This window comes from Cognataquiflexum nitidum (genome assembly GCF_022538055.1).
Taxonomy (GTDB): Bacteria; Bacteroidota; Bacteroidia; order Cytophagales; family Cyclobacteriaceae; genus Cognataquiflexum; species Cognataquiflexum nitidum.
Genome location: NZ_JAKZAM010000004.1, coordinates 57,672 through 115,342 on the forward strand (window position 1 = coordinate 57,672; position 57,671 = coordinate 115,342).

The following is a 57,671-nucleotide window of genomic DNA, read 5'->3' on the forward strand; positions in this document are numbered from 1 at the left end:
GACCATAATGCTTTACAATCTCGGCCATCCGCTCACTTCCCATTTTGGTGTGTGGATAAATGGTAAATGCTGCCCAATAACCCCTGTCCAAAACCTCTTTGACGGTTTCTTCATTGTTGTGGTCGACGATGACCATGCTTGGTGGTAGGCCGTGTTCTTCACTGACATCCATGCTGCGGTAAGTTCCTTTTTTCTTATCCCTATGTGGGGTATGGATCAAAACCGGAAGATTCACTTCCTTTGCCAGTTCAAGTTGAAGGCGGTAAAAACGGTCCTCTGCTTCAGTTTGGTCATCGTAGCCGATTTCTCCGATGGCGACAACACCTTCTTTGCCTACATACAATGGCAACAATTCCATTACTTCTTCGGCCAAAGGCACATTATTGGCTTCTTTGGAATTCAGCCCCATGGTACAATAGTGGACGATGCCGAATTGCTTGGCGCGGAACCGCTCCCAACCAACCAAGGTGCTGAAATAATCTTTGAAGCTTCCTACCTCAGTTCGTGGCTGACCCAACCAAAAAGCCGGTTCGATGATCGCCACGATACCTGCTTTGCGCATGGCTTCGTAGTCGTCAGTAGTCCTGGAAACAACATGAATATGGGGATCTATAAACATTTCCATTGTGTGATATTTTTATGTGAGCAACCTAAACGATTTTCTTTTTAATTCAAAAACTAACTTGATTATTGGTCAATGGTTCGCTTTGCGTCATCCTGAAGGAGGTACGACTGAAGGATCTGATTTTTTTGTTGAGACCCTTCTCCAATTGGATGATTACCAATGACAGGAATATAAGGGCCTTCATTTTGAGCATAGTGAAAGTTTTATAGAATGATGAGATTCTTCACCTCCGCAAGCTCCGGTTCAGAATGACGGTCCTTCATCGTTAACTCATTTCTGTTCACTTTTTTTACCATGATGAAACACTCAAAATGACAAAAAGATTAGCCTTACATATTCTATTTCGGCAGCGTTTCCTGAAATTCCTTTCCGATGGATTCCCAAGTAATTCCGCCTGTTTCGATAGCTTCTTTGATGACATTGTTTTCGTCAAGCAGGTTCCTTGCTTTGTCAAAGCTGCTTTTACTGCAAGCCAATAGTGCTGCCTTTTCCTGAAGCGGGTCTCCGGTCTGTAACACTTTCTCTATATCCTTTATATTTTCTTCATTGATAAATGGTCCGACAAAACGCCAAAGTTCAGGCATTACATTACGGCCTGCTGCCCATCTTTCATGAGCAAAGTCGATCAGGATATTGGCAAGTTGTGGATTGGCCCTCTCATCCGCTCCTTCGATTTGATATAATGGGCGAAGCAGGAAAATGGCTTTAATCACCATCTGATTCCAAGCCCTTTCATCAAAATTGGCTGCAGGGTATGGATTGTTTAGTGCAATGGCATCAAAGATTGAACTGATATTGGTTCTGAGACCTTCGATGGCCCTTTCCTTCATTTCTTTTTGGAATGGCATCAAAGGAATGGCGGCATAAAGCGATTGCTGTTCGTGCATGTCGCCGGTTTCAAACAGTTTATTCATCGCCGTCACCCAAGAGGTCGGGTCTCTTTCTTCAAAGTGAAGCAAAAGGTAAGCTCTTGCGGTCTGAAGTTGGTCCCAAGTATCGGGACGGAAACCTTGAAGCAAGGCATTTGCCTCAATTTTTTGGATATCAGAAAGTCTCAAAAGGTATTTTTTGAAATACCTTGATGCCTGGCCAAAAGCCATATAGAACTTCAAGTAAGAAGATTCATTTTGGATTTTTTCCTTTTGAAGCAAGAGCCATTCAATGGATTTTGGATCTGATTCTTGTTTTAACAGTTCAAAAAGAAAGGCTTTGGCTTTATCTAAATCTATAATTTTGTCCATGGTTTAGACTGTTATTTGGGTCAAATAAATCAGCATTTTAAAGTTAATGGTTTTTTTGAAAATATGGACGAGATCGATTTTGAAGGGGAAATTGTGACTTTGTTCTGTTTGCAAAAATTTGATTTGTTCTCTCTATGACCACCCCGGCGAAACAGTTGAGATTTTCATATTTATTTGATACAAATAACTTGAAATGAATGTTTGCAATTTAAGTTAAAAGTCTTGAAATTAACGATAGAATTAATGAGATATGAAACTGAGGGTAATTTTATTTTCTGCTTTGTGTTTTTGGGTGGCATCATGCTCTAATTTCCCAGAGCCTTCTCCTCAAAACTATGAACTGTTTGTAGGCGACAGCGACAGCTATCCAAAGTTCTCCCCTGACGGGGAATGGATCGCTTATTACCATTTTGATGCAGGGAGCCCCAAAAACCCTGATTATCCCACCGGACTGTATATCATTGACAGGAATGGACAGAACCGGAAACTGGTTCTGGAAGGAATTCACCTAAATCCTGCCTGGTCCCCGGACGGACAGTGGCTTGTATTTTCCTCATCAGGGCTTATTCAAAAATGTAAAAGTAACGGAGATAATTTGAGTTCGCTCAAATCTATGGAGTCAGGAGTGTATTTTTTTCCTGATTTTTACCCCGATGGGAATTTTTTAGTCTTTGACAGAATGGTTAATGTGGAAGGGAGTTTCAAAAAAGTTAATAGTGACCTATTATCGGAAATTCAATTTTTTTTTCCTGAAATTTCTACCGGTAGGGATCCAGAATTTTCACCTGATGGAAATTTTTTGACCTACATGAAAGGTTCTAGAGAATGGCCTCATTTTGAGATTTTTAGTTTAGAACTTAAAAGCGGAAAAGAAACTAGACTTACCATTTCAAACATGGACGACAAATCTCCAACATGGTCTCCTGATGGAAAAAAAATCGCTTGGTCCAGCAATGTGCAGATCCATACTATGGATGCAGACGGTAAGGATCAAAAACCTCTCGTGTTTGGCGTTTACCCCTCCTGGTCGGTAAAAAATGAAATTGTTTATAGCCATGCCAATGCTGACTATACAAAAGAAGTATTGTATATCATCGGGACTGATGGAAAGGACCGTAGGCAAATTACCTATTGATTTATCTTTGTAATATGAAAAGAACTTTACCCTATTTTATTGTCGGTAGTTTTGCATTGGTTGTTTATGTTTTGGTTTTTTCTGTTAAAAAACCAAGCTCCAAAATCCAATTGGCTAAAGAAGAGGCTGTACTTATCCAACTCGAAAATGGCATATTGTCCGAAGAGTTTTATGATAATGGACTCTAAGAACTTAATAACAATGAATTAAAACGTCTACTCCTTGATTTCGGCATAGTCTCCATAAAATCAGTATTTAAACATAGATATGATGAAAATGGGGTGATCTTACCTGAAATCAAGAGCTCTGAAAAATTGCTTATGAGGAATTGGTATGTAATCCAACCCTTAGAAAAGTATAATGCCGATTTATTGGTAGAAAAACTTATGGACTGCGAAAAAATAATAGTCGCAATGGTCAACAGACCTTTGAGACTGGAATTTGATGCGGTTCCCAACGATACCAATTATGGAGTGCAATGGCATCTCAACAACCCCTCCCAACCGCAGTTTGACATACGGGCCCAAGGTGCATGGGATATCAATAAAGGCAGGAATGATGTGATCATTGCAGTGCTTGACGGCGGGGTTGATTACAACCATCCTGACCTTGACCCAGGAGATCGGAGCAGAGTGATAGCGGGAATAGACACTGGAGACGGGGACAATGATCCATTGGACAACTTACCTATAAGCCCAGATAGTTATTCCGGTCATGGGACAAAGATAGCCGGTGTTATCGGAGCAAGAACAAACAATTCATTGCAAGTATCGGGTATCATGTGGAATTGTAAAATAATGCCTATTAAAATGGTAAGAAGTGGAGGTGTCAGGATTCCTCATATCGTCAACTGGGACTGGAGTACAGCTGCCTTTCCCTCCGATGTGGCCGCAGCACTGGATTATGCAGTAAACAACAATACAAATGTAATAAATCTTAGTTATAGTTTTCCTGATCTGGGTTTTCCCATCAATGAAATTGCACTTAGAATCCCACTTTTAGCTCAAGCCATTGACAATGCTTACCGTAACAATATAGTAATCACGGCATCGATGGGCAATGCTTTTCAAACCAACAATGGTATCAGATATCCTGCCGGGTTCGATGAGCAGGTGATTGCTGTTGGGGCCACTACACAGAATGGAACAAAAGCAAGTTTTTCAAATACGGGTCCGCATATCAATTTAAGTGCTCCAGGCCTTCAAATCCTAACTACTGATAGAGGTGGCGGAACGGCAAGTCCAAGCGGAACTTCTTTTTCTGCACCTATAGTGGCCGGAGCGGCGGGTCTAGTTATCTCCCATGGAAAGGACAGGGGTTTTAATTTAACAAACGATGATGTCCGAAATATCCTCCAACTAACCGCAAACGGGGATGCAGGGCCAATCCCTGGATTTGATAATGATACAGGCCATGGGATTGTAAATGCGCAGGCTGCCCTGCAACTAATAAACCAACCAAATACAGTAGTGCAAAAAACTTTAACAGGTGGTACTGCTGTGCTGCACCAAGCCATGAGCCAGTGGGTTTTGACAAGTGGTAGATGGGGGATTGCCGCCGGAACTTATTTTCAAGTAGACAGATATAAAATTACCAGACATGTAACCTTCGATATTCCTTTCTGTTCAGTACCAAAAGTATGGATGAGAGATAGGCAGAGCAGGTCTCTGAGTTATGCAAATCCAAATTCAGGAAGACCTTTTTCCATCATTTCAAACATTTCGAAGGAAGGCTTTGATGTGGAATATGTAACATATTATGTCCGAACCAATGCATCAGGGCAAACAATAAATAAATGGATACCAGAAGCTCCCGCGCAAACCCAGTTTGCATATACCGCAGTAGGTCAGTTAAACCCCGCAGGCTCAGCAGGTCCGATTTCCGGTGCCGACATTGCTTGTTCAGCTTCATCTTATACGATAGCAGGTTTTCCGGCCGGGGCAAGTGTCTCTTGGTCCGCCTCCCCATCAGGAATAGCAACGATATCGGGATCCGGTCAAACCATTACCCTTTCTCCGGTTTCAAATGGACAAATAACGTTAACTGCTGTAATAACAGGTTCTTGTGGCCCTGCACCTTCCATTTCTAAAAATATTCAGGTTGGTCCCATAAATTCATCACAAGTTTCTTTAATTGGGCAGTCTGCTGTTTGTCCTGCCAACCAATATACTTATCAGGCGGTAGTTCCGGGAGGACATAAGCCAGGATATATCTACCAATGGACTTACCCATCGGGCTGGAATGTCCAAAGCCAATCAGGCCCCAACATCACATTTTACGTGCCCAGCAATCCCAACTATGGAACAGTAAGGTTCCGAGTCAATAATGGATGCGGATTTTCAGAATACAGTGGCATTACGGTATTTCCAGGCTATAATTGCAGTGCCTTTCCTTATTCCGTTAATGTCTATCCAAATCCTGCCATTGACCAATTTAAGTTTGAAATACAGCAACCGAAAAATTATAGGGATTTCATGGAAAGAGGAGCGGAGGAAAAGTTTGAGGTAGAATTTTATGACCAGAATGGTAATATGGTTTCATCGTTTGAGACTTTTAAATGGGAAGAAACCCTTAATTTGAGTAAGTTGGGTTCTGGTTTTTATTTTCTACAAATAAAATATAGAAATTCCGTTTTTAAAAGGCAGATTGAAATAGCAAAATGATTATAGATCATGAAGTATTTATCAAAAAATTTAAACCAATAAATCCTACGGAAGAAAAAAAATATGAATGGTGTTTGAACAGAAGTAGCGGTTAACGGTAAATCTTAAATATGTCAGTTTAATAGTTTTGTTCAAAATGAAGCGTTTGGATTGATCATAAGACTTTTGAAAGTGAAGAAAATATGATTTAAATCATCTGACTATTTTACCAAAATTTCAATTTTTCAAGTTGGCTATTTAAGATTGGTTATTTGCCCAATTCCAAACAACGGCAGGTTGATCAGCCATTCCTCTTTTCTAAAATCTGACATGGAGGTCCTTAGGGCAAATTTTGGGTTGAACTTTTCATAAAAAAGTTTCAGACTTTTTGCTTTCAAATTCTCCTCGGCTTTAACTTCAATAGGTATAATATTTCCTTTTGACTGGATCAGAAAATCAGTTTCTGCCGTTGCATTGTCTGCAGTCCAATAATAGCACAGGATATTTTTTGCAACCAATTGTTGCAATACATATTGTTCTGTTATCGCACCCTTAAATTCCTCAAATAGCCTGTTGCCTTCCAGTATCGTTTTGACATCAAGATCCACCATAGCACCAAGCAGCCCGACATCAAGACAAAACAATTTGAAGGCATTGAAATCTTCGTAAGCTTTTAAAGGAATCCCCGCTTTGGAGACGCGGTTGACTTTGTGGACGAGTCCACAATCAATCAGCCAAGCCAAAGCAAGTTCATAATCCTTGGCCCTTGCGCCTTGCTTGATCATTCCATAAATGAATTTTTTATTTTCTTTGGCAAGTTGGGCAGGAATAGAATTCCAAAGCATCCTTATTCTGGGAACAATCTCATTTGGAGCATGTTTTGAAAAATCCTGCACATAAGAATCCAAGATCCTCTGTTGGATCGTCCTTACCTCGCTAAAGTCTGGTTTGGTAGAAAAATTCAGTACCGCTTCAGGCATTCCTCCTATGAAATAATACTGCTTGAGCAATTGGATAAATTTCGGTTTGAAAACCTTTATCATTTCCCAATCTGCCTTTTGAAGCAAAAATAAAAGACCTGATTCTCCCATTGCCTCCAAAAATTCCTCAAAATCCAAGGGATATAAATCTAGGAATTCCACTTTTCCTACGGGAAAAGAACTGTGCTGATGCATGGAAATTCCCAATAGCGAACCTGCAGAAACGATATGGTATTGAGGTGCATTTTCTTGGAAATATTTTAAAGATGTAAGTGCTCCGACGGATTCTTGGATTTCATCAAACACGATCAAAGTTTCGGAATTGATGGAAATTCCTGTTTCAATTTGAATCGCCAAAATGATTCTGTCGATATCATAATCTTGTTGGAAGATATTTTTGAGGGTTTTATTATTCTCAAAATTGATATAGGCAACCTGACTGTATTGTGTATTGCCAAATTCCTTCATGAGCCATGTTTTACCTACCTGCCTAGCACCTCTTATTACAAGAGGTTTTCTGGATTTGGAATTTTTCCATGCCAATAAACGGTCTGTCAGGTTTCTCTTCATTTTGGAATCACACTTTTTCAAAGGAAAGAATGCTTAAATTTACACTTTTCCAAAGGAATAAATGTGATTTCACACACTTTTTCAAAGGAAAAAATGTGATTTACTACACTTTTCCTAAGGAAATCCAATTTTGGGGATGAATTTTGACTTTGGATAAGTCAAATTTACCTTCCTCCGGGAGGACAATATTTCTTCAGATAGTCAGTATACAGTGTAGAAAGGTGGAGGAAGGTTCCTTGTCCTTCGGAGATACTGTGTGACCTGTTGGGGTAGGGCATGACCTGAAATTGCTTGTTGTGCTTGATCAGCTCATTGATGAGCATGTCGGCGTTTTGGTAATGGACATTGTCATCGGCAGTTCCATGGATGTAGAGCAAGTTCCCCTTCAGGTTTTTGGCATGGGATAGCGGTGAACCGTTTACAAAGTCTTCCAGATTTTCTTGTGGCAATCCCATATACCTTTCCTGGTAAATGTTATCATAAGTGAGCTGATTGGCCACGGCAGCGATGGAAATACCTGTTTTGTAAATTTCAGGATATTGGAACATCAGGTTAAGCGTCGCACTACCTCCACCGCTCCAACCCCAAACAGCGATCCTTTCGGGATCCACAAATGACCATTTTAGGATTTCCTTTGCACCCAATGCTTGGTCGCGGATATTGATGTCACCGATTTTTCTGTAAATGGATTTGCGCCACTCCCTGCCTTTTGGTGCGGGAGTTCCGCGGTTGTCAAGAGAGATATAGATATACCCGTCTTGTCTCATGTCACCTTTATAGAGCCCGTTTCTGGAGGAACCGAATCCGTCGGCGACCGTCGCACCCCAAGGTTCGGAATAAACATAAAATACCACCGGATACTTTTTGGATGGATCAAAGTTCGCAGGTTTTACCATCCAACCGTCCATTTCGACGCCTTCTTCCGTTGTGATTTTAAAAAACTCTGTTGTCTTTTCTACTTGCGCAGCTACGAAGTTGGCAGCGATGCTTTCTTTTTCATTCAAAGCCTGATGCTTTGGCAGGCTGACCATTTCACCCAAAGGTCTTGTGTAGTGGTTTGAAAAACGGTGTTGCGCAAATTTTGCTGTTGGAGAAAGGTTGTAGCTGTGCGTTCCCGGAAATCCTTCAGGAGTGACCATTTCCAATTTGCCTTTGCCATCCAATCGGCTGCGGTAAAGGTATTTTTGTGTTGCATTCTCAGGGGAGGCGATGAAATAGACAAAACCGTTTTTTTCATCATAGGCCTTCATAGAAATCACATCATAATTTCCCGGCGTGACCAAAAGCTCTTTTTTCCCATCTGTGCTGATTCTGTACAGTTGCTTCCAACCACCTTTTTCACTTGGCCAAAGAAATTCTTTGCCACCGGCAAGCCAATGTACCGGATGTTTGAAGTCGATATCATACGTATCGTCACCCGGGCTCATGACATCTACCCAAGCAGGGTCAGTTTCGGTATGAATAAGCGTGGCTTTTCCTGTTGCTGCATCGCAACGCAGGATTTTGCTTTCGTTTTGTTTTCGGTTCAGCTGCTGAACAAGAAATTCATTGGTACCGGGAATAAACTCCAACCTCACGAGATAATGTTGTCTTGGATCACCTTCAATATCCATCCATTTGGTGCTGGTACTAGCAATATCAATCACCCCGATCCGAGCTGCGGAAGGACTTTCACCGACTTTTGGATACTCTACAGGAATTATTCTGGAATATACCGAATCGGTATTGTTGATCATGTAATAATCCCTTGTCCCCTCGGCATCCAATTGCCAAAATGCAATTGACTTGCTGTCCGGACTCCAACGGAAACCGTCACGGCAAGCAAATTCCTCCTCATATACCCAATCAAAAGTTCCGTTGATGAATTTCCTGTTTCCGTCTTTGGTAAGCGCTGTGATGATCTGGGTCGCCAGATCTTCCAAGTAGATATTATATTCGCTGACATAGGCTACTTTGGTGCCGTCAGGGGATATTTTAGCAAACATCAGTGATGATTCAGGCCTTGATTTGCCTAATTGCTTGAGGCTATTGTTATTCAAGTCCAAAACCCAATAATCCCCGCGGGTATTGATTCTCCATACCTGTTTGGAATTGGTGAAAATAAGCAACTTGGTATTGTCATCTGAGAACGCATACAAGTCCAATTCAAGCGGGTCACTTTTTCCGGAGGGAGTCAGTTGTTGTTTGCTGACGAGCACTTTCCTGTCGTTTGCCGGTAAGGTGTATTGGACTATCTCGTTTTGTTCGATGCTGAAATAAGCACTACCATCATTTGACCATTTGATATCGCCTTGTTGGGCTTGGGCATAGGAAATGAAAAGACAAACAAATAAAACCAAGAACAGCTTCAGGGAATGATGGGGTTTCATAGGGATTGGTTAAATTTTAAAAGAAATGGATATGGCAGATTTTTAGATTTCAAAGTATTTCATTTTTACAGAAGCGTTTTTAAAACACATGCTGCACCAATAATCTCCTTCGATCAACAAGCTTTTGGTATACCAAGTATTAGTGTCGCTTGGCAATTTAGCAAAATCTTGGAGTGTATTCAATTCATTTAGGTTATCCATCAACCCTGTTCCTTCAGCTTTTAAAATGGATTCTTTGATCGTCCATATTTTGAAGAATTGATTGATAGGTTGTATTGATTTTTCAATAAAATCAATTTCATCAGGATGAAATGACATTTCAAATATAGATCGATAGTCAAAATCAGGATTAATTCTCTCTACATCAATGCCACAGGGATCACCCGAAAAGGCAAAAACAAGCCAATCACCTGAATGCGAGGTATTGAAATGAATCTTTTCTTGATTCCTGATTTTTGGTTTGTTGAATTCATTCAACTCAAACTCCACTGACTCGGGTTCATAACCGAGGTAGTATCCACAAAGGATTTTTTTCATAACGGAACTGGCAAGAAAACTGTATTTGTCCTGTTCTCTCGCAAATCTTTCTGATTTTTTTAACTCTTCGCCTGTTAATAATCCTGCATGCGGCAGGATTTTCTCCAAGTTATTAGCTATCCCAATCCGGATTATATGAAGCTCATCCAATAGCGGAGAGGCTACGAATTTTTTCCAAACGGGATTGGTTTCTTGCCAATCAATGGATTTATTGAGGATCATGAATCCGATTTTTCATCAAGGACTTTTTGGATTTTTTCGGCTATTTCTTTCAAAATTTCAGTTTTTTTGAGAATAATGTCATGGTGTCCGCCAATATTTATCACCTTGACTTTTTCAACAAATGAGGTCCATCCATAAAATTTTGGTTCTTCGATATAAGTTTCCATAATTTTTGCCCGTAATAAATATAAGGTGCCATAAAAATGAGGGACTAATTTATATTTATTTAATAAATAGGTATTATTTTTTGAAACTTTATTGAGGTAGTTTGTTGGTTTGTTCACTAATCGTGGATTAAACTTTGATTTAATAATGGAAAATATCAAATCCATTTTTCATAAAAGATATCCTTTTTTCCTTCTTAAATATGCCCCAGGTTCATTTAAAAAAAAGTTTACTTTAGCTAGGATAATATTTAAGATAAGGTTAATTTTTTCAAATGGTGAATGTTTTTCTTGGTAATCGAACGCAGCTGTATCAAATAGAATAAGTTTATTGACTTTTTTCCCCATTGATTGAAGCTGTTTGGCCATTTCATAAGCCACAATCCCCCCATAGCAATAGCCTGATAGATTATAAGGGCCATCCGGATTTTTTTCAACCATAAGTGAAATATAGTACTCAGCCATTCCTTCAAGAGATATGTCAGTTGCCTCCTTCCCATCCAGACCTTTTGGCTGAAAGCCATAAATGGGCTGTTCGGTGTCAATGAATTTTGCTAAATATAATAAATAGATGCCGAGGAACCCCCACCATGAACCATATATAATGGCGGTTTGCTTCTTGAGGTTTTTACATCTAATAATGAATTCAAACCTACCTGATTTTGGTTGATGTTCTCAATTGCATTGGCGAGTTCCGCTATACTCGGGTATTTGAATATCAGGTTAATGGTAAGTTTTAATCCACTTTCTTTTTCCAAAGCTGACATTACTTTTACCGCCAGCAGGGAATGTCCCCCAAGGGCAAAGAAGTCATCGTGGATGCCTATCCGGTCCAAACCGAGGATTCTCTGCCAGATCGCGGCAAGCTGTTTTTCCTGCTCATTCCTTGGTTCTGTATATCCGGCGGTCACCATATCCCCGATTCCGACATCGGGCAGTGCTTTTCTGTCGGTTTTGCCGCTGAGTGTGAGGGGTAGTTTTTCGAGCTTTACCCATAGAGCCGGCACCATGTATTCAGGTAATTTTGACCTGAGGAATGCACTGACGGATTCTTTGTCGAAAGTCCCGTCGCAGATGACATATCCCACGAGTCTTTTGTCACCCTGTCCGTTTTCTCTTGCCATGACTACCGCCTGCTTTACATTGGGATGGAGTACCAAGACGGATTCGATTTCACCGAGCTCGATGCGGTATCCCCTGATTTTGACTTGATCGTCCATCCTGCCCAGATACTCTAAATTACCGTCCCCTCGCCATCTGCCCAAGTCTCCAGTTCTGTATAATCGTTCCTCAGGCCTGTAGGGGTTTTCTATAAATTTCTCCCTGGTGAGCTCTTCCCGGTTTAGATATCCCCTTGCCAAACCTACTCCGCCTATGCAAATCTCCCCGACAGTACCATAAGGAACGAGGTGGTGGGTGGGATTTAAGACGTAAAGCGCTGTGTTGTCAATCGGTTTGCCTATTGGAATGCTCAGTTCCTCAGCTGTCTCACAGGCATAGTAACTCACATCTATGCTCGCTTCCGTAGGACCATAGAGATTCATTAGACTTACAGCCGGAAGCAATTCTTTGAACCTCTTTAACTGTTCTGCTTTTAAGGCTTCTCCACTGGTATATACCTGCTTTAGACTGCTTAGCTTCAAAATGTTTTCTGTTGAGCTGCCCAAAAATTCTAAAAAGGCTTCAAGCATACTTGGAACAAAATGTAACACCGTAACCTGTGCGGCTTCTATTGTCGAAACAATCTTTTCGGGTTGTTTCTCTCCCCCAGGTTCCAACATACTCACAGAGGCCCCCTGCAGGGACCACCAAATCAGCTCCCATACCGATACATCGAAAGTAAAAGTGGTCTTTTGCAGGATACAATCTTTTTCTGTCAAAGCATAAGACTTCTGCATCCAAGCCAATCTGTTGACCAGGCCCCTATGCTCCAGCATACAGCCTTTGGGTTTACCCGTTGAACCTGAGGTGTAAATCACGTACATCAGGTTCTCGGGACTTATCCGGGTTACAGGATTTGTGTTTGGATAGTTGCGTTCATTTATGGCTTTCCTGAATTCTTCCAGTTCAGCCTGATTGATAACTAATTTCAACCTCGCATCTTCTTTGATAAAATCCTTTCGCTGGTCAGGAAACTCAGGATCTATCGGTACATAGGCACCACCGGATTTGATGATCGCCAATATGCCTATCACCATCCACTCACTGCGCTCCAATTCTATTCCTATCAGATCATCGGTCTGAATATTGTATCTTTCAATCAGATAATGTGCAAACTGGTTCGACCGTTCATTCAGCTCTTTGTAGCTTAGCTCTTTATCCCTGAACAATAATGCCACTGCATCGGGAGTTTTATTCACCTGTTGCTCAAATAAGTCCACGATTGTCTTCTCGTGGGGGTATTCCGCTTCCGTAGCATTTAAAGTTTCTAACAGAAGTGTTCTTTCCTCAGTAGGAATAATGTTTAAGAGATCAAGGTTTTGTGAAGGTTGGGCACGAATGGATTCAAGAAATGTCACAAAATGGGATACCATCCTATTTATGGTTTTAGAGCAATAGAAATCCTTGTCAAAGGTGATACGGCCTTCAATTTTTTCTTCATTTTCTACAAAGCAGAACAGTAAATTTGAAATAAAATCCTCAAGGTTTACTTTTGAGATCAGATTTTCGATACTGAGATCTTGTTTTTTTTGATAGTCGAAAATGACGGGGAAAAGTAACCTCAAATCCTTTTCATTCTTTTTTCCTAATAAGGAAATTAGCTGATCAACAGAGATTCGATTATTGGAATTGGCTTCAGCTAAATCGATCTCTAATTTTTGAACAAACTCATCAAAATTTTGGCTGCTATCTATTTTGGAACGAATGGGAAGAAAATCCAAAAAGAAGGCTTTTTCATTCTCCGAGTTTGGATTCTCAATTACTGTTTCCTTGAAGTTGGTGCCAATACAAAAATCATTTTGACTGCTGTATCTATAAAGTAAGACCTTTAAAGCTGCCAACAGGACTAAAGGATGTGAGGGCTTTGATTCGGAAAAGTGGGAAACAATATTGTCAAGAAGAGACCTGTCTATCAGGAAATTGATGGTATTGATTTCTGTTCTATCGGTCAGAGACCTCGAATGATCCTTGGGCAGTTGTAAATCTTCGATTCCTTCAAGCTTTTTAATCCAATAATCTTTGATTAAAAAGGGAGACTCCGTCGCTGATTGGGTGATTTGCGATTTTGTTAATAGCATGATTTATTTTTATTTGTCACTAAAAACGTTTCAAATCTTTATTCGAAACTACTATTCGTTTGTAGGTAATATAAGCGTTTTCGATATCCGAGCCAATTTTTATGATTCCTTTTGATAAAGCATTCCTTTTTTACCTAGAATCCAATCAATGTTTTTTGGACAACTTAAGTCTAATTGAATGAATTTCATCTGACAGTGGAATTGAACAATTTCCAGTCCGGTGTGATCTCCTTCCATTCAATTTGAATATTTAACTTCATGATGAGGAGTTTATTTTCTAAATTCTGACTCTTAATTTTAATTTCAAAATTTTGGAAATTCCCATGGAGTTCTGTTTGTTGGTGTAATCAATCCATTGGCTTTTTTACTGTTTGTGAACATTTGTTTTTTGTCATCCCAATCCAAAATCGGCTCATTTGTCCTTCCTGAGATATTGGGTATGTGGGCATACAATGCAGCAATTCTGCCTGTTTCGGGTGGACAAATAGGAGTCTCTCTGGATTTAATGCAATCAATGAAATTTTTGACATGCAGGTTATGGGATTCACTTCCTTCGGTAAATAGGAACGCTTCGGCCTTTGCCTCTTTTTTGTCAGAGTCCCATTCAGGATATACCTGAAAAGATTTTCTGTCAGCTACAATTGTGGCATTTTCACCGATGAAAGCGATGCCATAAGATTTCCCATATGGCCCTTGCTGGATCCCTGCAGTCATATCCCAGTTGATTGTAAATTCTTCATTGGCGTAGATGACTGACATAGTATCAAACGTTTCCCTGCTTCTGACATCAGTTGAAGAGTTGACTGCCGTGGTTATTACTCTCAAAGGGGCTTTAGGATTTTGCATTGCCCAAATGCCCATATCCAAAAGGTGTACGCCCCAATCAGTCATCAAACCTCCACCATAATCCCAAAAATGTCTCCAACTTCCATGAAAGCGGGTTGGATTAAAGGGGCGCTTCGGCGCAGGTCCAAGCCAAAAATCGTAATCCACACCTGAAGGAGCAAGACTGTCACCGGCCGGAATGGCACCTGTTCCATAATTGAAATTGGACCAAATATTTACTTTTCGGATTTTTCCAATATCTCCGTTTTTAATCATTCGGACAGGCTCGCTAAAGGAATAGCCACTCCTTTGCTGTTGACCAACTTGAACAACACGCTTGTAATAGGCAGCCGCCTCAACCATGATACTGGATTCCCCGATTGAATTTGCTAAAGGCTTTTCGACATAGACATCTTTTCCTGCAGCACATGCGGCAACCATAATGAGACAATGCCAATGGTCCGGAGTGCCAATTATGACAGCATCTATATCTTTTTGCTCCAAAACCTTCCTGAAATCTTTGAATGGTTTTGGGTCCTGTCCAAAAGTTTCTTTGACTTCTTTGATTCTCTTAGAAAGAACATTTTCATCCACATCACAAATCGCCACACAATTCACTCCCGGCATATTCAGATGGTGCCTCAAAATACTGAATCCATGACCATTGCAACCAATCAGAGCCACGTTGACTTGGTCACTTGGTCTCACCGTTTTTGCCCAAACTTTAGATGGTATGAAGCTGAATAAGCCAATACCTACTGTGGTAGTAAGAGTTTTCTCAATAAATTTTCTTCTCGTCGGTTTCATAAATTGTTTTTCAGTATTCTAAAAGAGGGAGAGATTTATTCTTCTAAGTTGGATTACTGATCTGTTGAAAGCGATGGTTTTTATACAGGATCATGAACCGGGTTTTTCATCAAGGACCTTTTGGATTTTTTCAGCCATTTCTTTTAAAATCTCAGGTTTGTGAAAGAGGTTGTCATGGTGGCCCGAAACATGGACAACATTGACCTTTTCTACAAAAGGAACCCATCCGTAATATTTTGGCTCTTCAACATAAAACCCCTGGGTTTTTGCGCGGAATAAAACCATCGGGCCATGGTAAGGAACCAATTTATAGCTCCTTAAGATATCGGCATTATTTTTTGCGACTCTATTCAGGACGCTTCTCGAATCGTCCAAAAATTTCGGATCAGGTTTCAACTTCATTTTTACTAAAAGTTTGTCCCTTTTTCTTTTGTATGACCTTGTTTTCTTTTCCAAATAACCCTGTGGTTCATGCAAAACAAAGTTGATCTCGTTAAGAATTATTTTTGATCTGAGTTTTAATTTATCAAAAGCAGAAAGTTTCTCGTAGGAGTCCAAAGATGATGTGTCAAACAAAATAAGCTTCCCGACTTTTCTCCCCATAGCATGAAGTTGTTGGGCCATTTCATAAGCGACATAGCCGCCAAAGGAATAGCCGGATATATTGTATGGGCCGTATGGATTCTGATCGATCATCAGGGAAATATAATATGAGGCCATTTCTTCAAGTGAGCTGTTAGGAACTTCTTTCCCATCTAACCCTTTGGGCTGAAAACCATAAATAGGTTGGTCGTCTTCAATATATTTCGCTAGACTATAATAGATAGAAACCGCCGAACCTACTCCATGTACGATATATAATGGAGGTTTAGAACCACTTGGTTTGATCGCCACGAGGGAATTCCAACCTGCCTGATTTTGATTGCTATTTTCAATTGCCTTTGCGAAAGCAAAAATGTTAGGAAATTTGAATATCAGGTTAATGGGAATTTTTGAACCAATTTCTTTTTCCAAGGCAGATATTACTTTTACAGAAAGTAAGGAATTTCCCCCAAGAGCGAAGAAGTCATCATGTATACCTACCCTTTCCCAACTGAGGATTCTTTGCCAGATGACAGCAAGTTTTTTTTCCAGTTCAGAACGTGGTTCGATATAATCGGGTGTAACCATATCTCCAATACTTAAATCAGGAAGAGCCTTTCTGTCTATCTTTCCATTGCTGGTTAGTGGCAATTTCTCCAACTTTACATAAAAGTTCGGCACCATATATTGTGGCAGCTTTTCCATTAAGTAGGCCTTCATCTCCTCAGCCGTAGCCATTCCTGTGCTATAGGCTATCAGCTCTTTGTCTGTTGTGTTTTTTAGCAATCTGGCGAGCACTACCCCTTGTTCCACTTTTAGGTGGCTTGTCAATACCTGTTCAATCTCTCCCAATTCTATCCTGTTCCCCCTAATCTTTACTTGGTCATCCATCCTACCCAAATACTCCAAATTACGGTCCTTGCCCCACTTACCTAAGTCTCCTGTTCTATACAACCGCTTCCCCGGCTTGTATGGATTCTCTATAAATTTCTCTTTGGTAAGATCATCTCTGTTTAGATAACCTCTTGCTATGCCAACACCTCCTAAGCAGATTTCTCCAACAACACCATAAGGAACCAAGTGTTGGGAAGAGTCTAAGAGATATATTTCTGTATTTTGTATAGGTGTGCCTATGTAAGGCTCATTGTCAACACCTATCTCTTTTACTATACATCCAACAGTTGCTTCTGTCGGGCCGTATTCATTGTATATTCTGCTACCCTCATTTTTACGCAAATATTCGATTAGTTCCTTGGTTAATGCTTCACCTCCTAATACAAATACCTTGCTCCTAGCTTCTCGCAGCGTTTGCTCCTCTATAAGTTTAATGTGTGCGGGGGTTAATTTTATCCATCCATTCTCAGGATTTAAAACTATCTCTTTTAACTGTCTTGATAAATCCTCGAATTGATTATGTACGTGTAGTGCCTTCCCTTGTGTCAGTGCACCGAATAAAGAAGTTATTGTAAAATCAAAGGATAAACTGCTGAACAAATCGACTTTACTATAACTAATGTCTCTACTGTATTCGGATGTCCAATCCAAGTAATTATTCACCCCTCCATAATTCAATACACATCCCTTTGGATTACCCGTTGAACCAGAGGTATAAATCACATATATTACATCAGTTAACTTTATCGTTACATTGGGTCTATCTATTGAATACAAAGTATCTTGTAATTTAAATGCATCCCATTCTTCTTCATCAATTAATAATTTACAACCGCTGTCCTGTTTAATAAAGGCAATGCGCTCTTTCGGATAGTCAATATCAATAGGCACATACGCGGCTCCAGTTTTTAAAACTCCCAAAACGCTCAAAACCATTCTAGCACTGCGTTCTAACCTTATCCCTACTAAATCCCCATTCACCACTCCGTGTTTTTCAATCAGATAATGTGCAAACTGGTTCGACCGTTCATTCAGCTCTTTGTAGCTTAGCTTATCATCCCTGAACAATAATGCCGTTGCATCAGGAGTTTTATTCACCTGTTCCTCAAATAAGTCCACGATTGTCTTATCTTGGGGGTATTCAGCTTCTGTAGCATTTAAAGTTTCTAACAGAAGTGTTCTTTCCTCAGTAGGAATAATGTTTAAGAGATCAAGGTTTAAAGATGGATTTTCAACGATTGATTTCAGGAGAAGGATAAAGTGGCTTACGAAACGTTCCATTGTTTCAGGCCTATACAGGTCTGTATTGTATTCTACAATTCCTGCAATGCCCTTTTCCATTTCTGTGAGTTCGAAAGTCAGGTCAAACTTCGAAGTGAAATTCTCGTAAGTCTCATCCGACACCAAGACATCATCCAGACGGACCTCATTTTTGGGAACATTCTGCAAAACGAATAAAACCTGGAATACAGGATTTCTGCTCAGGTCTCTTTTTTGTCTAAGTGATTCCACCACCATTTCAAAGGGGATTTGTTGGAATTCGAAAGACTCCAGCGTAGTGGTCCGGATATCTTTAAGAAGTTCTGTAAAGGTCATGTCTCCCCTTAGATTGGATCGAAGAGCCAAGGTGTTGACAAAAAACCCAATGAGATCATCCGTTTCTTCGCTTTCTCTACCTGCCACAGGTGTGCCAACGCAGATATCCTCCTGACCACTATACCGATAAAGAAGTGTTTTGAATGCTGCCAGCAATGTCATAAAAAGAGTTGTCTGATGACTTTGTCCCAATTCCTTCAGTTGGGATACCACGGAATCATCGATTGAAAAACGGTAACTATTCCCGTTATTACTCTGAATCGGCGGCCTTGCAAAATCGGTAGGAAGCTGAAGTGGAGCGACGTTCTGGAGTTTGGCTTTCCAGAAGTCAATCTTGGGCTGTATTGAATCACTGTTCAGGAAATTTCTTTGCCATATGGCATAATCAATATATTGGAGTGGCAGGGGAGAAAGCGGTATTGGTTTTCCGTTTGTGATTGCCTGATAGCATTCGGTGAGTTCTTTTCTCAAGATATTGACAGACCATCCATCAGAGGCTATGTGGTGCATGGTGATCACCAGACAATAATCTCCTTGGGCTTTGGTGATCAGACAGGCCCTCATCATGTGGTCATGGGCGAGGTCAAAGGGTATCCTGATCAGTCTTGTGATTTCATTTTTGAGGAGTTCAGGATCAGGCAATTCCATCCTGTCCAGCCTCCAGAGACCTTTGCCGAGAACGGTTTGGCAATCGTTCCCGTCTTTCTCGGTGATGACGGTTCTGAGGACTTCATGGCGGTTGACAATGGTTTTCAGTACTTCTTCCAAGGCACGGATATCGAGCTTTCCCCGGATGTTATGGATCAGCGGAATGTGATACTGTATACTTCCTTCCAACTGATGGATAAACCAAAGACTTTGTTGATTGTAAGATAGTGGGATGGTTTCAGGCCTCGCCACAACCATTGGTACTTGGTTGGAGAGGACATTGTCTCTGGAAATCAGGATTAGGGCAAGCTGAGCCACAGTAGGAGCAGAGAAGAAGTCCAGAATGCTGATTTCGGAACCCAGTTCTTTCCTGATTGATGCAACGGCACGCATTGCTAGCAAGGAATGTCCACCTAATGCAAAGAAATCATCGTGGATGCCTATCCGATCCAAACCGAGGATTCTCTGCCAGAGGGCTGCAAGCTGTTTTTCCTGCTCATTCCTTGGTTCTGTATATCCGGCGGTCACCATATCCCCGATTCCGACATCGGGCAGTGCTTTTCTGTCGGTTTTGCCGCTGAGTGTGAGGGGTAGTTTTTCGAGCTTTACCCATAGAGCCGGCACCATGTATTCAGGTAATTTTGACCTGAGGAATGCACTGACGGATTCTTTGTCGAAAGTCCCGTCGCAGATGACATATCCCACGAGTCTTTTGTCACCCTGTCCGTTTTCTCTTGCCATGACTACCGCCTGCTTTACATTGGGATGGAGTACCAAGACGGATTCGATTTCACCGAGCTCGATGCGGTATCCCCTGATTTTGACTTGATCGTCCATCCTGCCCAGATACTCTAAATTACCGTCCCCTCGCCATCTGCCCAAGTCTCCAGTTCTGTATAATCGTTCCTCAGGCCTGTAGGGGTTTTCTATAAATTTCTCCCTGGTGAGCTCTTCCCGGTTTAGATATCCCCTTGCCAAACCTACTCCGCCTATGCAAATCTCCCCGACAGTACCATAAGGAACGAGGTGGTGGGTGGGATTTAAGACGTAAAGCGCTGTGTTGTCAATCGGTTTGCCTATTGGAATGCTCAGTTCCTCAGCTGTCTCACAGGCATAGTAACTCACATCTATGCTCGCTTCCGTAGGACCATAGAGATTCATTAGACTTACAGCCGGAAGCAATTCTTTGAACCTCTTTAACTGTTCTGCTTTTAAGGCTTCTCCACTGGTATATACCTGCTTTAGACTGCTTAGCTTCAAAATGTTTTCTGTTGAGCTGCCCAAAAATTCTAAAAAGGCTTCAAGCATACTTGGAACAAAATGTAACACCGTAACCTGTGCGGCTTCTATTGTCGAAACAATCTTTTCGGGTTGTTTCTCTCCCCCAGGTTCCAACATACTCACAGAGGCCCCCTGCAGGGACCACCAAATCAGCTCCCATACCGATACATCGAAAGTAAAAGTGGTCTTTTGCAGGATACAATCTTTTTCTGTCAAAGCATAAGACTTCTGCATCCAAGCCAATCTGTTGACCAGGCCCCTATGCTCCAGCATACAGCCTTTGGGTTTACCCGTTGAACCTGAGGTGTAAATCACGTACATCAGGTTCTCGGGACTTATCCGGGTTACAGGATTTGTGTTTGGATAGTTGCGTTCATTTATGGCTTTCCTGAATTCTTCCAGTTCAGCCTGATTGATAACTAATTTCAACCTCGCATCTTCTTTGATAAAATCCTTTCGCTGGTCAGGAAACTCAGGATCTATCGGTACATAGGCACCACCGGATTTGATGATCGCCAATATGCCTATCACCATCCACTCACTGCGCTCCAATTCTATTCCTATCAGATCATCGGTCTGAATATTGTATCTTTCAATCAGATAATGTGCAAACTGGTTCGACCGTTCATTCAGCTCTTTGTAGCTTAGCTCTTTATCCCTGAACAATAATGCCACTGCATCGGGAGTTTTATTCACCTGTTGCTCAAATAAGTCCACGATTGTCTTCTCGTGGGGGTATTCCGCTTCCGTAGCATTTAAAGTTTCTAACAGAAGTGTTCTTTCCTCAGTAGGAATAATGTTTATGAGATCAAGGTTTAAAGATGGATTTTCAACGATTGATTTCAGGAGAAGGATAAAGTGGCTTACGAAACGTTCCATTGTTTCAGGCCTATACAGGTCTGTATTGTATTCTACAATTCCTGCAATGCCCTTTTCCATTTCTGTGAGTTCGAAAGTCAGGTCAAACTTCGAAGTGAAATTCTCGTAAGTCTCATCCGACACCAAGACATCATCCAGACGGACCTCATTTTTGGGAACATTCTGCAAAACGAATAAAACCTGGAATACAGGATTTCTGCTCAGGTCTCTTTTTTGTCTAAGTGATTCCACCACCATTTCAAAGGGGATTTGTTGGAATTCGAAAGACTCCAGCGTAGTGGTCCGGATATCTTTAAGAAGTTCTGTAAAGGTCATGTCTCCCCTTAGATTGGATCGAAGAGCCAAGGTGTTGACAAAAAACCCAATGAGATCATCCGTTTCTTCGCTTTCTCTACCTGCCACAGGTGTGCCAACGCAGATATCCTCCTGACCACTATACCGATAAAGAAGTGTTTTGAATGCTGCCAGCAATGTCATAAAAAGAGTTGTCTGATGACTTTGTCCCAATTCCTTCAGTTGGGATACCACGGAATCATCGATTGAAAAACGGTAACTATTCCCGTTATTACTCTGAATCGGCGGCCTTGCAAAATCGGTAGGAAGCTGAAGCGGAGCGACGTTCTGGAGTTTGGCTTTCCAGAAGTCGATTTTACTCTGGATTGCATCACTGTTGAGGAAATTTCTTTGCCAAATAGCATAGTCAATGTACTGAATGGGCAGAGGGGGCAGTGAACCCTGTATTCCGTTGAAGATGGACTGATAGCATTCGGTGAGTTCCTTTTTCAGGATGTTTGCAGACCATCCGTCGGAGGAGATGTGGTGCATGGTGATCACCAGACAATAATCGCCTTTGGTTTTGGTGATCAAGCATGCCCTCATCATGTGGTCATGGGCGAGGTCGAAAGGTGTTCTTATCAGTTCGGAAATTTCATTGTCAAGTAGTTCCGGATCAGGTAAATCCCATCTGTCCAGCTTCCAGATATCTTTGCCGAGAACGGTTTGGTAATAATTGCCGTCTTTCTCTGTGATGACGGTTCTGAGGACTTCGTGGCGGTTGACAATGGTTTTAAGGGCTTCTTCCAGGGCTAGTATGTCGAGCTTCCCCTCGATTTCAAGGATCAGTGGAATATGGTATTGGATGCTTCCTTCGAGCTTATGAATGAACCAGAGGCTCTGCTGATTGTAGGAAAGGGGAATGTTTTCAGGCCTTGCCATGGGTTGCGGAGCAAAACTGGAGGCCTGGCCGCTTCGGGACTGGAGTATCAGGGCAAGCTGTTCAACCGTGGGTGCTGAGAACAGTTCACGGATCGAAAGTTCTGCCCCCAAATCTTTTCTGACTGTTGCGACGGTCCGCATCGCTAGCAGGGAATGTCCCCCAAGGGCAAAGAAGTCATCGTGGATGCCTATCCGGTCCAAACCGAGGATTCTCTGCCAGATCGCGGCAAGCTGTTTTTCGAGGTCATTTCTTGGTTTAGTATATTCGACATTCCCCATATCTGCGTAACCGACCTCGGGCAGTGCCTTTCTGTCGATTTTCCCGCTGAAGGTGAGGGGGAGTTTTTCGAGCTGAAGCCAAAGGGCGGGGACCATATATTCAGGAAGTTTTGACCTGAGGAATGCACTGACGGATTCTTTGTCGAAAGTCCCGTCGCAGACCACATATCCCACGAGTCTTTTGTCACCCTGTCCGTTTTCCTTTGCTATGACCACTGCCTGCCTCACTCCGTGGTGGAGGAGCAGGACGGATTCGATTTCGCCGAGCTCGATGCGGTATCCCCTGATTTTGACTTGATCGTCCATCCTGCCGAGGTATTCGATGTTTCCGTCGTGAAGCCACCTGGCAAGGTCACCTGTGCGGTACATCCTTCCACCGGACACGTTGCTGAAGGGATCGGGAAGGAATTTTTGGGAGGAAAGTTCAGGTCTGTTGAGGTAACCCCGTCCGACTCCTTTCCCCCCGATGCAGAGTTCACCCGGGATCCCGACAGGGTTTAGGATTCCATCTGAGGATAGGATGTAGATAGCAGTATTGTCAATGGGTTTCCCGATGGCAACCTTTTGGCCGATCTCCATTTTTTTAAAGGTTGACCAGATAGTTGTTTCGGTTGGACCATACATGTTCCAAAGTGTGCCTATTCCCACAAGAGTATTTTTCAATTCCTCACCGAGGGCTTCTCCACCGACGAGCATTTTGATATTTTGTGGATTTTTCCATCCTGAATTGAGTAACATCTGCCAACCCGAAGGCGTTGCCTGCATGTGCGTAGGACGGACTTCTTCCAGTTTTTTGGAAAGGCTGAAGCCATCCATGGCAATTTCCCTGCTTGCCAAGAATACCCTGCCACCATTGATAAGGGGAAGAAAAAGCTCAAGATAAAAGATGTCAAAACTAAAAGTAGTGACCGAGAGTAGACTTGAATTAGCATCGAATTCTACATTTTTCGACATACTTGCCAAGAAGTTTGCCACATTCTGGTGCTCTATCATTACACCTTTGGGCTTTCCTGTAGAACCTGAGGTATAGATGATGTAGGCAAGGTTATCGGGTAATAGTGAATTTAGGATTGCTTCTGACGGCATCCTCAGGATTGACTCCATTTCTTTGTCCACAACCACAAGGCTTATTTCACTACCGAAATTGTGTTCAGTTTTGGAAGAGCAAATGACAAAATCTGCCTTTGTATCTTGGACCATATAATCGATCCTATCTTTGGGTAATCCAGGATCGATGGGGACATAGGCCCCACCTGATTTGAGGATTCCAAAGATGCCTATTACCATCTCCAGAGACCGGTCTATACAGATCGGAACAAGGCTTTCAGGTTGGAGTCCGTTTCTGGTCAGATAATGAGCAAGGTGATTGGATTTGATATCCAGGTCCTTGTATGAAAGCTGTTCGCCTTCAAACTCAACTGCAATTGCATATGGCGTTTTGACGACTTGGCTTTCAAATAAATCTAAGATTGTTTTGCCTTTGGGTAGAGGGGAGAAAGTATCATTAAATGATTTCAGAAGTTGGAATTCTTCCTCTATGGGAATAATGTTTAAGAGACCAATGTTTTGGGAAGCTTGGGCATGAATGGATTCAAGAAGTTTGACAAGATGAGATACCATTCTATTTATGGTTTTAGAGCAATAGAACTCCTTGTCAAAGGTGATACGGCCTTCAATTTTTTCTTCATTTTCTACAAAGCCAAACAATAAAGTTGAATTAAAATTTTCAAGGTTTATTTTGGATGATTGGTTAAGGTCTTCTAAATCAGTATTTTTTTGATAATCCAAAATGACTGTAAAAAGTATGCTTAAATCCCTTTTGTTCTGTATTCCTAATGAAGTAATTAATTGATCAACAGAGATTTGATTGTAGGAATTGGCTTCAGCTAAATCGATCTCTAATTTTTGAACAAACTCATCAAAATTTTGGCTGCCATCTATTTTTGAACGAATGGGAAGAAAATCCAAAAAAGAGGTTTTTACAATCTCCGAGTTTGGATTCTCAATTACTGTTTCCTTGAAGTTGGTGCCAATACAAAAATCATTTTGACTGCTGTATCTATAAAGTAAGACCTTTAAAGCTGCCAACAGGACTAAAGGATGTGAGGGCTTTGATTCGGAAAAGTGGGAAACAATATTGTCAAGGAGAGACCTGTCTATCAGGAAATCGATGGTATTGATTTCTGTTCTATCGGTCAAAGACCTCGAATGATCCTTGGGCAGTTGTAACTCTTCGATGCCTTCAAGCTTTTTAATCCAATAATCACTGATTAATTGAGAGGAATTGGTCGCTGATTGGGTATTTGGCGATTTTGTTAATAGCATGATTTATTTATTTTGGGTTTTAAAAAAATGATTTTTAATTTCTATTTAAAGCTAGAATTCTAAAGTTAAGAAATAACCTTTTTTTAGAAAAAATCATTGGGCATCAAAAATCAATGGTTTTTTAGAAACCATTAAATTAACTTGAGATCCTTATCGTATCTTCACCATTCCAATTCCATAAATCCAAATTATAAAAACTATGAAAAACACCAGAATCTATTTCTTTGCATTCACCTTGATGTTGTTTTTGGCAGCTTCATTGCAGTCTCATGGACAACTTCAGTCCCCTGCAGCCAGCCCTGCAGCCTTCGTGTCCCAAAATGTTGGTTTCACCAAAATCAGCATTGATTATTCTTCTCCTGCTGTAAAAGGAAGACAGATTTTTGGGGAAATCGAAAAGTATGGAGTTACTTGGAGAGCAGGTGCCAATGCCACCACCATCATTGAATTCAGCACAGGCGTAAGCGTTGGTGGTAAAAATCTTCGCGCCGGTAAATATTCCATTTTCATCACGCCAATGGCCTCAGGCGAGTGGACTGTTCACCTGAATGGGAAAGGCAATTCTGTGTTTGCTTATATGAAAGATGGTAAAATTGACGAGGAAGCAGTTGCCAAAGATGATGCTGCTACCATCAAAGTAACCCCAATGATGGCTGCTGATTCTCAGGAAAGACTTTCTTATGCCATTTCTGCCGAAAACAACAAGGTAGCCAAAGTGACCATGGCTTGGGATAAAGTGAGGTTGTCATTTATGGTGGACACTCAGGTTGACCAAAAAATGGAAGGCTTCAAAGGAGCTTTTTGATTACTCCCTCATTACATCTCAAAATAAAAAAACCTCCTTTATGGAGGTTTTTTTATTGCCTTTAACTTTACTTCTCTGTCCAATCAACGCCGGTATCCTTCCATTTTTTCTCAGCAGCCGAATCCAGAACAGCCTGACAGACTTTTTGGGTTTCGTAGGCATCTTTGAAAGTCGGTGAGCAGGGTTTTCCGGTTTCCAAGCTATGGAAAAAATCCGCTGCATGATGGATAAATGAATGCTCATACCCGATACTCGTTCCGGGAATCCACCATCTCTTCATGTAAGGTTGCTCGCCTTCGGTGATGTGGATTTTTCTCCAACCCCTGACATGTGGATCATCTTTATGGTCAAAATATTCCAACCAGTTCATGTCCTGTAAATCCCACCTGATTGAGGCATGTTCCCCGTTGATTTCAAAGGTATAAAGGGCCTTGTGCCCCCTAGCGTACCTTGTAGCCTCAAAAAGCCCGAGAGAACCATTGTCAAAGTGGCAATGGAAGATACAGGCATCGTCAATGCCTACTTTCTGAACCTGTCCACTTCCCTGATGAACCCTTTCTTTGACGAAAGTTTCGGTCATTGCTGATACATCTTTGATACCGCCATTAAGCCACATCGCCGTATCGATGCAATGTGCCAATAAGTCTCCGGTCACTCCCGAACCTGCAGCATCTACATCTAATCTCCAAAGCCCATCTCCACCTTGCGGCAGTTCGGGATTGATTGTCCAATCCTGAAGGAAATTGGCGCGGTAATGGAATATTTTTCCCAGTTTTCCCGAGTCAACGATTTGCTTGGCCAATGTCACAGCCGGGACTTTTCTATAGTTGTACCAAACAGTATTGGCAATGCCTGCATTTTCTGCTGCTTTGACCATTTTTTCGCCTTCCTCCAAGGTTTTGGAGAGTGGTTTTTCACAAAGGATCATCTTTCCTGCAGCTGCTGCTGCAATGGCTATTTCGGCATGAAAAGCATTGGGCGTACAAATATCCACCGCATCAATGTCGGGTCTTTCAATGATTTTCTTCCAATCTGTTTCGTAGGAGGCATAGCCCCACTGTTCAGCAAAGGCTTTGACCTTATCTTCTCTCCTTGCACATACCGCTTGCAATACAGGCAGGTATTCAAATTCAGGGAAAAAGTCAGGTATACGCTTGTAGGCGTTGGTGTGGATTCTACCCATCAACCCCGTTCCTATGAGTCCGATTCTTATATGTTTTTTGCTCATTATTTTGGATTTAAAGATTTGAAAATTTCAAAGGGTTAGAAAGTTTAAAAGTTTCAAGGTTCAAAAGTTTTGAAGTCTTTACCGATTACCTCCCACCATTCTGTCACGTCCTGAATTTACTTGACACTTTTCACTTCCAATTTCTGACTTTATCCGTCCCACTTATCCAACCCATCCGTGTGCATTGCGCACCTCGATCATTTTGGAAAGGATGTCGTTCCAAGTTTGCTGCTTGCCCATCACGGCATTGGGAAACATACAGCCATCCCAACAAATATGCTGGAAAGCTTTGGTCAGTTCGCCCTCAGCATTTCGTAGCCAATGGCCGGCATCCTTGGCAATATCAAGCTTGCCATTTGGATCGTTGGCTAGGCAATGTCTTCCAGTTTTGTCATGTGAACCCGAACCGAAAACTGTCCCGTCATTTTGAGCCACATGGAAATCTATGGTCCAAGGTCGGAGGGCTTTTGTCAATTTTTTGAATGCCTCATCCAATGTCTCCCTGTCATTCCAGTCAAAGTTCTTTGGTAGAATCCTGTCATCAGGACTGTTGTAACCCAACATGTAAAGGAAAGTATGGGACATATCTGCCTGGAATCCGATATTGGGCCTGTTGGTTTGATCAAGGGTGTCCACCATCGCCCTCCAGCTGTGCATGCCTCCCCAGCAGATTTCACCTTCGGCAGCGAGTTTTTCTCCAAAATCCGCAGCCACATCACAGGCTTCTCTGAATGTCTGTGCAATCAGTTTGGTATTGTTGATCGGGTCCTTTGCCCAGTTTTCAACGCTGCTAGCTGAATCAATCCTTACTATTCCGTAAGGTCTCACACCAAGGTCTTTGAGTTTTTGACCGAAAACACATGATTTGCGGACCATTTCCACAAACAGCGCACGGTCTTCCTTACTTCCCATAGCAGGTCCACCCCAAATCGGAGCAACAAGGCTTCCTATATTCAGGTTGAGTTTCTGTACTTTTTCTGCCAATCTCTTGATACCGTCATCAGACATATCCAGATCAATATGTGGATCAAAAAGTCCGATATCAATACCGTCAAACTTTACCCCGTTGACTTCTGCGGCGGCGGTGGATTGCAGCATGTCATCAAATGAAATGATTGGCTCTGAGTCGGGGCCTTTCCCCACAATACCCGGCCAAGTCGCATTGTGTAGTTTTGGATAGTTATTTTGGGACATGGTTTTTTGGTTATTTGTTAATGGTTATTGGATGGATTATGGTTATTCGGTTAATGGTTATTTGGTTAACTGTTTAACTGATTTCGAAATCCGAGCTTTTCTCACTTCTCGGCGCTAGTATCTTGCCTCTTTTTCTTGATACTTTTTTTTTACGTCACCCTGAACGTAGTGAAGGGTCTCCACTATAAATGAGATTCTTCACCTTCGCAGGCTACGGTTCAGAATGACGTAACCAAAATTCAATTTCTAAGTTTCAAATCCGGATTGCCAGGACCGAAATGCTTCAGCATGACAATTGGGTCTGTTTTTGAATGATTTGTGATTTTGACACCTGCCATAGCGGCTTTTTCGCTGACGAAATATTCGTCATGGGTCAATTGTCCAAACCGGATCAGGGCTGGTGTTTCGATATCCCAAACCCCCATTTTTCCATGGCCCTGCATCATGATCATGCCGTAAGCGGCATTGTCGGTGATGGTTACAGTCTGACCCGGGAAAACGGTCAGTTCTTTGGCACTGTAATCGTGGGAGCGATAGCAAATCCAAGATTCATGGTATCCTGCAGCATGCATTTTCTCAGTATCATGCACAGGCTTTGGTTCCATGTAGTGGTTGTCCATCAGGTTTGGATTGACATTCAAATCCCAGTCGATCATTTCCAACAGCAACTCATAATCTCCGATCCGGTCTTTTGGCGTGGCATTCCATAGGAGTTCATCTGGAATAATTGCCTCGTTGACCAAAGACTGGTACATGGCAAAAATATCAGAAGCTTTTTGTGGTTCGTAAGTACACAAACTTCCCGGTGCATGCAGCATTCCTGGAGGCACATCCCAACCTGTTCCGGGCTGTAGTCTGAAGGCTTGCGAATAATTGGTGATCTTGTTGTCGCCTTTGTTGAAGTTTTTCAAACAGTCAAGGATGGTTTCCTTGGATGTCCCCGGGGCAATTCCGAAGAAAGTATAGGGAAAATCCCCACCGTGGTTATTCACCTGAGGTGGAAAATAGTAAGCTTCAGGCTTTCCGTTTTGTCCTGTCAGCGCACCGAATTCATCACTTGGATGGATATGATGCGGAAGCGGACCCATATTGTCAAAAAACTTGGAATACATTGGCCACGATTTGTATTTGTTCCATAACCTGTCACCGATGATTTGCGCCCCGATGTCGGCTATTGCATCCTTCAACAAGAAAAGCTCGGTTTTGCCACCGTCTTCAAAAGCGATATGGCTGAGACCTTCATTTTTACTTGTCAAGGGGCCGTTTTGGGCAGGAGTGGTCGAAGAAAACCAACGCTCGTCAATTCCTCCCCGGGCTCCACCGAGGGCATAGTAATCGTCAGGATGGAGTTTGATCCGCCTTCCCGGAACACAAAAAGAACGCGGCACCCATGTTGGGGTCAATCTCAGAATTCCTTCTCCTTGGTTTAATGCTTTTTTTGCCAAACTCATTGTTGTTATTGGTTATTGGGTTGGTGCTAAATTTATTAATCTTAATCTTTTTATTCTTTCAGATATTTATTGATACTGGATATTAATAGATATTATTTGCGCAGCAATACTTTGAGATTTGCGTGAATTCAATACATATTTATCAATTTATTTTAGTGAATTCTGCAATCTCATTATCTCTTGACAAAACCCTTAATTCCAAGTCATAGATTCTTTTTTCTTTAGGTTCCAATAGGATCAGGGTTCCGTTTTTTCTTGCACCACTTTGCCCGATAGGTGGATTGGTAGCCGGCTCAAGGGCAGTTACATATTCCCCTTTTCCCCAATGCTGCCAGTTGATCAGCCAAGGCAATTGGTTCTTGGTGAAGGTAAGAGATAGACCTATGCCAAGGTTTTGATTGACAAATCCGCAGGTGCATTTCCCGTTTTCATCGGCTTCGGGATCAATAAAGGCAACATCTTCGCCAAATCCCGCATGGGCATCCATCGGAGCTGGGCATTTTTTGAAGTTGTTTTTTGGGTTGAAAATCCTGTTGTTCGGATCGTTGTCCATGGAATTCCATTTTCCTTCCCAAACGATTTCTGTCCCTTCATCTATAAGCGGCCAACCGCAATTCAAATGATAGAGCAACATATGTGGTGCGGGCGTATTGCCAAGGTTGGTGATTTCATCCCTGACCTTGATAACAGGCTCGCCCAATATTCCCGAAATGGTTCTTTTCATTTCCAATGAAGGACCAAAGCAGGTAGTCTCCCGGATGATGCCGGTAATGCTCATTTCCATGTTTCCATTAAGTGGATCAGGTTGGATGATGGATGTGATTTCTGCCGGGATATTACTCGCATTACCATGTAATCCTCTATTTCCAAATTCATCCGATTCGGGACCGCCAACATGTGAAAGCCCACAGGTGGTCAACAATCCTCCTCCAAATGTCCTCAGCCAATCTATCCCTTTATTGGAAAAAGGTTGGGGAGAAGTAACGCCTGCATGGCTGATCCAAGCAAGGCTGTGGGCATTGAAGAAGGCATCGGCAATGTCCATTCCTCTGTCTAGTACCACCTTGTATCTCAGGCCTGTTCCGGTATTGATCCAGGCGATCCGAACTCCCTTACCCAATCCATTGTCCAAAACGGATGTTTCAATCCCTCCCAATTGCATGGAGTTGGAGATTTTGTCTTTCCAATTGGACTGCTTTAGCTCGTTCAAATCGCTCATAAATCTGGTAAAATAATCAAAATTCAAGTTATCATCTGAAATCTATGTCGGTATCCTGTTCTGTCAGGCATGAAATTTATCTCCCTTAAAATTAGCTATTTAAAACTATCAAAAAAGCCAAGTTTAACTTTTTCCAGGCATAAAAACTTCGGATTTTCAGAATATTCCAATAGTTATTCCGGTGGATTTTAACCAACAGAATGATGAACCAAAAAGTACATAAGACATTTTGTAAATTTTTATCCATTCATAAAATTCTCCTGCTTATTATCAATTACTTCCCAATCCAAATGGGGATTTCAGTACATTGAAAAAGCTTTAAACCTAAAAAACCATGAAAATCAACATATTACTTCCGGTCCTTTTTGGAATCATTTGCATCTTTCTTGTTTTGGATCTTTCTGCCCAAAGCAGTAAGAGGGATTATTACGAATTGAAGATCTATCATATAGAAAGCAAAAACCAGGAAAGCCAGATTGATAATTACCTGCAAAATGCCTTGCTGCCCGCTTTGCATAGAAATGGAATCGAAAAAGTCGGGGTTTTCAAACCGATTGCGACCCAACCCGATGCCGGGAAAAAAATATATGTATGGATTCCCTATAAGTCCTTGAAGCAATATGCCGGCCTTCAATCCAAATTGGATAAGGATGCTGCATACCTTACCGCGGGAAAGGACTACATCAACGCTTCCCATACTAATCCTCCGTACAAAAGAATGGAAACTGCATTTTTGCAGGCTTTTTCTAGCACACCAAGATTCACAGAATCAAATGTAGAGGGGCCTAAAAAAGACAGAATATATGAATTGAGAAGTTATGAGGCCGCTACCGAAAGATTGTATAGACAGAAAGTAAAAATGTTCAATGAGGGAGAAATTGATATTTTTCTAAAATTGGATTTCAATCCTGTTTTTTTTGCCGAAACTTTGGTCGGTGCCCAAATGCCAAATCTGATGTACATGACTACTTTTTCCAACATCGAAATTAGGGATGCAAAATGGAAAGCTTTTGGAACTGATCCTGATTGGGACAGGATGAAAGTGATGGAGGAATACCAAAATACGGTTTCCAAAAATGATACTCGCTTGCTTTATCCGACTGACTATTCGGACATCTAATATATTTTAATGTGAAAGAAAAAGGTCCAACATGTTTTATCATATTGGACCTTTTTTTATTTTATAAAAATCATGCAAGTAAAATGATAAATCATCTTAAATCATGGCAGAAGACCAAAATGTCCGGTACATCCCTGCCCGACGACATGTGGGGGACTTCCGACTTCCGTCCTGTCTAAAGAGAAATATTGGGTTCCTTTCAAAGAAGCAGATGACTATGAAACTTAAAGCTCCTTCAATTGGATATTCCGGAATTTGACCTGCATCGGCGGACCGACATGGACCTGAATTCCCAATAATCCCTTCATACTTCTGTTGACAGTGTCTTCATCCACCACTTCGCTGATCAGCACGCCATTGACAAAGTGCTTCATCACATTGCCTTGAACCACAAGATGGATCATATTCCAATCTTCGCTTTTGATCAATGTCCTCAGGGAATCCGGATCTCCCAATTCTTCGGTGACGCGAAGGCCTTTCCAGGCATTTCTCTCAATGTTATCCCTCAGTTCACCTGCCGGAGTTTGTGGATCGATGGTGGTTTTTTGCCCGATATAGGCCAAAGTGGTACGTTTTCTTTCTTCGTAGTTTTGACCTGTGTAGGCATTTTTACCATCAATATCCGCCTGATAACCGCGCAATGCAAAAGGTAGCTCTGTGAATCTTTCACTTCTGTAATTGATACCTGAATTGCCGTCCTTGGTGATATTGACTTCAAGTTTGAGTTCAAAATCCGCCGGTTCACCACCTTGCCAAATCAAAAAGGAATTTGCCTTAAGTATGGTTTCAGGTGCGATTTCACCCACAATATTCCCGTTCTCTACCCGCCAATAAGTCGAATCCCCTTCCCATCCTGAGAGACTTTTTCCATCAAAGATGGAAACGAAACCGCTTGACTCAGCAGCAATTGGCGGGACAATACCCGTTTCCCCGCTTTTCATTTCGGTATTGTGAGCAGGGTTGTTGCAGAAAGCAAATGAAAAAACTACTATGACAAATAGGATTGATTTCATCATTTGATTTTTTGGATTGGTCATAGCTTTGGAGGTTTTTTGGATATGTATTTTATTTAGAAGCAACTATTTGGAAATTCCAAACAGTTGCTTCTTTAATTGGGAATTTTAAAATGTTCACTAATTAAAATAAGGGAAATAGCAGATTTTTCCGGTACATCGGACTTCCGACTTCGGTCATCCTTCCTGTACATCAAAGGTTTCCCGGAAACTGGCATAATTGCCGATAACCAATAAATCTCACTTATAGACTTCGTGATCTGCATTTCCGCCCGAGATCAGATAAGCCATGAGGTCTTTCAATTCTTCCTCATTGAGCCTGTTGATCATTCCCGGCATCATGACCGAAATATCGGAAAGTTTCTTACTCTTGACGTCTTTTTTGGAGATCTCCCTGAGTATATCCGGTGCAAATGGGTTTTGGGAAATGAAATATTTGTCCGCATCCTCATTGGTCAATTTTCCTAAAACCGAGTTGCCATCAGCCAAATAGAAAATGGTGGCGGCATATTGGTCGGAGATGGTATTGTTTGGATTGATGGTTGCATCTAGGATGTCTTTTGCTGAAAACCTCGTTCCCAACTGCGTCAAATCAGGTCCGACAATTCCTCCTTCACCCTTCATGGTGTGGCAAGATTGGCATAATGTTGCGGCGTACATTGCTTGACCTTTGACCAAATCCCTTCCTTTGAGATCCGCCATCAATGGCAACGCTTCCTCTACAGTCCATCTTCTTCCCGGACCGACAGGCTGCACATCGCTGACGATAAGGTCATTGCCACTTCCGGTCAGCATGGAAGCTCCCGACATGTCATTGTATTTGTCAAAATCCGATTTCGATACATGGGTCAAAGCCATTTTTCTAGCCCTATCAATGAATCCTACATAGCTTCGGCCTCCTTTATATTGAAATGCATCATGGATCCAGGTGAAATATTCCTCTCTCGATTCAGGTGTCCAACCAGTTTTGGCATTTCCCAAAACGGTAGCAAAGTAGGACTGCTGGGCCGGAGGAACACTCGCGAGCATTTCCGCAATGTCCAATCCATATTGTGGATTTCTCAAGATCAAATCCGAAGAAGAAGTAAATGTCTTCTGATAATCTGCATCGTCTTTGGCGTTTTTCAACAATGCCAAAGTTTTGGAAACAGCATCAGGTGCATCGATGTAGACCAAGACTTTACTTAATGCCCTGTCAAGATGATTGTCATTTGAAGGGAAATTAGGATTAAGGTAAGCCACTAGCTGAGAATTTAAATCTCCAGCAGGGACGCCTTGTCTGAACAGCGTCAGTTCAAAGGCACGGATCAGGTTTTGCTTATCAGTATTGCTCAGACTCCCATAATTTACTCCCATCATTGCCTGAAGCATCTGTGGCTGTTGGGATTTGTCGGCATGTCTAGCCATGGCAATCATGGCTTGGATTAGGATTTTTGGGTCTTTTTCAGCCAATGCTTTGTCTTTCCATTCGCTGATTGGTTGGTGCTCCAAAGCGACCCTTGCAGCATATTGGATAAACCTGTCGCCATCTTTAAGGTAAGGCCAGACAAAATCCACCGCTCCAGCTTTGGGACCGCCGGTATGGAATTCTTCCAGTATTCTTCGGGTTTGAATAGCTTCAGGAATTTCGGAAGATGCGCTGCTTACTTCGGTATCTTCATCCCCTGCGTAATACACCCGGTAAACATCGGACTCCAACCTTCTTCCTCCCGTCATAAAATACATCGCTCCGTCAGGGCCGATAGCTCCGTCGGTCAGTGCCAGCGGTGAACCTGAAATAAACTCCTCGGCTGAAGCAGAATAGGTAGCACCTGATGGCGTCAATGTAACGGCATAAATAATTCCAAAACTCCAATCAAAAGTATACAGTGCTTTTTGGTATTTTTCAGGGAATTTTGAACCTGTCCCAAACATCACATTGGTAGGTGATCCTTGTCCGATGTTCAAAGTGGCAGGCAGGTTATCAGGATAATTGGGCGACCATTTTTGGTTTCCTGTTCTCCAGCCAAACTCGCTTCCACTCGTCACATGGCAGATTCGGGTAGGTCTGTACCATGGCATTCCAAAGTCCCATTCCATATCCGAATCGTAGGTAAACAATTCTCCCGCTTCATTGAAAGCGATATCATAGGCATTTCTGAAACCTACGCTGAACAGCTCCCAATTTTTCCCTTCAGGATCAATTTGAGCAATCCATCCTCCGGGTGCCATGCGGCTGTTGGCATGTCCACGGGGATCTTTGATCAAAGGAAATACATTGTCTTCATTCCATACCCTTGGGATTCTATAGGAATTCATCTCGGGAACATCTACATGGTTGCCTGCCACAATAAATATAGACTTCTTGTCAGGTGACAAAATCATACTGTGCGGCCCATGTTCTCCTGGTTCCCCCTGAAGAGATTTGAGTAGGGTAATCTGCTCGTATTGGTCATCTCCATCCAGATCCTGAAGTCTATATAGCCCGGTACCTTTGTCAAATTGCTCATTGGCATTGTGGTTGACCATGACGTAAAGGCTGTTGAAAGCAAAAAGTACACCCTGGGCAAAACCCATTCCGATCTTGTCATCCGGTCCGGTACCCATCTTGAGTTTTTCTACTTTGGGTGCCAATGAGTCAGAACCGATCACCGGGATTTCCAAGCGGTATAAAGCACCATATTGGTCTGTCGCGATCATACGGCCTTTGTCATCGAAGGTCATTCCGACCCAAGATCCCTGCTCGTGTTCTCCTGGACTGTAAATGTGTTCAGCTTTGAAGCCTTCTGGTAGCTTCAATTTGGCTACTTTTGGGTGGAGGGGTTTACTTTCTTCTTCTGTTCCTTTGCCACAGGAAAAGAGAATTCCCGTGACCAAAAAAAGGCTGAGGAGTTTTAAGGTTAATTTGGTGTAGGACATATTTTTTTGGATTGAAATTGTTCGGTTGATGGTTTGATTGGTTTTTATGGTAATGGTATATGTATGCAGTATACCAGTTTATGGTATATCCATTTTAATCCTTGTCCAAAAACTTAATTGCCCGGTACCTCGGTCTTCCGACTTCGGTCTTCCGTCTCGACTGAAGAAGAAAAGAAGATTACTGGCAAAGAAGCTAATATCCATTAGTAGATATTTCATTTCAAGTTAGCGTTAATTGATTTTCAAGTAAAACCGTTCATGGATATACTTTTTGGAGCTTTTGGTATCACTAACCCTTCAGCAATTGCATTTCCGCTTTTCCGTGTCCGTCCGGCGTGGTATAGAAAGGCCGCTGCTCGATGATGTAATTCGTGTCAGGAGCAATGCCCAGTGCATGGTAAACCGTTTGGTGGAGGTCATTTATTTTGATTGGATTTTCTATGGTTTTGCAGGGACGTTCATCGGCAGTTTTGCCAAAGACATGACCTTTTTTGATTCCTCCGCCAAACATCAATACCGAGCATCCATCTGTAAAATGCCGGTGCATGCCGTAGTTTTTCATGTCATCGATGATTTCCGGAACTTCAACCTGATCCAAGACTTTCAGGTCAGGCCTGCCTTCAGTAAGCATATCCCTGCTGAATTCACTCGCGACGATGACCATTGTTCGTTCCAACCTGCCGCTTTCATCCAGGTCTTTGATCAATTGGGCTATCGGTGCATCGATCATTTTCTTCATGTCCTTCAATCGGGTATGGCCATTGTCATGGGTATCCCAACCGAAAAAAGGTTCGTATTCCGTCGTCACACTGATAAATCTCGCTCCCTGATCGACCAGTCTTTTTGCCAATAGGCATCCCAATCCAAACTTCCCTGTATTGTACCTGTCGTAGCTTTCCTTGGGTTCCTGAGTCAGGTCAAAAGCCTTGGCCTCGGGAGAATTCAACAGCATATAAGCTTGTTCCATGGATCTTTTGAGAGATTCCTTTTGGTAATCACTGCCAAATTCCCCCATCGCACTTTCCTTGATCAGGTTTTCATAGAGTTGGTTTCGGGACTCAAACCTTTTGGTAGACATTCCTACCGGAGGCCTCACGCTTTCCAGACCTGATGTTGGATCAGGAATCAGAAAAGGACCAAACTCACTTCCAAGAAATCCCGCACTGTGAAATGCCTTAAGCTCTTCTCCTTCACCCACAGTAAATCTTTGACCGATATTGATAAATGGAGGAATGACAGGATTGAGTGGACCCAATTCTTTGGCAATCCACGATCCGAGATGGGGTACGACCACCGATTGAGGAGGTTCGTAGCAGGTATGCCAATGGTATTGGTGGCGTGTATGTAGAATATGTCCGAGGTCTGCAGCGACATAGGAGCGGATGAGGGTACCTTTGTCCATGATTTTCCCGATGGATTCCAGTCCTTCGGAAAAATGTATGCCGTCCAAAACAGTCGGAACCGATGGGAAGGTACTCAGTACTTCACTGGATTGCATGCCTTTTCGGAAAGGCGTATATTTTTTGGGATCGAAGGTTTCGGTATGGGCCATGCCTCCGGCCATAAAAAGCAAAATAACCGTGTCCGCAGTTGCGGGAATGGAGATTTTTGAATTACAAGAGGACATCAAACCTGCAAAAGGAGCACCAGAAGCCATGGAGGCGATGGCGGCGGCGCTGGTTTTTTTCAAAAAATCCCTTCTGTTCAGGTCGTTTCTCATTGTTTCCTTTTCCTTTTAATAAATAAGCTGAAATTCAGGGAGTAGGATTACTGCCCAAAAGAAATCCTGTATCTGACCCACATCCGGAGAGTTTCCCAAAGCCGCTAAGGCGATTTCACTTTCTTTTTTGCTTGGTTTTCGGAGCAAAGCTTTGTTGTAAACCTCCTCAACAATGATGGGTCCGTCTTTGTATTTTTCTTTCCACTGCGCTGCACCTTTTTGCAAAACTGTGTTGAGCCGCTCGCCATTGGTCAATTCCAAAGCTTGTAACAAACTCGCCTGTGAATCACGGTTGGTGGAGACAATCTCCCGGTTTGGTCTGCCCAAAGCGGTGAGAAAGCTGTTGTTGGCGACAAGGGAAGCCCGGGTAAAGTGGATATTGGAACTTTGCTCCGTAAGAAGTTGACTTGGATTGTATTTGAGGTCTTTTTCTTCAAAAACAGGACTGAAAACTTGGCTGACTGCGTCTGAAAATTGCTCGGCGGTCATTCTCCGCCTCACCATCCCGTTGAAAGTATAATCGGCGGCAACCAAAAGGTCGGCACTTTTCACCCCGGATGATTGCGATTGGTAGATTTTGGAAGTGCCAATTAGAAAGATTAATTCCTTGAGATCGTAATTGTTTTCTACAAAATCCGACGCGAGCCAATCCAACAGGTCCTGACTCCAAGGTTCATTGTCCATTTCGTCCACGGGCTCGACCATGCCGCGGCCCATCATCTGTTTCCAGATACGGTTGACGATGGTACGGTACATCCTTCCATTGGCCGGTTGGACGAGGTATTCTGATAATTGCCTCAATTTTTCTGAGCGGGTGGCGCTGCTGTCCATCTCGCCAAGCTCTTCCCAAAGGATCCTGGTACTTGCCAATTTTCCGATGGGTTTTTCGCACCTGCTGACTTCCAAAGTAGAATCCGCAAAAATATTGGCAAATGCATAGGCTTCTTCCAATTTCCAGTCGCTGATAAAGCTGTCGTGGCATGAGGCGCATTTGAGGTTGAGTCCCAAGATTACCTGACCCACATTTTGGGCGGCCTGCATCTCAGTTCGTTGGCTTGCATTGACTGTTCCTCTCCACCTGATTCCCTCGATAAAGCCTTTGGAGGCATCGGTGGGATTCAATAATTCTTTGACAAAAATATCATAGGATTTGTTGCTTTGGAGGGATTTGTAAAGCCAATCGGTGATGTTGTATCGGCCATTGGTGATGTATCCGGTTCCGGTGTAGTCATTTCGGAGGGCATCATTCCAGAATGTAAGCCAATGCGTGGCATAGTCATCATTTCTATCAAACAACTTCCGAAGCCAAACCGCTCTTTTGTCCGGATTGGAATCCGCGGTAAACAATTCCAATTCTTCAGGGCTCGGAACCAATCCCACCACATCAAGGTAAATCCTGCGGAGGTAAGTTCTATCATCCACAGCAGCCTGCCATTTTAGCTCATTTTCTTCGAAATAAGCATTCACCCAAAGGTCGATGGGATTTTCAAGTCCGGTAGATAGCCGTGGTAATGCCGGTTTTCTCGGCGCCAACTCCGCTACCCGATACACGCTTTTTTGCTCAGCACCATCGGGCCATGGTGCTCCTTTTTCTATCCAAAAACCGATCAGGTCAATTTCCTCTTTGCTCAAATGCTTTCCTTTGGAAGGCATGACATCCTTGTGGTTTTTTGGCAAGTTGATCCTGCGGAAAAGCTCACTTTCATCAGGATTTCCGGGTGAAATAACAATGCCGGATTCTCCTCCTTGAAAGACAAATTCCCTTTCATCCAACCTCAGCTCGCCTTCGGTCTTTGCGCCACTGTGACATTTGTAGCAGTTGTGCGCCAAAACAGTACGGACTTCCCCTATCAGTTGCATTTCCTTTTCCGGACTTAATCCCGAGGCACCGCTTTCGTAAGCAGCCAAGTCAAAACTGCCGGAAACATAAGAATTGCTGTTGTTCCAAGGGAAAGTTTCAGTCAAAAAATCTTCTCCATGGGTGAGCGAAGCTCCAAAATGTCCTGATAATCCGACTCCAAATGCGGCTATAAAAAGCACCGCCCGGTAAGCTGTGATTTTTTCGGTTTGTTTTTTCTTCCCAACCTGATTCAAAAGGTAAAGTACACCTATACTAAAAATGGCAGATCCAATTCCCAACCATCGGTGTAAGTCAAGCAATTCACCTTCCACAGCTTCATTTGTGGCCAGCAAAAGCCCAAATACAGCCGCTATCAAGACAGATACAGCACCTGCCAAAACCATCAGGTTGATGCCGGGACGTAATTTGGATTGGAATTTACCGATGGTGAACAATTCCAAAAAAGCTCCAAAAAGCAACAGAGCAATAGGAAAATGCACCACCATAGGATGGAGCCTCCCCAAAAACTGCCAAAGCCAAAAGCCCTCTGAAATCATCTTAAAATTTAACGGAATAGATTTGATTAATAAATCGTAATCCTAATTTTCTTCTCTTTTGGATAAAAATCCATCCTGTACCTTCACGTTTGTCTTTTTCGATGGGATAATTAATATGTATGTCCGCAATGATGCCAATAGATAGGATATCCATTTTAATTTTTTTCTGCATACTTAATTTCCCGGTGCATCGGTCTTCCGACTTCGGTCTTCCGTCCCGACTGAAGAAGAATATTGGGTAACTTGCAAAGAATCCCATATCCATATATTTAAAATAGCTTTTTGCCGACTGCCAATTCCTGTTTGCTATTTGAATTCCCTCTGTATACCTTAAAAGGAAATTCCCCAACCGGGTTCAGGCATGTAAACAGGATATGACAGGATAGAATACCGGGAAATAAAAAAAACTTTTATCATTCAAAAAAACCACCAATGCCTGGGAGGACCATCTTGGGCAATATGTATAAAGGAAAGCATATATGATAAACCCCATCAAAAACAACGGCAAAAGATTATTAAAAATCACCTTGATTTTGTTACTATCCACCATTTTTTACCAATGTAAAAAATCCGAATCACTTGATTTCACCAAAGGTTCTCACATTATCCTGATTGGAAACAACCTTGCCTCGAGGATGATGGAATATGGGCAGTTTGAGACAGAAATGCATGTGCGCTATCCAGACAGTATGCTGTATATCAGGAATATGGGAGATGGGGGAGATACACCGGGTTTCCGGCCACATTCGGGCAGGGAATCTCCTTGGGCTTTTCCCGGAGCAGAAGAATTCCAGACCGAATTTGCTAACAAGTCAGGTTCTGAGGGCCATTTTGAATCTCCTGATGAGTGGCTTACAAGACATCAGGCAGATGTGATTCTGGCATTTTTTGGATATAATGAGTCCTTTCAGGGTGTCGATGGCCTTGACAATTACAAAGGCGAACTCGATGCATTTATCAAGCATACCCTTAAGCAACAGTATAATGGGAAAGCTGCCCCCAAACTGGCCATCATTTCCCCCATAGCTTTTGAGGACCTATCTGATATCAGGGATTTGCCGAATGGCAAAAAGGAAAATGAAAACTTAGCGCTATATACCAAAGCGATGAAGGAAATTGCTGAAAGGAATAAGGTCATGTTTGTGGATGCATTTGCGCCTTCGCAGCAATGGTATGATTCGAGTGCAGAGCCTTTGACCATTGACGGTTCTCAGCTGAATGAAGAGGGATATAAAAAATTCGGAGTATTTCTGGCTGATGCTGTCTTTGGAGATGAAAATCCAAAAGCGGAAGAACACCGCACTTTGATCCATGACATGGTGATGGAGAAAAACTGGATGTGGCACAATGACTACAAAATCCCGAATGGGGTCCATGTTTTTGGTCGCCGGTATGCGCCGTTTGGCCCTGATAATTACCCTGCAGAATTAGAAAAAATCCGTCAGATGACTGCCATCCGTGATGAGGCAATCTGGAAAGCAGCAAAAGGGGAGAAAATGGACCTAGCCGCAGCAGACAAAAATACCAGGACATTGCCTCCTGTAGAAACCAATTACAATCCCGAACAAAACGGAAGTACAGAATACCTCTATGGTCAGGATGCTTTGGACAAACTTACTGTTCCCGAAGGTTACAAAATCGAGCTTTTTGCTTCGGAAGTGGAATTCCCTGACTTGGCCAATCCGGTGCAGATGAGCTTTGACAACAAGGGCAGACTTTGGGTAGCCACTGTTCCGAGTTACCCGCATTACAAGCCTGGAGATGCCAGACCAAATGACAAGCTCATCATCTTGGAAGATACCAATAATGATGGTAAAGCGGACAAGCAAATCATTTTTGCCGACGGATTGCATCTGATAATGGGTTTCGAGATTGCACCTGAGGGGGTTTATATCTCTCAGGGCACCAACCTCAAAATACTGATTGACACAGATGGGGATGACAAAGCTGACAAAATTGAAACACTTTTGAGCGGATTTGATGACCACGATACGCACCACGTGATTTCGGCTTTCTCTGCAGATCCCTCAGGGGCTATTTATATGGCAGAGGGAGTCTTTTTGCATACCAATGTCGAAACTTCCTATGGTCCTGTCCGGGCGACAAATGGAGGTTTTTATAGATTCAATCCTGCCAGAAGCCATCTTGAGCGTACGGCGCAGTTGTCGATACCCAATCCTTGGGGAATTGCTTTTGACGATTGGGGGCAGAATTTCTTTGCCGAAACTTCAGGTCCCGATGTAAGGTGGATGATGCCGGGATCGGTACTGCCGAGATATGGTGAAGCTACCCACAAATCAGAAAACTTGATCGAAGAAGCGCATAAAGTCCGCCCGACTTCAGGATTGGAATTCGTCTCTAGCAGACACTTCCCGGAGGAAGTTCAGGGTGACATGCTGATAGCCAATACCATTGGGTTTTTGGGGATGAAGCAGCATCAGGTTTTGGACGAAGGGACTGGTTTTATCACCAAATTCCGACAAGACATTGTGAAAGGATCTGACCGTAATTTCCGTCCTGTGGACATGGAGTTTGCGCCTGATGGGTCGCTTTATTTTATTGATTGGCACAATGTCCTGATCGGACACATGCAGCACAATGCCCGTGACCCGCTCCGTGACCACGTACATGGCAGGGTATATAGGGTTACCTATCCATCCCGTCCTTTGGTCACTCCGGCAAAAGTCTATGGGGCTTCTATTCCTGAATTGTTGGATAATCTGAAATTACCTGAATTCAGGTCGCGTTACCGCACCCGCCGTGAACTCAGAGGAAGGGATCCCAAAGAAGTGCTTCCTGCCATTGAAGCTTGGGTTTCAAAGCTGGATAAAAATGACCCCAATTATGAACATTATCTTTTGGAAGGATTGTGGGTGAGTTGGGGATTGAACAAGGTCGATCAAAAATTGCTCAAGCAAATATTAAAGGCAAAGGATTTCAGGGCCAGAGCAGCTGCTGTGAGGGTACTTCGCTACTCCGGACACCAGGTAAATGAGCAAGCCAATTTGCTCATGGAAGCCGTCAAGGATGAGAATAGCAGAGTTCGCTTGGAAGCTATCGTGGCAGCATCTTGGTTGCCAAGGGAAAAGGGACTACCGATATTGGCGGAAGCAGAAAAAATTCCTTTGGACAAATGGTCGGTCCACGCCCATGAAGCAGCCGTAGCCCATATCAATGGCCTTTCGGTGCGAGAGAAAAAAGAGGAAACCATCAAGTCCAAGTTGACCGGTAGTGACCTCGAACTCTATAACATGGGCAAAGAAATCTATGCGAGAGACGGATTTTGCAGCACCTGTCACCAAAATGATGGCCGTGGCCTTTCCGCCTCTTTGTTTCCACCGATCGTGGGCACACCTTGGGTCTTGGGCAGTGAGGAGCGCTTGATCAAGCTTGTGCTGAAAGGATTGATGGGACCGATTACTGTATTGGGTAGGGAATATCCTGGACAGGTTCCGATGACACCATATGAAGGCATGCTCAATGACAATGAAATCGCCGCAGTATTAACCTATGTGAGAAACTCATTTGGCAATGAAGCTTCACCCATCCGTCCGGAACAAGTGAAAGAAGTCAGAGCCAAGGTTGCCGATAAAAAAGGTTTCTATTCACCTGCCGAATTGCTGAAGGAGCATCCGATGGAGAAGTAGGAAGTTGGGAAGTGGGATGTTAGGATGTTTGGAAGTTAGGAAGCAGGGTAGGATGGAAGTTGGATGTTAGGAAGTGGGAAGATTGGAAGTAGGGAGCTAGGGAGAATCAAAAAGCTAGAGACAATACCTTTGAGGTTTTTTTGAACCTCGAAGGTCTTTTTAAGAAACCCGTGAGAAGATTGATCCATACCGAAATCAGTTAGCCAAATAACCAATTAAGCATTAACCCATTAACAATAACCACTAACCAAATAACCATTAACCATCAGCCATGAAAAAACTCGCCACAATAATATTCCTCTGCTTCCTGATTTTCCCATCAGTGGCCCAAACCCAAGATCATCAAAAACTTATCGACCTGGACCTTGGATGGGAAAAAGCCCTGTTGGAATCTGATGTTGATTTTTTGTCCAACCTACTTGCTGTCGATTTTGTGTGGGTTCACAACCATGCGAGTCTCATTGATGGACGGGAAGCGGTCGTGGCCAAGGCCAAGAGGATTCAATCTGGTCAGCCCAACGATACAAGGGGAAGGGTTTCCCGCGACCAAAAGGTGGTGGTTTTGGGAAATACCGCTGTGGTGAGCGGCTATACGGTAGTGGACCGAGGACCAAGTCCGGTCACCTACCACTTTATGCGGACCTATGTCAAAGAAAAGGGTCAGTACAAGCTTTTGGCCAACCATACCATGGCAATCCCTGATGAGGAATTGAAGGGAAAGTGAGGTGTTAACTCAGAATAACAGCGCCACGTCCGTGTCTTCACGGACGTTTAACGACATTTTTTTGATTGGTAGTGAGTTGGTTTTTAACAAATTGGGAATACGTAAATATGATGTAGAAATGAACTTTGAACTTTTAATAGATACAATTTCCAAAACCCATAGCCACTTTCAGCAGCAGGCGGTCAAAGCTGTTAATGTATCGCTGACTTTAAGAAATTGGCTGATCGGGTACTATATTGTAGAGTTTGAGCAAAAGGGAGTGGATAGGGCTGCATATGGAGATAAACTTTTTGACACCTTAAGCCACCGACTCAATTTTATTAAAGGAATAGACCGCAGGTCTTTGTACCGATTTAAAGACTTTTACTTGCTTTACCCTCATGTAGGAGAATACCTGCAGTCGGAACAAAATGCTAAATCATTGCCTGATCTTCTTTCTTTTCCAATTGTGGGGACAGTGACCCCACAATTGGAAATTTCCGAAAAAGTGGGGACAGCAACCCCACAATCTGTAAATGCTTTATTGACTCCCGCCAAAAAATTAGTACATCATCTATCCTATAGCCATATTGAACAACTTTTGCAGATTGAGCAATCCCTAAAACGTACATTCTACGAACTCGAATGCATCAAAGGCACTTGGAGCGTGCGGGAACTCAAACGCCAAATCAACAGCCTGTATTACGAAAGAAGTGGCATGAGCATCAAGCCTGAAATGCTCAGCGAAATCACCCAACAAAAAGCAGAAATTGCCACTCCTTCAGATATAGTGAAATCTGTTTATGCATTTGAATTTTTGGGATTAAAGGCGAAAGATGCGGTGGAGGAAAATGATTTGGAATCAGCCTTGCTTGACCATTTACAGGATTTTATGATGGAAATGGGACATGGTTTTTGCCTTGAAGCCCGGCAAAAGAAAATCCTGATCGGAGATGAGTATTTTTTTATTGACTTGGTATTTTACCACCGTATCCTCAAATGCCATGTTCTGGTAGAGCTAAAAGTAGAAGACTTTAACCATCACAATATCGGGCAACTCAATACTTATGTTAACTATTACAAAGCCAACGTAATGCAAAGTGATGATAATCCCACAGTTGGGATATTATTGGTCACCAACAAAAACACTGCGTTGGTAGAGTTCGCCACAACCGGCATGGACAAAAATTATTCGTTTCCAAATACCTACTGGAATTGCCCAAAAAGGAAATACTTGAAGCATTTATTACCAATGAATTACAAAAATGGAACAGTTAGTCGCTTTAAAATCAATAAAACCCCAAAATTAAAACCATGCAAAAACTACCATTCAAATTCGGTGCTGAGGTCTATACCTGGTATATGAACAACAACGGGGAAACCTACAAAGACCAGTTGGGACATATGATTGAGATCATTGCCAAGGCCGGATTCACCGGAATCCAACCTATTTTTTCCTGGATGGGCAAATTGTCGGATCCGGTTTTGTTGGAGGAAAAACTCAAGGAACTGGGCATAGAACTCGCAGCAGTGGCCTTGGCTTTGGACTGGAACGGTAAAGAAGAAACTGAGGAAGAGCGGAAGGTCGCAGACAATGCGATCGATTTGCTGCAGCGTTTTCCTGGCTCGGTCCTTTGCACAGTTCAGATTCCAACCGGCAGGCATGACATCGTGCAGCGGAGAAAAAGCCTGACAGATATCGTGAACACTGTTTCCCGAAGGGCAAAAGAAAAAGGAGTAGAAAGCAGTTTCCACCCAAATTCCCCCCATACCTCCATCACGAGGACAGAGGACGATTACAAAGTCATCCTGGAGGGACTTGACCTGTCTGCCACAGGTTGGTGTCCGGACGTCGGCCACATCATCAACGGCGGCATGGATCCCCTTGCCAAAATGAAAGAATACCAATCTATGATCAACCATGTGCATTACAAAGATTGGGATGGAAATCCGGAGTTTGCACTGATGGGAAAAGGAAAAGTCGACCTGATCGGAATCACGCAGTGGCTCAAGGAAATCGGTTATGCAGGTTGGATCATCTGCGAAGACGAGGGAAAAGAAGCCTTGGAAGATCCTGATTTTGTCACTTTGCACGACGGAAAATGGATTCAGGAAACGCTTGTTCCGAGTTTGAAGATTTGAGATATGAGACGTGAGATATGAGAAGCGAGAGGCGAGACTGGGAAAATGTCGGATGACCGATGACCGATGTCGACGAAGACATAAGAGGGGGTTAAGGTGAGTGGACCGAGAAGTGAGAGGTGAAATTTTGAATTATGAATTCAGAATTAATATTGCTGGATTCCGAATCCCGACAAAGCCAAAAATATGAATTCTCCTTTTTCACACGAACTCCTTTATTTCTCATTCAGCATTATTCATTCATAATTGTGCAATTACTATTTCTCCTGGTTAACTATATAAAACCCGGACTGATGCCAATTGCCGATGCTATGGACTATCGACTGTGATCTGTGGACTAATTCAAAATTCCTCATTATTAACTCTAAAATCTTTTAAAATGCCAACCATCACCACCAACGGAACCAATATCTACTTTGAGGAAAAAGGATCGGGAGAACCGCTGCTCCTGATCATGGGAATCACTGCCCCGGGAAGCGTCTGGGAAAAACATGTCGCCCATTGGGCGAAATCATTCCGCTGTATCCTCGTGGACAACAGGGGAGTCGGCAAATCCGACAAGCCTGCAGGTCCATATACTTCCCTTCAGATGGCGCAGGACTGTATCGGCGTGTTGGATCACCTGGGTTTGGGTGCGGTTAAAGTTGCCGGCGTATCCATGGGAAGCATCATCGCCCAACAGATGGCGATCCATTTTCCGACAAGAGTCAAAGCCATGGTGCTGATGTGTCCCTGGGCACGCTGTGACAATGCTGCCAAGGCGATTTTCCAACACATGAAGGACTGCAAAGCAAGGTTGAAACCTGAAGAATTCAGCGTGTATATCCAGTTATTGATTTTTTCCAAGCAATCCTGGGACAATGAGGAATTTCATGAGGGTCTGTTGGAAGACAGGAAAAATGCCGCTTTGGATCCGAATCCCCAACCGCTGATCGGATTGGAAGGACAGGCTGCTGCTTGTGTGACACATGATGTGCTGGAGGATTTGGCAAAAGTGAACTGCCCTGTTTTTGTCTTGGGAGGCGAAGAGGATATTTTTACCCCCGTATGGATGACCAAGGAAGTGGCTGCTGCCATTCCCAGTTCGGAATTGCATATCTATGAAAAAAGCGGCCATGCTTTCCATTGGGAAAATCTGGAGGATTTTAATGTGAGGGTTGGGGATTGGTTAAAAAAGCAGTGATAATTCTGTCCATAGTCCACAGTCGACAGTCCATACTTGTCCGCCGTGGCGGAGCCACAGCAATTGAACTTCAAACCAAATTATATTTAATTACCAATATTAAATCATTCCGGAAACTCAAACTCTCCTGCCACAAGTTAATTTCAACACGTTTATCTTTCAGGATATTCAATGGATTCCCATCCAATATCCACCAATATCCAGTATCGACTAATATCTAAATTTAAGAAAATAGACTTTTGAATTTAGGAGGCGGATAAATACATATCTACTTCAAGATTAAACTCAAAGCCCATGCTTTTCTCCCATTTCCCTGATAAATCGATATCCGCTTTCAGCCATTTCCCAAGGTTCTGAAAACTGCCTCCATACCCCGATTGCATTGGCAAAATCAGGATCATTTCTCGTGAATCCTTCGATGGTCAGCCAACCTTTATACTTGATGTCAGCCAAAGCAGCAAAAGTCTCATCCCAAGGCACATGCCCCGAACCCGGCGTGCCACGGTCGTTTTCACTGATATGGAAGTGGGCAAGGTAAGGTGAGATGCGGTGTATGGCCTCTCCCAGTTTTTTCTCCTCCATATTGGCGTGGTGGGTGTCAAACATCGCCTTGACATTGGGGTGGTTGACGATCTTCAGTAAGTGAGAAAGCTGCTCCATGGTATTGCAGAGGTAGCATTCAAACCTGTTGAGCGCCTCAGGCGTCAGCAGGATTCCTGCCTGTGCGGCATAATCTCCAGCCTGATGGAGGATTTCAGCACTGCGCGCATACTCGATATCTTGAGGGGCGGCTTTGGTAAATGTAGCAAAAGCAGAATGGAAAGGTCCACAAAGCACCTGCGAACCCAAGTCATGCGAACGATCGATGGTCCACTTGATTTTTTCGAGACCTTTTTGGCGGACATCGTTATCCGGACTGACGAGGTTTTCTTCCATACTGAGCACAAAAACCGTAGTGACCTCCAAGCCAATATTTTTGCAATGCTCCCCGATTTTTTTGTAGGCAGGGATATCGTCAGAGCCTACAAAAAACTCAGCACCATCATAGCCAATCTTTTTCAGCCTGTCCAAAATTGGTTTGAGGTCATCAGACATTGCTGCCGACCAAGCCAAAACATTAAATCCGATTTTATTCATGGGTTAATAGGGTTTTGCTAAAAATAAGAAATTCAAATTACTTCTTTGTGAAAAAAAATCAACTAAAAAGCCTATATTTAATTTCAGTTCCCAAAATAAACCCAAATAAAAATGCTTCGGTTTTTGATTATTTCAATTGGCCTTTTACAATTTGCTTTTTCACTCAAAGCACAAGAATCTGACAGCCTCAGGATGGAGCAAAAACCATTCAATCAGGGCTTGATTCTTTCTTTGCCGCAGGCCATACAGAGTCAGATTCCGGGACTCTTGGTCTCAAGACCGGGATCAAATCCCAATGGCAACTTTGATATGATTTACCGTGGTTACCATACTTTTCTCGGTAGAATGCAGCCGATGTTGATGTTGGATGGAATGCCCGGTTTGGCCTGGCATATGGTAGATCCTTTTTTGATAGATTCGATGAGTGTTCGCAGAGGGAGTCAATTGGCACAAATGGGTTTGCAAGCTGCCGCCGGAGTTTTTGATGCTACAATTTCCAATAATGGGAGGGAAGGGCTTTCGGTAACCTTTCTTCAAAATGTCAGCATGGAAAACTACCAAAGACCCTATGACAACCTAAATGCACAGGAATATAGGAATCAGGCGCCGCCGGGTACATTTTTTGGAAACAGCGATACGGATTGGTTGGAAGCGTTGACACAAACGGCTTGGTCAACCAATACCGGCCTGAAACTCGGATACCGGACGGGCAATTTAAATTCCAAAGTAATCCTCAGTCACCGCAATGTGGAAGGCATCCAAAAGGAGACCGGCTTCCAACAATTAAGTCTTTATGGGGCCCTCGATTATTCTTTTTTGAAAAACAAAGTCAAAGTAGGAGTTTCGACATTGGTTGTGGACAGAGATTCTGAAATTGGCAATACCGATTTTTTTCAGGCAGCGGTGGGAATGAATCCGACATTGGCATTGGATCAGCAAGTCAATACTTACACAGGGTTTAGAGGAAATCCCTGGCTGAGAATGAATGCGGATCAAAACACATTGGATTCCAAAATGGAAATGTTTCAGGCAAATATTACTGCCAATCCTTTTCCCCAATGGACAATCAGTGGAAGGATTGGCAAAGTAGGGACAATAAAAGACCAATTCTACTTTGACGGAATCATAGGTTTGAGCAATGATGCGGGAACCTTTCAGTGGAATAAAACAAGAAAGGATGACCGTACTTACATGGAGTTTTCATCCGATTATTTAATTCAAATTGACGACTTTACTTTCAATCCGGGTGTTCGTTTTACCTCCCAAAAGATTTCTTATGACCAATCCGGCACCAATCAAATCCGGCCATTTGAACCAGAGAATACGATCATAGAGCAAACATTGAATCCCCAAATCGGGAAATATACTCTGAATGCCTTGGGTTTTTTCGTGCAGTCCAATTGGAAGGAAAGATTGTATTTTGACTTCCTCTACCAACCTGAAAGTTCATCTAATTTGGGTGAAAATGCGGGATGGGGGCAATTTTTCGGACTGGATCTGAAATATCGTCTCAGTCCAAAATTCCAGGTTTTTACTTCCTATTCCCATACCGGTTTGATTCCGGATCAGACCGGACTGAGCAAAACCGTTTTACAAATAGAGCCTTTTCCTCGAATCACCCATTATGCCAACCCAGATTTGAAGTGGGAAGATACCCATCAGTGGGAAATAGGCGGGAGTGGTTCCTTTTTTCAGAATAAGCTATCTGGGGAATTGAGGTTTTTTACCAGCAGGTCTTCTGATTTTATCAATCGGATGCGGGCATATGATTGGGATTATGCGGATTGGAATGCCTATTATCCTAATACGTATCAGAATTTTGGGGAAATCAGAAACAGGGGTACAGAGTGGGTCATTGGTTTGAATCCTGTCCGTATCGGAAATGTCTTCTATCAAAGCAGTCTCAATGCCACCTTTCTCAAATCGGAGTGGACGGATCTTGATGCAGAATTTTCCAGCCTTGAAGCTTATGATGTAGGAGTGTCAAGGGCTATTGGTGGAAATCCCCTATACAATTACAGTACACTCAGAACTGGTGAGCAAATTGGGACCGGAAGGGCATTGGAATATTTGGGTATAGACCGTGCTACAGGACAATGGATATTTGACAAAGGTGATAACCAAAATAATTCAAGTTTAAATTATCCTCCCCAAGGTCAAACCGTTCCTAGATGGTCGATGGGCTGGAACCATCAGGTGCAATGGAAAAAATGGCAGTTGGATGCGTTTTTCAGGGGAGTGTTTGGGCATATCAATGCCAATGAAACCAACATGAGGTATGGAGGTGTAAATTTTTTCAATCAAAATGCACTTACCTCTCATCAAATCCTAAAAGATAACGGGCTGACTGATTTTAACAGGTTCAGCAGTTACTTTATCGAAGAATCCGGATTTATTTCTCTGCATTACTTGTCAGTTTCGAGGGATTTGGATTTTTTGGTCAAAAATAAAAAAGTGTCAAGCAGAATTTCTCTGATAGCAAATAACCTGTTTTTCATCACTTCGTATTCCGCCGCAGATCCTGAAGCAAGGCTAAGCACAAGGCCTATTTGGCAATTTGATGAGCATATTGAATACTATGACAATTATTATTCATCAGGGATTGATGCGACGTCCACTTGGTTACCTTCAAGAGCATTTACACTTTCCTATCAGGTGAATTTTTAGAAAAGATCTCTCCTTCGTCGAGATGACAAGGGAAAGTCTAATCCAATGCTTGATGTTTCTTGCAGTTTAATTGGGTAGAAAGCTTCAACTTGTCATTTCGTGAATTCAACATTATCAAAATGTTCAGAAAGGGGAATGACAATTAAACTATTTTATTTCGGCCTCGTCCACGATAGCGATCGGGATCGGCCACCAAGGTTGTTTTTGGGAGAAGGGTTAGGAGGAAAAAGCGGCGCAGCCGCTTTTTCCTCCTAACCCTCTAAACACCGAATCTCCGGTCCCTGAGCTTGTCGAAGGGTAAATTGCTATTACGTCATTGGTAAGGAGGTACTGCCTGTTCCGTTTTCTTCGGGAACTGAAGGATTTCATTTATTAGAGACCCTTCGCTTCACTACCAATGATATCACCGGAGCTTGGGGTATCTTGATTCTAATTTCAATAAAACTTATTTTTTCGATTAAATTTCCTCCTGCTTTAGCTGGAGGGGAAATAAAAGCACCGATCTCCGCGGCTTTAGCCAAATCCTATCCACCTTCATAAATCCAATCTCATTGTTTTGGCTAAAGCCGATTTTTTGCTCGGCATTTATTTGTGAATGGGCTTATTCCTATTGAACCTCAATATTCCAAAATGTCATTCCCCATTCTGAACATTTGCAAATTGTTAAAAACTCAGGGTGACGCCAATCAAAATCTGTCATTGCGACCGTACGGAGAAATCTGTGGAATGCTCCTAAAAGATATCTCCTTCGTCGAGATGACAAGGATAAGTCTAATCCAAAGCTTGATGTTTTTTGCAGTTTAATTGGGCTGAGAGCTTCAACTTGTCATTTCGCCCGTGGTGAGAAATCAGTGGAATGCTCCTAAAAGATCTCTCCATCGTCGAGATGACAAGGATAAGTCTAATCCAAAGCTTGATGTTTAATTGAGCAGATGTCTTAGTTTATGGAGATGCTTCACTACGTTCAGCATGACGCAGGTAGTCAGTCATCCTTAGACACGAAGGATCTCAATGACAAATTATTTAAAATCCTCCACTTTCATTCCTTTTCTGAATGTTCCAAAACCAAACATGGTCGGTTCGTATTTACCAACGATGGACACGTTCAGGTCAGGTGTGATTTGGTCCGACATTTCCAATCCCCAAAAGACAGCATTGACAATCAGTCTCCTCAGGTCGTCACTTTGCAAATCCACCGAAGCTCCCATCGTGGTAGCGAATACTTTTCCTTTTTTTCCTCCTTCTACCTGATAATCTTTGGTCCAAGCCATAGGCATCACAGATTTTTCCCAGATCAAAGGAGTATCGGGAGTCATGCCTTTGGTGGGTTGGCCATAGACGAGCACTTGCGCATCCTTAGTCAGGTTCTTTACAGTATACACATCCGAAGCCGCCCAAATATCATTGACTCCACGAAGGATAGGATGGTCTGCCAGTTGTGCGGGACCGTCTATCAGCGCACGCGCGCCTTCTTTGGCATGTTCGCCATGGTGGGCCACCCAAGTTTCTCCGAGTATTTTTTGCCCGAATCCGCCTTCCCAACCCGCACTTTTGTTTCTCCAATCATACTTGGCATAGGGACTGTTTTTGTTTTTTTCGTAATGGAAGGCATGGGTTGCCGTTCTCATACCGATGATCGGTTTGCCGGCCATGATGAAGTCGTGGAAATATTTGGTCTGCTCATCCGGCAATTCGCGGAATCTGGTAAGCAAAATCATCAGGTCTGCTTTTGCCAAATGTTCCAAGCCGGGAATGTTGTTTTGGTAAGAAGGGACGATATTGCCGGTCTCCGGTTCGATCGGAAACAACACCGTGCAGGTAAATCCATAATGTTCAGCTAATAATTTACCTAACATGGGCATCCCTTCCTCCGATCTGTACTCATCATCGCCGCTTACAAGGACGATATGTTTTCCTTTGCCGGGACCGGATTTTCCTTCAAACTGCAACCAGGTTTTACCCTGCTGTGCCTGACAGCTGATAGAAAATATCAGGAAAAAGGTTAGGCTTAAGAATAAATAGCTGGGAAAATACTTTGGGGAAACCACAATTTGAGTTGACATAGGTTTATTTGGTTTTATGGAAATTTCAGGATCTTTTCACTTTCCAAAAGATACTTTGAAAGTGGGTTTGAAAAAAGAAAAATTTGATGGGAATAAAAAAATGATAGAGATTTTTTGACTTTGAAGCAAATCGGAAACCCTACTCAATCAATAGATATCCTCTTTTTTTGGCTACAAACAATTGCTGACAGGCATCTGGTGAACCTATCATAAACCCACGTCCTGGCACCTGACCAAAGATTTCGTATTCTCCGGGATTGATTTTGAAAGACTCCCATACATCCACATTTTCTCTGAGGCGGTATATGGTGACAGTTTCATCGGTTCCATTGAAGAAAAGAAAAAAAGACAATCCCGAAAAACTTCCCTCCCACTCCCGGTTCAGTTCGGAGCAGTCCAGTTTGGGAAACGGATTCATGCCGAGAGACATAAAAAATTCATCCAATTGGGCATTGGTGATTCCCTCGTTCAGACGTTTTATTTCTCCCATAATGGCCGCACGGATGGCACCCATAGACGTGATATGGGAAATCTGGTTGCCGAATTTTTTTCGAAAAAGGCTTAGCCTATTCTTGTAAAAAGGGTCTTGTAGGAAGTATTGGACTTTTTTGTCCCGGTCTTCTATTGTCGTACCGGAATACCAATCAAAATTATCAGCCATGAATTTCTCATTCCAATTGGAAAGTTCATTCAATTCCTCGGCGGATTTTTCCAAGTCATCGAGTCTTGTTTTGTATGATTTTATCAGCTTGATGAGTTGGTTATAGGAAGGATCAAAATCCCTTTCTTTTTGGAGGATAGTGATGATATTCTCATCTTGGAGCCAGGCATATTGGGTACTGTTGCCCATCAGGTCATTCAGTATTCTGTTGCGTCTGAAGTTGTCATCCGTCAGTTTCCCATCAATCAGCAACCCCATCAAAGAATCCTGTGCATCAAACCTGCCGGTGAACCGATCAAGCAAGAACTGATTGGTTTTCAATCCTTTTTCGAGGTCGGCGATCAGCCTGACAGTCTCCGCTTTGGTTTTTTTATCATTGTTTTGGTTATTGAAATTCACAGCGATCATGATTCCTACCACTACCAAAAAAATCTCCCCAAAAGCGTAAATCAGGTATCTGGTAAACCTGTTTTCAACCAAAAGCTTTTGGCGGATATTGCGGAAGAATCTTACCATAGAATAACAATATAGCCACAAATGCAGTATCAAAAAAATCCATTTCGTATAGATTTTCTTTAATCCATTGTCATTTTTGTAAATACCTACCTAGCCATAGTCCCTAATTCTCCACTATGCTCATTATGGGTTATCAATTACAACCATATTGAATTGATCTTATAAAAAGTTACAAATAATAGGTTTGATACTTGGGTCAAGCTGTCCTCTTCTAAATGGCTTCAACCTTGCATCAGGTGCATTTAAGTCCTTGGGCATAAACAATGCATTTTCATACACCTTTGTCATTCTTACTTTTTGGTCAAAAGTAAAATTGTCATTACTGTTGATATAATCCATGAAGTTAGTCGAAATGAAAGGAGCGTTTGAACAGTTTGTCCTATTATTGCTCCATCTTGTGGATTGATTAGATGGTAAAGTATGAGATGGAGTATCATCGCAATAATCTCCTGTCTGACAATCCTGGAATGTATGGTAGAGCCCAAGATAATGTCCCAATTCATGCGCCAATACATTGTCATCGCGGTACTGACCGTTAAATAACCTAAAATCTAGAGCGATCATAATTGGATAGAATAATTCGGTATCAGGTGCTAAAATGGGCGAAAGCCCGCCTACTACAGGACTTGTCAAAAAAGGAAGGTATGCATAACCGGCTGCACCCATGCTACTTAGGTCCTCTACAAACACGTTGATATATTGGGTTGGATCCCATAAGTTATTAAATTTCAGTTGCAGTAGTTCTCTGTCTTGGGCATCTTGAAATACTCTATTGGTAACAATTCTGTTGATACCTCTTGTTTCCATGGGGCTGCCATCAGGATTTCTGTCAGCCATTTTAAACCTAAATCCTGCATCTACTGCATTTAAATTCCTTCTGAAAGAGCTTCTTATACCTCCACTAAAAGCAATATTAGAATTGTTTATCTGACTTTCTACAGTTTGTTGGGAAGGATTAAAGAGATTGGAAAAAACATGATACACCACCTGAAACTCTTTAATTGGAAAGGATATATCCTCACGTGAATTGATTTTGAGAATATTGCTATTAACTCCGAATACGGAAGCTTGCACCTCCAACAATCCTATTTGAGTTATTGGGACACCTATTAACCTGTTGCCGTTTTCATTTCCAACCTTTAAGGATAAATTTCTCCTGATTTGTTCTTCTACACCCGGAATTTCTCCATTTGGGCCAAATGCACGAAGCGTAAAGTCATACGTTTCTTTGTTGGCCAATGTATATTCATTTCGGGTCTCGTTAGAAAAATCCAAAACCAATTGAGAAATATAATCACCCTCTACTACTTCAATCTCTACCTCATTGCTGAATGTAAGTTCTCTTGTTGGGAACATTACCCTGAGTTTATATTTTCCTGGACGTGAAAGGTCCAACTTTGGTTCTTTGATCACCGAATCACCGAGATAAATCACATAAGGAACATCAAAATTATTTAAAAAAGGCCTGTTGTCTCTGTCAAAAAAACTAACGGTGAGGTTGAAATTTTCCACAATATTTTCTGAGAAAAATATTGTTTTCGAAGAGATTAATTGGATTCTGTTGATCTGATTGAGGTAAAATGAATTTTCAGATTCCCTGTCTGTCATACAGGAATTGAATATCAAAAGAACCAAAAAACCGACAATTGATAGAATCTTTTTCATTAGAATACAAGAATGAGTTGAACCTGATTGATGCTGTTGGGAACAACAGGATTATTTACAAAATCATTGAGAGACTGATAGTATCTAAATTCTATCAGCCTTTTTCCCAAATAAACCCCTGCTCCAAAGGAGAGACCATATTGGAGCTTGTTGACTTCAACATTGAAGTTATTTACCGAATTTCCATTTAGTGTGGTGTTTTGGGTGCTGTTCAGGATATACTTCGCAAAACCTCCCAATGATAATGTTCCTTTGTATTTACCTCCATAGGTCAATACCAAAGGCAGTGCATCCAAACCGAAAGACAGGTTACTAAACGAAGTGATTGCCTCGAGGTCAGGATTGATAGAGTTGTTTTTGATATTTTGGTATTCCAGATAAGGCTCTAGTCTGAAACGGTTATATTCGCTCATTTTCCAGTCAAAGGACATTCCCAATGCTGCCCCTATTTTATAATCGGAAGCCACCTGCCCAAAAGACAAATCACCATAATCAAAGGAATTAAGAGAGGGAGAAAAACGGATTCCCATCCTAAAATCATGGGTTTTCTCAGGAATGCTGTCATTGAGTATCTCTGCTTTTGCCTCAAATCCCCACATGATAAAACTAACCATGAAAAGTAGGGTAGCAAGAGATTTTTTCATTTGAATACTTTTCATAAAACACCAACTTTAATCATCCCTTTATTTTTTTTCCATTTGGAAATTCCTTCCCCAAAGTCCTGGACGAATTCAAAACCAAATCCAATCTAATAGAATCCCTAAACTATTGAATTCAAATTAAAATTCCGAAATCATAACTTACTTAGTTTAAAAAATGTTAGATAATGATGATAAAATGTTTGAAAAGACATGTTTTTTGCTTCATTTTTAATTTAGGAAACGAGGTTTTATTTTTAATATCATTATCTTAAAAACCTAAAATAATCAAGACACCTCCATGCGACAAAAACCATTATCCTTCCTTGCTTTAGCCTTCTTGTTTTCTGTAAATCATATTTTGGTAGCACAGTCAGCACTTACTTTTGAAGAACCAATCAAGCAACGGCTTTTTGTCTTAACCGACATCACCAATGAACCTGACGACCAACAGTCCTTGGTACGTTTGCTGGTATATTCCAATGAATATGACATCGAGGGAATCGTGGCCACGACATCTACCCATTTGCGAAACGGAACCCGCAAAGA

Annotated in this window: 35 protein-coding genes (2 of these 35 cut by a window edge); 12 read left to right on the plus strand and 23 right to left on the minus strand. The window is 42.4% G+C overall.

The window, feature by feature from the left end; translation table 11 throughout:
* Positions 1 to 625 carry the 5' portion of a TatD family hydrolase gene (locus MMU07_RS03650; protein ID WP_113925701.1) on the minus strand. 284 nt of this gene lie to the left of the window's left edge, so only the first 625 of its 909 coding nucleotides appear in the window; the start codon lies at positions 623 to 625; its stop codon lies off the left edge, out of view.
* 338 nt (positions 626 to 963) lie between these two features.
* Entirely contained in the window at positions 964 to 1,866 is a 903-nt protein-coding gene (locus MMU07_RS03655) for an EboA domain-containing protein (RefSeq protein WP_241124484.1), read from the minus strand.
* A 250-nt stretch (positions 1,867 to 2,116) separates the two neighbouring features.
* On the opposite strand from MMU07_RS03655, the gene MMU07_RS03660 reads away from it, so the two are divergent.
* The 3 genes from MMU07_RS03660 (at position 2,117) to MMU07_RS03670 (ending at position 5,664) form a co-directional block, all read left to right on the plus strand.
* Entirely contained in the window at positions 2,117 to 3,001 is an 885-nt protein-coding gene (locus MMU07_RS03660) for a hypothetical protein (RefSeq protein ID WP_241124485.1), read from the plus strand.
* Between the two features lie 14 nt (positions 3,002 to 3,015).
* A complete protein-coding gene (locus MMU07_RS03665) occupies positions 3,016 to 3,189 on the plus strand; it encodes a hypothetical protein (protein WP_241124486.1) in 174 nt (57 codons plus the stop codon).
* Positions 3,190 to 3,321: 132 nt separating this feature from the next.
* Entirely contained in the window at positions 3,322 to 5,664 is a 2,343-nt protein-coding gene (locus MMU07_RS03670) for a S8 family serine peptidase (protein ID WP_241124487.1), read from the plus strand.
* 233 nt (positions 5,665 to 5,897) lie between these two features.
* Here MMU07_RS03670 and MMU07_RS03675 read toward each other — a convergent pair whose 3' ends face one another.
* From MMU07_RS03675 to MMU07_RS03710, 8 genes are all read right to left on the minus strand, one after another.
* Positions 5,898 to 7,193 carry an ATP-binding protein gene (locus MMU07_RS03675; protein WP_241124488.1) on the minus strand — a complete coding sequence of 432 codons (1,296 nt, stop codon included), beginning with the start codon at positions 7,191 to 7,193 and terminating at the stop codon, positions 5,898 to 5,900.
* Between the two features lie 164 nt (positions 7,194 to 7,357).
* Complete coding sequence (locus MMU07_RS03680; RefSeq protein ID WP_241124489.1) at positions 7,358 to 9,562, minus strand: S9 family peptidase; 2,205 nt, start codon at positions 9,560 to 9,562, stop codon at positions 7,358 to 7,360.
* A gap of 42 nt (positions 9,563 to 9,604) precedes the next feature.
* Entirely contained in the window at positions 9,605 to 10,321 is a 717-nt protein-coding gene (locus MMU07_RS03685; protein WP_241124490.1) for a 4'-phosphopantetheinyl transferase family protein, read from the minus strand.
* Positions 10,318 to 10,605 carry a hypothetical protein gene (locus tag MMU07_RS03690; protein ID WP_241124491.1) on the minus strand — a complete coding sequence of 96 codons (288 nt, stop codon included), beginning with the start codon at positions 10,603 to 10,605 and terminating at the stop codon, positions 10,318 to 10,320. The genes MMU07_RS03685 and MMU07_RS03690 overlap by 4 nt, the downstream gene beginning before the upstream one ends.
* 51 nt (positions 10,606 to 10,656) lie before the next feature.
* Complete coding sequence (locus tag MMU07_RS03695) at positions 10,657 to 11,127, minus strand: thioesterase domain-containing protein (protein WP_336246166.1); 471 nt, start codon at positions 11,125 to 11,127, stop codon at positions 10,657 to 10,659.
* Positions 11,040 to 13,724 (minus strand): non-ribosomal peptide synthetase, encoded by a 2,685-nt coding sequence (locus tag MMU07_RS03700; protein WP_241124492.1) that lies wholly within the window; start codon positions 13,722 to 13,724, stop codon positions 11,040 to 11,042. The genes MMU07_RS03695 and MMU07_RS03700 overlap by 88 nt, the downstream gene beginning before the upstream one ends.
* Positions 13,725 to 14,027: 303 nt before the next feature.
* Entirely contained in the window at positions 14,028 to 15,356 is a 1,329-nt protein-coding gene (locus tag MMU07_RS03705; RefSeq protein WP_241124493.1) for a Gfo/Idh/MocA family protein, read from the minus strand.
* A gap of 90 nt (positions 15,357 to 15,446) precedes the next feature.
* A complete protein-coding gene (locus tag MMU07_RS03710) occupies positions 15,447 to 25,055 on the minus strand; it encodes a non-ribosomal peptide synthetase (RefSeq protein ID WP_241124494.1) in 9,609 nt (3,202 codons plus the stop codon).
* Between the two features lie 199 nt (positions 25,056 to 25,254).
* Here MMU07_RS03710 and MMU07_RS03715 point away from each other — a divergent pair, with 199 nt between their 5' ends.
* Positions 25,255 to 25,860 (plus strand): DUF2911 domain-containing protein, encoded by a 606-nt coding sequence (locus tag MMU07_RS03715; RefSeq protein ID WP_241124495.1) that lies wholly within the window; start codon positions 25,255 to 25,257, stop codon positions 25,858 to 25,860.
* A gap of 67 nt (positions 25,861 to 25,927) precedes the next feature.
* Here the strand turns inward: MMU07_RS03715 and MMU07_RS03720 are convergent, their stop codons facing one another.
* From MMU07_RS03720 to MMU07_RS03735, 4 genes are all read right to left on the minus strand, one after another.
* Positions 25,928 to 27,091 carry a Gfo/Idh/MocA family protein gene (locus MMU07_RS03720; protein WP_241124621.1) on the minus strand — a complete coding sequence of 388 codons (1,164 nt, stop codon included), beginning with the start codon at positions 27,089 to 27,091 and terminating at the stop codon, positions 25,928 to 25,930.
* Positions 27,092 to 27,250: 159 nt separating this feature from the next.
* Positions 27,251 to 28,282: a sugar phosphate isomerase/epimerase family protein gene (locus tag MMU07_RS03725; protein ID WP_241124496.1), complete on the minus strand. Its 1,032-nt coding sequence runs from the start codon at positions 28,280 to 28,282 to the stop codon at positions 27,251 to 27,253.
* Between the two features lie 239 nt (positions 28,283 to 28,521).
* Positions 28,522 to 29,733, minus strand: coding sequence for a hypothetical protein (locus MMU07_RS03730; protein ID WP_241124497.1), 1,212 nt, complete (start codon positions 29,731 to 29,733; stop codon positions 28,522 to 28,524).
* Positions 29,734 to 29,875: 142 nt separating this feature from the next.
* Entirely contained in the window at positions 29,876 to 30,952 is a 1,077-nt protein-coding gene (locus MMU07_RS03735) for an aldose 1-epimerase family protein (protein WP_241124498.1), read from the minus strand.
* A 334-nt stretch (positions 30,953 to 31,286) separates the two neighbouring features.
* Here MMU07_RS03735 and MMU07_RS03740 point away from each other — a divergent pair, with 334 nt between their 5' ends.
* On the plus strand, positions 31,287 to 32,072 hold the full coding sequence (locus MMU07_RS03740; RefSeq protein ID WP_241124499.1) for an NIPSNAP family protein: 786 nt from the start codon (positions 31,287 to 31,289) through the stop codon (positions 32,070 to 32,072).
* A 224-nt stretch (positions 32,073 to 32,296) separates the two neighbouring features.
* Here the strand turns inward: MMU07_RS03740 and MMU07_RS03745 are convergent, their stop codons facing one another.
* The 4 genes from MMU07_RS03745 to MMU07_RS03760 form a co-directional block, all read right to left on the minus strand.
* The gene (locus tag MMU07_RS03745) at positions 32,297 to 33,013 is read right to left on the minus strand and encodes a 3-keto-disaccharide hydrolase (protein WP_241124622.1); all 717 of its coding nucleotides are present in this window, start codon (positions 33,011 to 33,013) and stop codon (positions 32,297 to 32,299) included.
* Between the two features lie 312 nt (positions 33,014 to 33,325).
* Positions 33,326 to 35,983 (minus strand): c-type cytochrome, encoded by a 2,658-nt coding sequence (locus tag MMU07_RS03750; RefSeq protein WP_241124500.1) that lies wholly within the window; start codon positions 35,981 to 35,983, stop codon positions 33,326 to 33,328.
* A 289-nt stretch (positions 35,984 to 36,272) separates the two neighbouring features.
* Complete coding sequence (locus tag MMU07_RS03755; RefSeq protein ID WP_241124501.1) at positions 36,273 to 37,703, minus strand: DUF1501 domain-containing protein; 1,431 nt, start codon at positions 37,701 to 37,703, stop codon at positions 36,273 to 36,275.
* Between the two features lie 15 nt (positions 37,704 to 37,718).
* Positions 37,719 to 40,100, minus strand: a complete 2,382-nt coding sequence (locus MMU07_RS03760) for a DUF1549 domain-containing protein (RefSeq protein ID WP_241124502.1) — start codon at positions 40,098 to 40,100, stop codon at positions 37,719 to 37,721.
* A 479-nt stretch (positions 40,101 to 40,579) separates the two neighbouring features.
* Between MMU07_RS03760 and MMU07_RS03765 the strand changes: the two genes are divergently transcribed.
* The 5 genes from MMU07_RS03765 to MMU07_RS03785 all read left to right on the plus strand — a co-directional run bounded on the left by MMU07_RS03765 (position 40,580) and on the right by MMU07_RS03785 (position 47,775).
* Positions 40,580 to 43,747 carry a PVC-type heme-binding CxxCH protein gene (locus MMU07_RS03765; protein ID WP_241124503.1) on the plus strand — a complete coding sequence of 1,056 codons (3,168 nt, stop codon included), beginning with the start codon at positions 40,580 to 40,582 and terminating at the stop codon, positions 43,745 to 43,747.
* Positions 43,748 to 44,018: 271 nt separating this feature from the next.
* A complete protein-coding gene (locus MMU07_RS03770; RefSeq protein ID WP_241124504.1) occupies positions 44,019 to 44,471 on the plus strand; it encodes a nuclear transport factor 2 family protein in 453 nt (150 codons plus the stop codon).
* A 118-nt stretch (positions 44,472 to 44,589) separates the two neighbouring features.
* Entirely contained in the window at positions 44,590 to 45,816 is a 1,227-nt protein-coding gene (locus tag MMU07_RS03775) for a PDDEXK nuclease domain-containing protein (RefSeq protein ID WP_241124505.1), read from the plus strand.
* Entirely contained in the window at positions 45,765 to 46,592 is an 828-nt protein-coding gene (locus MMU07_RS03780) for a sugar phosphate isomerase/epimerase family protein (RefSeq protein WP_241124506.1), read from the plus strand. The genes MMU07_RS03775 and MMU07_RS03780 overlap by 52 nt, the downstream gene beginning before the upstream one ends.
* 379 nt (positions 46,593 to 46,971) lie before the next feature.
* Positions 46,972 to 47,775, plus strand: coding sequence for an alpha/beta fold hydrolase (locus MMU07_RS03785; RefSeq protein ID WP_241124507.1), 804 nt, complete (start codon positions 46,972 to 46,974; stop codon positions 47,773 to 47,775).
* Positions 47,776 to 48,060: 285 nt separating this feature from the next.
* Here MMU07_RS03785 and MMU07_RS03790 read toward each other — a convergent pair whose 3' ends face one another.
* A complete protein-coding gene (locus tag MMU07_RS03790; protein WP_241124508.1) occupies positions 48,061 to 48,912 on the minus strand; it encodes a sugar phosphate isomerase/epimerase family protein in 852 nt (283 codons plus the stop codon).
* Between the two features lie 111 nt (positions 48,913 to 49,023).
* Here MMU07_RS03790 and MMU07_RS03795 point away from each other — a divergent pair, with 111 nt between their 5' ends.
* Positions 49,024 to 51,579, plus strand: a complete 2,556-nt coding sequence (locus MMU07_RS03795) for a TonB-dependent receptor plug domain-containing protein (RefSeq protein WP_241124509.1) — start codon at positions 49,024 to 49,026, stop codon at positions 51,577 to 51,579.
* A gap of 1,019 nt (positions 51,580 to 52,598) precedes the next feature.
* Here MMU07_RS03795 and MMU07_RS03800 read toward each other — a convergent pair.
* From MMU07_RS03800 to MMU07_RS03815, 4 genes are all read right to left on the minus strand, one after another.
* A complete protein-coding gene (locus tag MMU07_RS03800; protein ID WP_241124510.1) occupies positions 52,599 to 53,642 on the minus strand; it encodes a ThuA domain-containing protein in 1,044 nt (347 codons plus the stop codon).
* 139 nt (positions 53,643 to 53,781) lie between these two features.
* Positions 53,782 to 54,819, minus strand: a complete 1,038-nt coding sequence (locus MMU07_RS03805; protein WP_241124511.1) for a hypothetical protein — start codon at positions 54,817 to 54,819, stop codon at positions 53,782 to 53,784.
* 159 nt (positions 54,820 to 54,978) lie between these two features.
* Positions 54,979 to 56,484 carry a M43 family zinc metalloprotease gene (locus MMU07_RS03810; protein ID WP_241124512.1) on the minus strand — a complete coding sequence of 502 codons (1,506 nt, stop codon included), beginning with the start codon at positions 56,482 to 56,484 and terminating at the stop codon, positions 54,979 to 54,981.
* Positions 56,484 to 57,143 (minus strand): outer membrane beta-barrel protein, encoded by a 660-nt coding sequence (locus tag MMU07_RS03815; protein WP_241124513.1) that lies wholly within the window; start codon positions 57,141 to 57,143, stop codon positions 56,484 to 56,486. The genes MMU07_RS03810 and MMU07_RS03815 overlap by 1 nt, the downstream gene beginning before the upstream one ends.
* Before the next feature lie 280 nt (positions 57,144 to 57,423).
* Between MMU07_RS03815 and MMU07_RS03820 the strand changes: the two genes are divergently transcribed.
* Positions 57,424 to 57,671: the beginning of a DUF1593 domain-containing protein gene (locus MMU07_RS03820; protein ID WP_241124514.1), read on the plus strand. 1,180 nt of this gene lie beyond the right edge of the window; the window shows 248 of its 1,428 coding nt (coding positions 1-248); the start codon lies at positions 57,424 to 57,426; the stop codon falls past the right edge of the window.

What these genes read in the sequence shown, in the direction of transcription:
- MMU07_RS03685 (WP_241124490.1), bottom strand. Translation starts at nt 10,321, where the DNA reads ATGATCCTCAATAAATCCATTGATTGGCAAGAAACCAATCCCGTTTGG.
- MMU07_RS03795 (WP_241124509.1), top strand. Translation starts at nt 49,024, where the DNA reads ATGCTTCGGTTTTTGATTATTTCAATTGGCCTTTTACAATTTGCTTTT.
- MMU07_RS03700 (WP_241124492.1), bottom strand. Translation starts at nt 13,724, where the DNA reads ATGCTATTAACAAAATCGCAAATCACCCAATCAGCGACGGAGTCTCCC.
- MMU07_RS03735 (WP_241124498.1), bottom strand. Translation starts at nt 30,952, where the DNA reads ATGAGCGATTTGAACGAGCTAAAGCAGTCCAATTGGAAAGACAAAATC.
- MMU07_RS03775 (WP_241124505.1), top strand. Translation starts at nt 44,590, where the DNA reads ATGAACTTTGAACTTTTAATAGATACAATTTCCAAAACCCATAGCCAC.
- MMU07_RS03745 (WP_241124622.1), bottom strand. Translation starts at nt 33,013, where the DNA reads ATGAAAAGCGGGGAAACGGGTATTGTCCCGCCAATTGCTGCTGAGTCA.
- MMU07_RS03810 (WP_241124512.1), bottom strand. Translation starts at nt 56,484, where the DNA reads ATGAAAAAGATTCTATCAATTGTCGGTTTTTTGGTTCTTTTGATATTC.
- MMU07_RS03660 (WP_241124485.1), top strand. Translation starts at nt 2,117, where the DNA reads ATGAAACTGAGGGTAATTTTATTTTCTGCTTTGTGTTTTTGGGTGGCA.
- MMU07_RS03680 (WP_241124489.1), bottom strand. Translation starts at nt 9,562, where the DNA reads ATGAAACCCCATCATTCCCTGAAGCTGTTCTTGGTTTTATTTGTTTGT.
- MMU07_RS03790 (WP_241124508.1), bottom strand. Translation starts at nt 48,912, where the DNA reads ATGAATAAAATCGGATTTAATGTTTTGGCTTGGTCGGCAGCAATGTCT.
- MMU07_RS03725 (WP_241124496.1), bottom strand. Translation starts at nt 28,282, where the DNA reads ATGTCCCAAAATAACTATCCAAAACTACACAATGCGACTTGGCCGGGT.
- MMU07_RS03740 (WP_241124499.1), top strand. Translation starts at nt 31,287, where the DNA reads ATGAAAATCAACATATTACTTCCGGTCCTTTTTGGAATCATTTGCATC.
- MMU07_RS03770 (WP_241124504.1), top strand. Translation starts at nt 44,019, where the DNA reads ATGAAAAAACTCGCCACAATAATATTCCTCTGCTTCCTGATTTTCCCA.
- MMU07_RS03655 (WP_241124484.1), bottom strand. Translation starts at nt 1,866, where the DNA reads ATGGACAAAATTATAGATTTAGATAAAGCCAAAGCCTTTCTTTTTGAA.
- MMU07_RS03765 (WP_241124503.1), top strand. Translation starts at nt 40,580, where the DNA reads ATGATAAACCCCATCAAAAACAACGGCAAAAGATTATTAAAAATCACC.
- MMU07_RS03675 (WP_241124488.1), bottom strand. Translation starts at nt 7,193, where the DNA reads ATGAAGAGAAACCTGACAGACCGTTTATTGGCATGGAAAAATTCCAAA.
- MMU07_RS03710 (WP_241124494.1), bottom strand. Translation starts at nt 25,055, where the DNA reads ATGCTATTAACAAAATCGCCAAATACCCAATCAGCGACCAATTCCTCT.
- MMU07_RS03670 (WP_241124487.1), top strand. Translation starts at nt 3,322, where the DNA reads ATGAGGAATTGGTATGTAATCCAACCCTTAGAAAAGTATAATGCCGAT.
- MMU07_RS03805 (WP_241124511.1), bottom strand. Translation starts at nt 54,819, where the DNA reads ATGGTAAGATTCTTCCGCAATATCCGCCAAAAGCTTTTGGTTGAAAAC.
- MMU07_RS03785 (WP_241124507.1), top strand. Translation starts at nt 46,972, where the DNA reads ATGCCAACCATCACCACCAACGGAACCAATATCTACTTTGAGGAAAAA.
- MMU07_RS03750 (WP_241124500.1), bottom strand. Translation starts at nt 35,983, where the DNA reads ATGTCCTACACCAAATTAACCTTAAAACTCCTCAGCCTTTTTTTGGTC.
- MMU07_RS03815 (WP_241124513.1), bottom strand. Translation starts at nt 57,143, where the DNA reads ATGAAAAGTATTCAAATGAAAAAATCTCTTGCTACCCTACTTTTCATG.
- MMU07_RS03705 (WP_241124493.1), bottom strand. Translation starts at nt 15,356, where the DNA reads ATGAAACCGACGAGAAGAAAATTTATTGAGAAAACTCTTACTACCACA.
- MMU07_RS03800 (WP_241124510.1), bottom strand. Translation starts at nt 53,642, where the DNA reads ATGTCAACTCAAATTGTGGTTTCCCCAAAGTATTTTCCCAGCTATTTA.
- MMU07_RS03780 (WP_241124506.1), top strand. Translation starts at nt 45,765, where the DNA reads ATGCAAAAACTACCATTCAAATTCGGTGCTGAGGTCTATACCTGGTAT.
- MMU07_RS03715 (WP_241124495.1), top strand. Translation starts at nt 25,255, where the DNA reads ATGAAAAACACCAGAATCTATTTCTTTGCATTCACCTTGATGTTGTTT.
- MMU07_RS03730 (WP_241124497.1), bottom strand. Translation starts at nt 29,733, where the DNA reads ATGAGTTTGGCAAAAAAAGCATTAAACCAAGGAGAAGGAATTCTGAGA.
- MMU07_RS03665 (WP_241124486.1), top strand. Translation starts at nt 3,016, where the DNA reads ATGAAAAGAACTTTACCCTATTTTATTGTCGGTAGTTTTGCATTGGTT.
- MMU07_RS03755 (WP_241124501.1), bottom strand. Translation starts at nt 37,703, where the DNA reads ATGAGAAACGACCTGAACAGAAGGGATTTTTTGAAAAAAACCAGCGCC.
- MMU07_RS03760 (WP_241124502.1), bottom strand. Translation starts at nt 40,100, where the DNA reads ATGATTTCAGAGGGCTTTTGGCTTTGGCAGTTTTTGGGGAGGCTCCAT.